The organism is Mesorhizobium sp. M0800, assembly GCF_040320095.1.
Classification (GTDB): domain Bacteria; phylum Pseudomonadota; class Alphaproteobacteria; order Rhizobiales; family Rhizobiaceae; genus Mesorhizobium.
In genome coordinates this window covers 1-56,472 of sequence record NZ_JAMYOZ010000034.1, presented here as the reverse complement: position 1 = coordinate 56,472, position 56,472 = coordinate 1, and the positions used below count along the sequence as shown (strand labels likewise).

The window sequence follows — 56,472 nt, the reverse complement described above, 5'->3', positions numbered from 1 at the left end:
TGACCACGTCTTCGATATTAGTGTCGCCGATAAGCCGCTCGGCGACATTGCGCCCTTCATACATGACCTGAATGCGATCGCAGACGAGGAAGAGATCCTGCAGCCGGTGGGTGATCAGAATGACGCTGACACCGCGCGCACTGACCGCGCGGATCAGTTCGAGCACCGCCTCGACTTCGGCCACGGCAAGCGCTGCCGTCGGCTCGTCCATGATCAGCACCGCCGGCTCGAACGAGGCGGCGCGGCCGATCGCGATCGACTGGCGCTGCCCGCCTGAGAGGTTTTCAACCTTGAGCCGCGTGTCTGCAATGACGATACCGAGCCGATCGAGCATCTGGCGCGTCTCGTCGTGCATGCGCTTCTTGTCGAGAAAGGAAATGCCTGCGATGCGGCGGCGCGGCTCGCGGCCAAGAAACAGATTGCCGGCAACATCGACCGTGTCGCACAGCGACAGGTCCTGGTAGACCATCTCGACGCGCGCCGCACGTGCGTCCGCCGGCGAGCTGAAGATCACCGGCTTGCCGTCGATCTCGATGGTGCCGGCGTCGGGAACCACTGCCCCCGACAGCACCTTGCTCAATGTCGACTTGCCGGCGCCATTGTCGCCGACCAGCCCCAGCACCTCGCCCGGCTTCAGCGTCAGCGACACGTCATCGAGCGTCTGGATGGCGTTGTAGCGCTTTGAGATGCCGCTCATCCGCACCCGATAGGTCTGGCCACTGCTCATCTGGAATTCCACGCGATTGCAAGGGATCCGCGGCGCAGCCTCGGGCGGCGCCGCGGCTCGGTCGCCGACGCAGTTTACTTGAACATCGCGCGATATTGGTCGACATTCTTCTTGGTCACGATCGTCACCGGGATATTGATGATCGGGTCGATTTTCTCGCCCTTCTTGAGCTTGCCCAGCGCTTCGACCGCAGCCTTGCCTTCGCCGGCCGGATCCTGCTGCACGACCGCCACCACCCAGCCGTCGTCGATGCCCTGAACGGCCTGCTTGGTCAGATCCCAGCCAAACACCTTGACGTCGCCGGTGCGGCCTTGGCTGGTCACCGCCGAAACGGCGCCGAGCAAGGCCGGCTCGCCGGTCGCATAGAGCGAGTTCATGTCCGGATTGGCGGTCATCAGGTTTTCCGAAGCGCTCAACGCGGTCTCCTGAACGTTCTGGCCGTCGACTGTGTCGAGGAAGGTGACGGCCTGGCCGCTTTCGGTCACCGCCTTCTTGAAGCCGTCGAGGCGCTGGTTCTGGATGAATGAATTGAGTGCGCCGACGATACCGATCTTGGCCTTGCCGGCCATATCGGTCTTCACATAGTCGGCGTAGAATTTGCCGATGTCCTCGCCGGCCTTGGTGTTGTCGACGCCGATGAAGGAAATATTGTCGCCGTCGGGGATCTGCGCGTCGATGGCTATTACGGGAATGCCGGCCGCCTTGGCTGCAGTGATCGCAGGCTTGACGCCGTTGACGTCGATGGCGACCAGAATGATGCCGTCGACTTTCTGCGTGATGTAGTTCTCGATCGCGTCGTTCTGCGCGCTCGGCACATTGTTGGCGTTGAAAATGACCAGCTTGGCGCCAGCGGCGTCGGCTGTCTTTTGCGCGCCCTCGTTGATCTGGTTGAAGAACAGGGCCTGCTGGTTGATGTTGACGAGAGCGAACGTATCGGCAAGCGCCGATCCCATGGCTGCCGAGCCCATGGCAATGGCGGCGGCACAGCCGGCGAGAAGTTTGAACACACGCATTTCGGTTCCCCTTGCTTGCGGACCAGACCTCGGCTGGTCCCGTTGGTGCTACAGCACGAAGCAAGCATTCAAGAGACTTGAATATTTGTCAATCCAAATGAACGCAGAGCGTTGCTCAGAAAGTCGCCGGCGTGTTGACCCAGAAAATGCTAGCGCGTTCCTCGCCGATGTTGCGGTAATGATGCGGCAGCTCCGACCTGAACACGAAGGCATCACCCGTGGCGAGAGCATGGCTCTTGCCGTCGACGATCAGTTCGATCCGCCCGGCGAGCACGTAGCCGACTTCCTCGCCGGCATGCTGGATCGGACCTTCGCTCGAGCCCTCTGCCTCGATGTGATGGATGTTGCATTGTAAGAGGTGGCCAGGCGAATACGGGATGATGCGTTCGAGCGAAATTCCTTCGCCACGCCGTAGCGCGTCGAGCGCGATCAAAGGCCTTGCGCCCGCCCGGAATACGATCGCCTCGTCGTCGTCGACTTGCTCGAACATCCAGCCGATATTGGTGTCGAGAACCTCGACCAGACGGTGAAGCATGGGCAGGGACGGCGAAGCCTTGCCGTTCTCGATCTTGGACAGCAGGCTTTCCGAGCAATTCGCAGCCGCGGCCAGCGTTTTCAGCGTCATGCCGCGTGTCTGGCGGGCGAGGCGCAGCCGAGTTCCAAGTCTTGCGGCATTTACGGTGGCGTCCGTTTCTGATTCTGGCCGCCGTCGATCGATTTTGTTCATCTGTTCGCCAACCATTCAACGGTCAAGGGCAACTATCGCGCGAGCAAAAGACCTCGGCTGACGATTTGCAAGTGCTGATACGTCAAATTCGAGACTGCAGCCGCAGCTACCTCATCTGGCGAATGCCGCTCCCGCATGAACCATGCTGATGATCCCGCGCCAGTTATCCTCTATCGCTTGGCTGTCCATCGTGGTCGAAATCGCCAGCCGTTACCGCGTTTGCGTCACGTGGCGAGTGTACTTGGAACGACAATGCGGGCAAGGCGGGCCACGCAGCCAATCTACACAACCACGGCCGCGCCGACACGATAAAATCCGGACTGTCACCGAATTTGCGGAGCGCGCCCAGAAGTCACCCGCGGCAGCGCCGCGTGGAGTTACGCCCAGGGCGCGCAGGCTCTCGATAGCCGCGACGTATCCAATGAAATCCCTGGGGCAGTCGCGCACCGCTTGAGCTTAGGTAATTTTGAGAAAGTCCAACAGAATTAATGGACTAGCACCTTGCTGATGTAAGTTGCGGAAGCGACGCGCGGTTAATGCTTTAGAAGTATAGACACATCGACACGAGGTGCGAAGAAGCAACGCCAATACAGCTGGTTGGTTACAACATATTTATTTTCGCAGATATGGTATTGCCCGTCCGGGGATTCCTGTACACGGTCCCGTGGGATGGTGAAATTATGCGGCAAATAAGTGTACCCGCCGTCTACCCTGGACCGCACCGAAGACCGAGGTATGGCGCGGCAATCTGAACCGCCGCAGCACTTGAATTTGGTCTGTGGGTCAATCTTATCTTCGTACCAATCATGGGCGTTAGCGGCTGTTGCTGCGGCGATACACATCGCCGTGAAGATGAGCCTTCGCATGGCATTCCTCAAGTATCTGGCAGGCGCTGCTCGTTGGGGTTTCCATGTATATTAGCGTTCCATTGAAAATACCATTGGCCTCCGACCGACTTAACGCAGCTCCAGCAAGCGACGCTCGCAACGAAAGACCGCATGGGTCACGTCAGGACGACGCTTTCGCCGACCAAAGGTCCGCTCTTGTCGCTCCGGGTTGAAAACCCGACCGTCTGCTCTGCGACTAAACTCAGCCGTATCGGCAGATCTTGCTGGTGCCCAGAAGCAGACATCGCGGGATCATTGTGGAGGTCGTGGTCGCGCCATCTGCAGACCTTCGTTGAGGACTGCGGCGATGTGGGAAACAGGATACAAAGCGGCCCTTGTGGGAGGCGTCCACGGCGTGACGGCCGGATTGAGGTGCGCGCCCGAGACTGGCCCAATCGCGTAAGCCAGGGCGGTTACAGCGATGCCGAAGCTGAGGCCGATGCCCAGCGACCGACCCGGCAGCAGCCCGCCAAAGCCGCCTGTCACCACTGACGCGCAGCCGAGGAAGACAAGACAGAAGGTGCCGAAAAGCTCGGCGGCGACGCTTTCATGATCAAATCCCCTTGGAATTGTGAGGCCTCACTCTTCACGACTTGGAGCCGAATGCAATGCGCCGTTGCGGCCATGGACCGGATTTGTTGGCCCGCAGCGCTGCGGGTAGCCACTGCGCGCGCGGACAACCGTCCGCCACGACAGTAAGCGGAAGATGCGGCTGTGTGCAGCTAGATCTCTACCGCACACGGGCGGATAGAATACCAAGCGACGCGCTTGCCGGGTGGCGTCAGACGCTGTGGGGGGATTTTTTCGATCGAGACCCGATGATCCTGAACTTCGCGCAGGCCCGCGATAGTCTCGGCCAGACCGCGCGATGCAGCCCGATCCTCTTTGGACGATAGGTACCCCAAAATTGAACCACCCCGCCTGTCACCGTCACGCCGGAATCGGCCACCGATGATCATGGCTCAACCCGGAGTGCCTCCAGGAGTTGATCCCGAATACTGCTGTTGTTGGCCGCGGTTCGGACGAGTGGGCTTTCTCTAGCAGTCGCCAGCGGCGATCCAGTCCGGGCACTTCCGTGCTTTCGCCGCCCGCAATGCGCTCAGAAATCCATATCCATGTCGTGATGATGATGCTCGTGACCTGGAAGCTCCGGCGGCGGCGGGCCAGGCACTTCGGCCACCATGACTTCCGTTGTAAGGAGAAGGCCCGCAACCGAGGCCGCGCCCTGGAGCGCCGTTCGCACCACCTTGGCCGGGTCGATGATGCCCTTTGACACCAGATCCCCGTACACGCCCGATTGGGCATCGTAGCCATAGGCGTTGTCGTCGTTTTCGAGGATCCCGGCGATGACGACCGAGTCTTCCAGGCCGGCATTGATCGCGATCTGCCGAGCCGGCCAGGTGATCGCCTTCCTGACGATCGCGATGCCGACCTGCTGGTCCTCGTTGCCGCCCTTGATCTTCTTGAGCGCCCTGCCGGCGCGCAGCAAGGCGACCCCGCCGCCCGGGAGAATGCCCTCTGCGACCGCGGCTCTTGTCGCGTTCATCGCGTCATCGATGCGATCCTTCTTCTCCCTGACCTCGACTTCGGTGGCACCGCCGACCCGGATCACGGCGACGCCACCGGCGAGCCTGGCCAGCCGCTCCTGGAGCTCCTCGCGGTCGTAATCGGAGGTGGTTTCCGCAAGCTCGAGCTTGATCTCAGCGATGCGGGCCTCGATGCTTGCCCGCTTGCCGGCGCCGCCGACGATCGTGGTGTTTGCCTTGTCGATCATCACCTTCTTGGTGCGCCCGAGCATATCGAGGGAAGCATGCTCGAGCTTGATGCCCAAATCCTCCGAGATCACCGTTCCGCCGGTCATCAGCGCGAGATCCTGCAGCATCGCCTTGCGGCGGTTTCCGTAGGCCGGCGCCTTCACGGCTGCAACCTTGAGAGCGCCGCGCAACTTGTTGACCACCAGCGCCGCAATCACCTCACGCTCGACATCCTCGGCGATGATGAGCAGCGGCTTGCCGGCCTGCACCACCTTCTCCAGCAGCGGCAGTGTTTCGTTCAGGCTGGACAGTTTCTTCTCGCTGATGAGGACATAGCCATCCTGCATCTCGACCCGCATCTTTGCGCGATTGGTGATGAAATGGGGCGAGATATAGCCGCGGTCGAACTGCATGCCCTCGACGAATTCGAGTTCGGTTTCGAGCGAGGTCCCGTCCTCGACAGTGATCAGGCCGTCATTGCCGACCCTCTTCATGGCGTCGGCTAGGCAGCGGCCAATCTCCCTATCGCCGTTGGCCGAGATGGTGCCGACTTGCGCAATCTCGACGTTCGAGGTGACCTTCGTGGCGTTGTTCTTGAGTTCGGCGACGACGGCTTCGACCGCGAGATCGATGCCGCGCTTCAGGTCCATGGGATTCATGCCGGCGGCCACCGCCTTGGCGCCCTCCCGGACGATCGCATGCGCGAGCACGACGGCGGTGGTCGTGCCGTCGCCGGCCTGATAGGAGGTTCTTGTTGCGATCTCGCGCACCATCTGGGCGCCCATGTTCTCGAACTTGTTGTCGAGTTCGATTTCCCTGGCGACGGTCACGCCGTCCTTCGTGACCCGCGGCGCGCCGTGCTCCCTACCGACCGCGACGTTGCGCCCTAGCGGGCCAAGCGTGACGCTCACCGCATTCGCCAGGGTGTCAATGCCGCGCAGCATTCTGTCGCGAGCCTCGAACGAGAACATGATTTCCTTGGCAGCCATTTCCTTGAACCTTAAGACCCAATCTTCGGGGAACGTCCGGACAACGGCGAAGCTTCATTCGCCGCTCAGGCGAGATTGTCGCGTGGCAGCCCGTCCGGCGATACGCTCAAGGTCCGCGAACACACGGTAGCGCCATTCCCCCTGCAGACGCGCGATCGCATCCGCAAAGAAACCGTCATAACTCGTAATGCCTGGCTCCAAGATACCGCCTTGCCCATCGGCCATATCGCCCGCATCTCCGGTCATCGGAGGTCCAAATCGCCGCGGCGCAATGACGTTCTTTACGCCGCCAGGTTTGCCGGTGTGCAACGCTGTGGGTTCCGCCATCGCCCGATTCCCCTGCTTGCATACGAATTATGTCGAAGCGCGATCCACGCCGATCCCGCTCGCATCGTTCCTCACGACCCGCGTTCAGGAAGGTCGAAGTTGAGCTGCAACATTCGCGCTATGTTTATCAGAATCGTCTCGCAGACCTTATCTTGATTAGGATCCAGATATTTGACAGTCCAGTTTGCCCCGTTCTCCTTGGTTTCGAGCCGCTGAATCACAAAATCGGTGACGTCCCCGCATCCCGGCTCCTTATGAAGATCCGCGAGGATCAATGCCTTAAGCTCCGAAGCTTCCTTTGTATGTCTTTGCATTGCCGCTCTCCTTCCGGAAGACAACTTTCTATGGATCGATCAACTGCATAATCGTGATCTCCGTCATCCCAGGGATCGTGTCATCGCACCAGTTCACCCAACCTGGCGGCAATGCCGCTGCTTGGTGTGTCAGAGTCTAGCCCCTCCACGAATTGCCCCTGTGGGTTCATGATGTAGATGTGGGTGCCGTGATCCATTAGGTAGTCGTCACCGCCCGCTTCGCCCTGGCGCGCCACGCCGTAGGCGCCATATGCCTCCGAAACCGCAGCGATTTGTTGTGGGCTGCCGGTCAGTCCCACGATGCGCGGATCGAACGCCGCGGTAAAGCTTCCCATCACCTCAGGCGTGTCGCGTTCGGGATCGACGGTGATGAAGAGCGGTTGCAGTTTTGCGGCGTCGGGGCCGAGTTCCTCAATCGCCGCGGCGATTTCGGACAGAGTCGTCGGACAGATGTCGGGACAAGACGTATAGCCGAAGAAAACCAGCAGCCATTTGCCGCGATAAGTCTCATCGGTGACCGTCGTTCCGTCCGGCGCCGTGAGCGTGAATGGGCCACCGACCGTCACAGGCGCCGTGTCAGCTCGCACGAGCGGTTGGAAGATCGACAGGGCCGCTGCGAATATGATGCAGAAGAGGGGATGCGGACCGTAGGCCCAAGGGCGGAGGAGTCGATGCCGTCGCTTCATCAAGGACCTCCGGCACTTCGAGAATGACGCGCCAAAACCCCCGCGTGTGTTTGTGATTAACAAATTCGCCTAAACCAACCCACTTTATCATATTTTGTTGCTGGATGGCTAGACATGGCACTGGTTTGGCCCTATTTTTAAGAGTTGCCCCTCATCTCTCTTGAAGGAGGTGGCTTTTATGATGATTCGCGAATTGATGAGCGGACTAGCGGCGATCTCTTTCGTTGCGACAATGTCCGCGCCTGCGCAAGCCTACGAAGTGGGTCCGGTCACGGGAGGCGGAACGATCGAGGGTACGATCGTCTACCGCGGCGACGTGCCGACAACAAAGATCATCCCCACCAAGAATATCGAGGTGTGCGGCGACCCCCGCGAGGAGCCGCTGATCGAAGTCGGCAGCGATCAGGCCGTGCTGAACGCGGCGGTGCAGCTGGTCGACGTGGCACAGGGAAAGGCCTGGCCGCAGCCCGGAAAGCTGCCTGAGCTTAACAACCTCAAATGTCGCTTTGAGCCCGCGGTGCAGATGATACCGGCCGGTTCGTTGGAGGTGGTCAACAGCGACCCAGTGCTCCACAACACCCACGGCTATTATGGCAAGCGCACCGCCTTCAACCTGGCGCTGCCCAATAAGGGTCAGCGCATACCGGTCGAACTGAAGCGTGCCGGCACTGTCCGCATCGATTGCGACGCGCATGGCTGGATGGAGGGCTGGGTCTATGTGGTGGACAATCCCTACTACGCGGTCACCGGCGCCGATGGCAAATTCAGCATAACCGATGTTCCGCCGGGGGACTACAAGCTCGTGGCGATCCATCCCTTCACCGGGCCCATCGAGCAGCCCGTAACGGTAGAGGAGAATAAGGCCACCAGTCTGACGATTGAACTGAAAAAATAACAAAATGGGCGACCCACTGATCCAACAGGGTCGCGTTCCTGCGAGAAGACCGACGCTTTAAGAAACGGTCTGTACTGAGGAGGAACCCTGATGTCTGACGAGCTTGACCGCATTCGGCGCGAAATGCATGCGGTGCTGCAGCAGCCTGGCGTACGCCCCGACGACTCGCTTCAAATCACCCGCCGCACCTTCATTCACAGATCGCTGCTGTTCGGCGCTGCTTCCGTCGGCCAGACCTTCGCGTGGTGGCCGCTGCTCAACACCATCGACGTCGCTCACGCCGCCGAAGCGCCCTTCAAGTTTGCCTGGATTTCGGACACCCATCTCTACGAGAGATCCCTCAACACGCGCTTCGTCGACAAGGTGGTGCGCGCCGTGCAAGAGGTCCAGGCCATGGATCCGCCGGCCGACTTCCTGATCTTCGGCGGCGACCTGGCCCAGCTCGGAAAAATCGAGGAACTTGAGCTTGGCGTTGAGCTCCTCAAGGATCTGACGATCAAGAAATACTACATCCCGGGCGAGCATGACTGGTATCTGGATATGGGCCAGAAGTGGGGCGAGTTGTTCGGCCAACCCAACTGGACCTTCGATCACAAGGGCGTGCGCTTCATTGGGCTCGATACGGTCAGCCGGGGACCGGACTACTGGACAGCGAAGAAGATGACGCCAGAGGAGCGCATGGGCCATATGGCTACCCTCGACGGCACGGTTGCCGGCGCGTGGGCCGGCGTCGGCCGCGACCAGCTCGACTGGATGCAGAAGACACTCGCCGACTGGGATAAGTCCAAACCGATCGTCATCTTCAGCCATAATCCGCTGTACGAGTACTACCCGCCCTGGAACTTCTGGGTGCGCGACTGGCGCGAAGTGAATGACGTGCTGAAGCCTTATACCAAGGTCACCAACATCCACGGTCACGTGCACCAGGTGCTCTACAACGAGATCGGCAGCATGCGCTCGATCGGCATGCTGGCGACCTCCTGGCCGTGGCCGTATGCGCCGGAAGGCTTGCCCAAGCTTACCAAGCCGATGATCCGTGTCGATCCGGGCGATCCCTTCGACGGGGTCGGTTGGGAAACCGTGAACGTCAACGCCGACGATAAGGTCGATGTCGAGTACATCATGTGGGGCCGCAAGGAGGTGTTCGTCCAGTCGCCGGAGGACCACGACAAGAGCATTGCGGAGGTCATACGGTCACGCATCGCCGACAAACAGTACCCATGGGCAAATCCATAAGGGTGGTGGCTATGATAAACACATCGACATTCCTCCGCATTCTGAGGCGTTCCACCGTCGCCGGAGCACTCGTCGCAGCTGCCGTCGTCGGGCCGGCCAGTGCCAACAAGGATCCGGTGACGCCAAAGCAGCTGAAACTCTATGAAGAAGCGTTCATGGAGGAGGTCAGGAAAGGAGACCTCCTGTTCCATGGTGATGCGGCGATGAAGGAGCAGTTGGGCGTCAAGCTGTCGACCACCGGCTGGGCCTGCGCCATGTGCCATCCGATGGCATCCGATACCCATCCGCAGGCGTTCCCGAAGTTCCAGGCGTCGATGGCCAAGTTCGCGACACTGCGCGACATGATCAACTGGTGCATCGAGAAACCGAGCCAGGGCGAGAAGATCGATCCCGAATCGGAGGCGATGAAGGCGCTCGAGGCGTACATCACCTGGTCGAACAGCGGCTCGGTGTTGGTGCCAGGCAAATACTAGTCTCGTCGATAGCCGGGGGCACCGGCTTCAGGGAGCGCGAAGCGAGTCCGCCATCGGAGTGACACCTCGATGGGGAACGGTGGGCTTAAAGCAGTCGTGCGGCCCGGGAACCGCGCGGGGAGGGCCATGCGTTGGCAGAGACTGGGATGGTGCTGCGCGGCAAGTTCGCGAATGTGGACCTGGATGCGCTGGTCGACAAACGGGTCGTGCGGACCTGGCTTTATTTCGGCATGTTCTGGCTGATGGTGACGCCATCCGTCGGCGTCATGATCTCGGGCACCTTCAACTACCCCGACTATCTCGGATCGGGGAACCTCGAGCTCACCTTCGGCCGGCTGCGCCCGGTCCACGTCAACGGTGTCATCTTCGGCGCCTTCTCGACGCTTTTCATCGGCCTTTGCTACTATCTCGTGCCGCGTCTGTCGGGGGTGCGGGTGATATGGTCGGAGTGGTCGGTTCTTCTCGCATGGGTCTGGAACGTCGCAACGCTTGCCGGTTTGGTCGGCTTGCTGATCGGCGACAGTGACGGTTTGGAAGCCGGAGAGCTTCCGCTCTACGCGAAGGTCGGATTCTTCATCGTGATGTCCGTTGCTACCGCGCAGTTCCTGATCACGATCAGTCGAAGGCTCGAGCCGGCGATCTATGTCGCGCTATGGTACCTGATCGCCACTTTCGTGTGGACGACGATGAACTTCGTGCTTGGAAGCTTCATCCTGCCGTACACGATCTCGGGCATCAACAGCGCCGCCTTCCATGGCCTCTATCTCCACTACATCGTCGGGCTGTGGATAACGCCCGCGGGCTACGTGATCATCTACTATTTCCTGCCGGTCAGCGCGCGAAATCCGCTCTATGCCCATAAGCTCTCGCTGGTAGGCTTCTGGTCCCTGGCACTGTTCTACCCGTTCGTCGGCATCCACCATTACCTCTACAGCCCGATCGCGGACTGGGCCGAGACCTTGGCCGTCGTCACGTCGATGCTGCTGATCATCCCGGTCTGGACAGTGCTGGTGAACTTCTTCGGCACCATGATGGGCAAGTGGCATGAGTTCGGCAGGAACTTGCCGGCGAAGTTCCTGATCATGGGCTCGCTCATGTATCTCGTCGGCTGCTTCCAGGGCTCGACCGAGGCGCTGCGGCAGCTGCAGCAGCCGACCCATTTCACCGATTTCGTCATCTCGCATTCGCATCTCACCGTGTTCGGCACCTTCGTCGTCTGGGCGATGGGGGGCCTCCTCTATACTTGGCCGCGGCTGTTCGGGCGCGAACTCTGGTCCTTCAAGCTCGGCAACTGGTCGTTCTGGCTGATCACCGTCGGCATCACGACCATGGGCCTGGTCCTCACAGCGGGCGGGCTGCAGCAGGGTTATCAATGGATGAATGGGGTCGAATGGCTCGACTCGCTCGTCTGGGTGAAGCCCTACTGGCTGGCGCGGACCCTGGCAGGCATCAGCATGGATATCGGTATGTCGCTGCTGGTGGTGAATCTGATGCTGACCGCACTGACCAGCCCGGCGGCTGAGGCGCGACGCGCCCGCGGGCCGGTGGAGGCGCCTATCCCGGCCCCGGCGGGAGGGCCTGCGCAGTGAACGTTCGCTTCTTCGCGCTGTTCGCCGGCGTCTTCTGCATCACCCTTGCGGTGATCACGCAGGGCGTGCTGCCCTTCGTGGAGCCGTCCTCGCGAACTACGCGCGTGACCTCGGTGGTGCGCACGGATTTCGGCCAGCTGAAATGGACGGTTTCAGAGGCGACGGACTACACCGAGCAGCAGCGTCGCGGCCGCAACATTTACCTGCGCGAAGGCTGCTGGTACTGCCATTCGCAATTCGTGCGGCCGGTGACCGGCGAGATCCGCCGCTGGGGACCGGTCAGCGAGGCGGGCGAATACGCCTATGACGTGCCGCACCTGTTAGGCACACGCCGGATCGGACCGGACCTGACGCGCGTCGGCCTGAAATACAGCGACGAATGGCACCTGGCGCATTTCTACAATCCCCGGATGCTGGTGCCGGACTCGATAATGGCGCCGTATCGCGGCCTCTTCCACGAGCCCGATGCAGCGGTCCGTATCGTTGACGACGGCGCTGGCAATCGGACCCTGGAAAGGACAGAGGTCACCAAAGGCCTGTTCGACTTCGACAGCAAGCAAGCGATCCAGCTGACGCCCAATGCGTACGGGTTGCTGTTCGTGCCGCTGAAGGCGCGCAAAAGAAAGCCGATCATCCTGACGCCGAACGACGAATACACAGGCGAAACCGTCAGCATCGCGGCGGAGACGGAATCGCTGGCGGCGCTTGTTTCCTACGTCCAGAAGCTCGGCACGAACCGGGGTAAATGGCGCGATCTTTTCGAGCCGCAAAGCCTGGAGGTCATGGATGCGACGATGCCGCGCTCCGAGGAATGGATTGCTTATGGCAAGGAAGTCTATGAGCGCCGCTGCATCGGTTGCCACGGTGCCAAAGGCGACGGCAACGGGCCGGCCGCCACCTTTATGTTTAACCAGCGGCCCAGGAACTTCACGTCCGCAGTCTTCAAGTTCAGATTGACAAAGGAGCCCCTGCCCACGGACGGCGACATGCTGCGCACCATTACTCGCGGCATCCGCGGCACGGCAATGCCCCCTTGGTACGAACTGCCGCTCAACGATCGGCTGGCGGTGATCCAGTACATTAAGTATGAGCTAGCGGTTGACCGTTCCAATCCCGCCAGTCCTTACGCTTTCTTCGTCGAGGAACCGCCTGGCCCACCGTTGTATATCGGGCGCCCGCCGACCCCATCCCAGACGATGCTGGACCGTGGCAAGGAGGTTTGGCAGGTGGCGAAGTGCTGGGAGTGCCACGGCCAAGCTGGCAAGGGCGACGGCGAGAAGGCGGCCGGCCTCAAGGATGATATCGGGTTCGCCATCGTGCCGGCCGACCTCACCAGCGGCCAGTTCAAGTCTGGCCCGGCCGTCGAAGACATCTTCCGGACGATAACTACCGGCCTCAGCGGCACGCCGATGCCGTCCTATCGGGATGCCTTTCCGGACGAGGACCGGTGGGCGCTTTCCTATTTCGTGGTGGCGCTTTCCGCCTATAAAGACCCGCTCTCGCTGCAGCCGCTGTCGATCAAGAAGGAGGCCCGCGCGGCGCTGAACGATCTGAAACTGGTCGCTGACAAGCCGGAGCGAGCCTATGTGCCCGATCCGTCGGTGCCGGCGTCCGGCCCGCCAGCTCCGCCTGGCGAGGAACAGGCGCCCACCGGAGGTTAGCGCATGCTCGGTTTTGAAGTCACCGGACCCTATGCGGGCGCCATGCTGATGAGCCTGGCGGCCCTGTTCTTGTTCATCTGGGGCGTCCTATCCGGCGCGTTGAGCGGCACCGACAAAGCCGCCAACGGGTTTTTTGAAAGGGAAATGGAGAATGAGCGATCTGCAGAGCAGCGATCCGGAGAGCCCGACGCATCCGGAACTGGATGTGCGTCAAAGCTCGCACCCTGAACTGGAGGACTATGCCGGCGGCCTGATACAGGCGCGTGTGGGATTCATTCCGCTATGGCTTCTCGTCGTCTACGTGCTGCTGTTCGCCTGGGGGCTGTACTACATGTATGTTTATTGGGGCGGGCTCGGGCCCGGCCGTCTGTTCTAAGTAGACGGTCGCAAGGGCTGGCAAGACAGGAGTGATGGAGACGATGATAGCCAAAATTCTCCTTGGGGTCGCCGCATTGAACCTCCTTTTCCTGTGCTTCGAGGTGGCGATAAACGTGCTTCGTCTTTATTTCGGCTGACATAGGAGCAGCGGATGCTACAGGACACAGTCTTCAAGCTTGCTGACGCCGGCTTGCCGCAGATGCTTGGCTTCCTCATCTATGGCGGCTGCACCGTCGGCTTTATCATCTATCTTTTGTATCTTGTGCGGCAATAGCGCCGCGTCCACGCCACTGCGCAACGCCAATGATCTACTACCTCGTGATCTTCGCCGCTGGATTTGCCGGCAGCTTTCATTGCATCGGCATGTGCGGCGGCTTTGCCTGCGCGCTGGGCCGCGATCAGCGAGGGGGAGGCGCAACCGTCCTTCGCCACCTGCTCTATAATACCGGCCGATTGACAACCTATTGCTTTCTGGGCGGGCTCGCGGGCGCGATCGGTCAGGTCATCTGCACCACGCAAGGGCTAACGGCGGCGCCGCTCTTGAACGGCTCCCTCGACATCGCCCAACGAATTCTCGCGATCGTCGCTGGCCTGCTCATGATTGCCATGGCGTTGCAGTTCTTAGGCTTGCTGCAGGTCTTTCATCGCCTTGCGATCGGATTTGGCGGCAGCACATTTGCATTGTCCCTGCGCGGTCTGTTGACGGCCCGGAGCAGCGCCGCACCGCTCGCCTTTGGCGTTTTCAACGGCTTCCTGCCATGTCCCCTGGTCTATGCCTTCGCCGCCCAGGCGGCGAGCACCGCCGGAGCGCTTCCTGGATTTCTCGTCATGGCATCGTTCGGACTGGGAACCTTCCCCGCGATGTTGATGATGGGCGGCGTTGGCCGGATACTCGGGCCAGCCTGGCGGCGGCGCGGCGTGCGGCTGGCTGGTGGCTTTATTCTTTTGCTCGGTCTCATCACGCTCGGCCGTGGTCTCCTGCCTTCCGACGCGCATATCGGCCTTGCCTGGCCGGGCGGGCATCCCGCATGACTGCGCATGGCGATATCCTCTGTAGCCATTGTTCGCTGCCCGTCGGTCTGCGCCCGATGGAGCGCAGGCTCAACGGAGAGGCTTGCGCGTTCTGCTGCTACGGCTGTTGTATCGCCTTTCAGGTGAAGAGCGGCAGACACGAAGAGTGGGAAGCCGCCTGGCTTCTGATCCAGCTCGGCGTGGGAGGCTTTCTCTCCATGAATATCATGATGTTCAGCCTCCTCCTCTATTCGGACGCGTTCACCGGCGTCGATGCGGGCGTGCTGCCGTGGATTCACTTTTTGCTCTGGATCTTCGCCACGCCGGCGGTGGTGATTCTCGGCGGACCCTATCTGCGCGACATGTGGCTCAATGGCATTCAGGGACGAGTGACGTCGTCGGCACTCATCGTGCTTGGCGTCGCTGCCGCTTACCTCTATTCCGCATTTGCCGTGTTCGAGGGCAGCACGCATGTCTATTTCGACACCGCCGTGATGGTGCTGATGCTATTCACAGTTGGCCGCTATCTCGAGGCTGTTGGCCGCGCCAGGGCGGCGCGCGACCTCGAACCTCTTCTGGCCGCAGAAAGCGAGAGCGCGACCGCGGTCGATGGCGCGGCAGAGATCCGCCGTCCGGTGCGGGAGGTGACGGCCGGCATGCTGGTGCGGGTCCGGCCGGGCGAGCGCATTCCGGTCGACGGCGTGGTTGTCGAGGGGGAATCGAACACCGATGAAGCCGTGATTACCGGAGAAAGCCGGCAAGTGACAAAGCGCGCCGGCTCCAAGGTGATTGCCGGCAGTATCAATATCGACGGCCCGCTCCTGATCCAAAGCAGCGGTGACGGAACCGCAACCCGCTGGGCACGGATTTGCCGGTCGGTGCGCGAAGCGCTGGGCCGTCGCAGTCCAACCCAGCGCCTTGCCGATCGCGTCGTTGGCGTGTCCGTGCCGCTCGTCCTCGCCCTCGGCGGGCTGACGATCGTTTACTGGGCCCAGTCATTGCCGTTCGATCGGGCGTTGCTGATTGGCCTCTCGGTGCTGGTGGTTGCCTGTCCTTGTGCCGTCGGCCTCGCTGCTCCGATGGCGATATCGCTCGGCATCGGCCGGCTGGCGCGGCACGGCTGCCTCGTCCGCGACCCCGGCGTGCTCGAGACCCTCGCGCGTGTACGGTTGCTCGCCTTCGACAAGACCGGCACTCTGACGGCGGGCAAAGCGCGTCTCGTCGGCGTCGACCGCGAGGAGGTCGGCATCGACGAAGTACTGGCGCGCGCCGCCGGTCTGGAGCGCCATTCCGAGCATGGTCTGGCGCGGGCCATCACGGCAGCCGCCGCTCAGCGGGGCATCACGCCGCTCGTCACCCGCGAGATCCGGATGGTTCCCGGCCGTGGCATCCGCGGCAGCGCCGAAGGCCGGCCCGTGGCGGCAGGGAACGGCAGATTGATGAATGATCTGGGCTGGCCGCTTCCCCCGTCGCTGGCCGAGCGTGCGCGGTCGCTGGAGGCGAGCGGTCATTCGGTGGTCTATGTCGGTTGGGGCGAGCGGGTTCACGCCGTGCTGTCGCTCGATGATTCGCCGCTTCCCGAGGCGCAGGCCACGATCGCGGCCCTGCGTGAGCGCGGGCTCGACGCCACGCTGTTGACCGGCGACTTGGCGCAAGCGGCGGAGCGGATCGCGGCCCTGGTCGGGATCAAGGACGTCCAAGCGGGCCTTTCGCCTGAGGCCAAACGGCTGGCCCTGGATCGGCTCCGCCATGACCACGATTCGGTGGCGATGGTCGGCGATGGACTGAATGACGGGCCGGTTCTGGCCGCCGCAGATGTCGGTATTGCCGTCGGCTCCGCCACCGATCTCGCCCGCGAGACCGCGGCGCTCGTGCTGCCTGCGGACGGATTGTGGATGCTGCCCTGGATCGTCGACGTGGCCCGCGCGGTCCGCAGGACCATCTTGACCAACCTTATGTGGGCGTTCGGCTACAACCTCGTCGCCCTGACGTTCGCAGCATCCGGACTTCTGCAGCCAATCCTTGCGGCGGCGGTCATGGCCGGCTCGAGCATCCTCGTGGTGGTGAATTCGCTGCGGCTGGAGCGGCTGCCCGATCCTGTTCCAACGCTGGTCCCGGAGCAACGATCCGGCGCCGAGGCGGAGCGCGCCCAGAATGGTGCCGGCATTTCGGCAATGGCCGGCCCGGCCGTCGAGCGGAGTTGAGTTTCGTTTCAGCCAAACACGTCGTGCGTGAAGGCGTCGTACCATCCTTCCGCCGCGCGCGCAGCCTGCCGACGGACCTCGGAGCTTTCCTCGACCTTGCTGACGAAGCTGATGACGCTCTTGAGCTTTCCGTCGACGGGCTTGAAGCTGATGGCGTTGCTGAACGCATCGTCGGGGGCGAGATAAGTGTAGCAGGTGTTGAACAAATGCGCCGGGAAACGCGCTGATCCGGTGAGATCGGCCGCGATGGCAAAGGCGCAGGCTTTGGCCTGGCTGTTGGCGCAGAAGGCGGATTTCGGCATATCCCCGCCGATGATCGCGTCGCCGACCAGATGGACGCCGGGCTGCAGCGCCGATTCGAAGGTGACCGGATCGACCGGACACCAGCCCGACTGATCGGCGAGCCCTGCCTGCTGCGCCAAGCGCCCGGCCATTTGCGCCGGGATGACATTGGCCACCGCGGCCTTGAATGTTGCTCCCTCGGTGATCACCGACCGGGTCTTCGCGTCGATCGCCGTGACCCCGCCAGTGAACTGGGCCGGTAGCCATTCGATCATTCCCGGATAGTGGCGGTTCCAAGCGTCCTGGAACAGGTCCTGCGCGTTGAAGCTGTCTTTCGCATCGAGGATCAGAATTTTGGCCTTGGGTTTGCTGCGCTGGAAATAGGAGGCGATGAGCGAAGCGCGCTCATAGGGGGCGGGCGGACAGCGAAACGGATTCGGCGGGACGACGATGACGAATAGGCCGCCATCCTCCATGCTTTCCAGTTGCTGGCGCAACAGCCTGGTTTGCGGCCCTGCATTCCAGCCGTGCGGCATGATCTCCATCGCAGCTTCGTCATAGCCCCTAAGCGCCCGATCCCTGAATGCAATGCCTGGCGCAACAACGAGACGGTCGTAGCTGAGCTTCGAACCGTTGTTCAGCGCAACGGTTTTCGCCGCCGGGTCAATCGCTTCAGCGGCCTCATGAATGACGGTGATGCCGTATTGCTTTGCCAGCGCTTCATAACCATGGCTGAGCGATTTGAACGGGCGGAGCCCGGCGAGATAGAGATTGCTGAAGAAGCAGGTCGTGTAGCTCCGCCGCGGTTCGACCAGGGTCACCTCGATAGCCGTGGCGCTGACGGCGAGATATCTGGCGACCGTTGCGCCGCCGATGCCGCCGCCGATCACGACGACACGCGCCTTGGCCTGGCCCCGCGCCTTCGGCTGGTTGAGCGCCGTTAGCAAGGCTGCTCCAGTCAGGCGGCCGAACTCGCGACGCGTCCAGAATTTCATGGCGCGCTACTTTCCCTGCGCTGCGACGTAGCGCGCGACGCTCGCGATCTCCTCGTCGCTGAGCGACAGCGCGATAGCGTGCATGATGTGATTTGGACTCTCGCTCGCCCGGTAGGCAAGCAGGGCTTTGGTGAGCCTCTCCTCACCAAGCCGGATGATGCTGGGAATGCCTGCGCCGCCGCCATCGAGGCGATGGCAGGACGCACAGGTCGCGGCGAGTTGAGCGCCTTGATCGGCCCCCGCCGCCGCGCCGGATTGGCTGACGAGAAGCACGAGGCCCATGGCAATCGCAGATCTCGCGACGGGGCGCATGCTGAATACCCGTCTGTTTCGGAGTTTTCCGGTCACGCTCCCACTCAACTTGTCACGCCATAATTCGCGCAGTCGATTGCTTCGCCACCTCAACCGACCGTGAGCTGGTGCGACAACTTATAGACGGCACCGCCGTCTTCCTCCCAGACGAAATCGAGCCGGCCGCTCTCTGTCGCGCGCAGGGAAAATTCGAAGAACGGGTTAGCCGAAATCGCCTCGTGTAGATCGACGCTGAACACCACGGCATCGTTACAGCGGCAGACAAACTTGTTAATGATCTTGCGCGGGATCACATTGCCTTGATCATCGTGGCGCAGCCCTGTTTCCATCTCATGGCTGATGATGGTCTTGACCTGAAAGACGTCGCCCTTCGCCGCAGCGCTTGGTACGATCACGCGTGGTGTGGGGGTGATCACTGTCCGGCTCCCTCTCTGATGTCAGGCGCAGCCATTGGTGGCGACGTCAACCCAAGCCGTGGTCATCAGCAGATTGCCGTCATTCATTTCGGCGACAGCGATGACATGCTGCGGTTTGGCAAGGCGGATGCGGGTCGACACGCGGGGCAGGCTGCGTTGCGGGACGAAATGGAAACTCGCCACTTCGATGATCGGGTTCTGCGGCGCGAACACACGGATGTGCCTCACGTGGTCGGCCTCAGTCATGGGGCTGTCGATGTCGAGGCTCATAGGCACGGTGTAACCGGTCGGGAAGACCGCCGGCATTATCAGGTGAAGGCGGTCCGACTCCGTGGCCGTCCGCCCGGTGAGCTGTTTGACGAGTTCCAGCGCTTCATCGTTCGCACGCGCGCTCAGCGGCGAGGAGAGCGCGACTCCGGCAAACCCTGCACTCCCGGCGATCAACACATCGCGGCGCGTCAAGTTCATCATCCCGGTCTCCGCCTTTTTTGCGTCACTCCGAAGACACACATCAACAGCGGCAGGAGGCGGCGCAATCGGACACATCAGTGCGGCAGCTTTGAAGTTTAGCACCGCCAACCGCTGCGAGCAAATCTCTTAGAAGTGCCCAAGGTCTCTTAGCCGCCCTCGAAACGGTCAAGGCATTGCAGGAAAGGACGCTCCTGCGTTTGTCGGATTTCTAAGCACGCTCTTGCCCGGCTATCAGACGCTCGAACTGACTGGAGCGCTCTGAACAGCGCCAGCGCAATGTCGGATCTACAAGCATGTGCGACATTCATGATAAGGCTGAAGAAGGACCGGTTAGGGTCAGATCGCGTCGATGTTCGCGACGACCTGAATGTCCGCTCTCGTGTATCCCAGCCTAAGGCGGCCTGTCCGCAATCGTGACCCGTTTCAGACATTCGTGACCGGCGTCATAAGAAGCGCCCATCACCCACTGGACTCCACTGAGGGAAGCCGACCTTCCCCCAGCCTTTCGCCAGGCACGGATCTTTGCCAACCGCACATTTGAAGCCTATGGTTCCCACATCGGCCGCCAGCGCTTCGGACGCAGCCGACAGTAAGAGGTACGTGCTCTTGCCCTATGGGAGAGAGAGCCATGCCCCAATCCCTTCTTCGCAACCATGTATTGAAAACCCTCTCCTCGGAGGATTTCGCGCTTTTGAAGCCCTCACTGCATCACGTCGAACTGGGCATCAAAGACCAGCTGGAAGTCTCTTATCAGCCGATCGAGCATGTGTATTTCCCAGAGATGGGCATCGCGTCAGTGGTCGCTACGATGACCGATGAGCGGCAAAGCGAAGTCGGCATCGTCGGCCATGACGGCATGACAGGAGTTGCCGTTATTCTCGGCCAGGACAAGTCGCCCAATGAAACCTATATCCAAGTCGCAGGTAATGGCTGGATCCTCCCGGTTGAAGCTCTTCGCTCTGCGATTGCAGAGAGCCAATCCCTTCGCGAGTCACTGCTTCGCTATGCCCACGCGTTCCTCATCCAGTCGTCCCGGACGGCACTGGTCAACGGCCACTCCAAAATCGAGGAGCGGCTGGCCCGCTGGTTGCTGATGGTCCAAGACCGGGTCGAAGGAGATAAGATCTACCTGACGCATGAGTTTCTGGCGACCATGCTTGGCGCTCGGCGCCCGGGCGTTACTACGGCCCTCCAAATGCTTATGCCGAGAAGCAATGCGCCGCTGAGTCGACGTTTGCAGCAAATGCGGCATGCGCTAGCAGTCAAGAGTACCGGTCAGTCGGGGAGCTTTGTCATCTCGACCCTGTTATAGCCAATCGCCCGAAAAACCGGCTCGGCGCAGTCCGGCGATGATGGCCGGCACGCGGCGCATCAGGCGCCACAGGAAGCCCGAGCGGTAGTTCTCTATCATCAGAATGATCGGCCCCTGATTGATGCCGACATGGTCCGGCGATACCCAACCGCATGGCCGGCCGTCGGCGGCTGCTATTGTCGGATTGAAGCTTGCGGTGAAGCCGTAAGGGTTGCCGTCGTGCAGGTCGATCTCGTGGAATAGCGCAGTGCCGGCAGAACGATCTCTGGCGCAAAGGGCAATGAGGTAATCGCTGCCCACGGCGACAACGTCCCATCATCAGGGCCGAATGGCGCACCGCGCGCCAGATAGCCGAAGAAGCGGCGGCCACCGACCGTGATTTGGCGTTTTGTCGGGCTTGGGCCGTCGCTGGCGGTGATGCCCCAGCAATTCTCGCCATAACCGCTGAAGCCCTTCGGATTGCGAATGGCGTAGTCGCGTTGCAGGTAGGTTGCCTCGCGGCTGTTCTCGAAATAGTCGCAGTCGTGGTTGCGCATGGAAGCATCGCGGATGCCGCGAAAATCGATCCAGATATGCGAGAGCTGGTGGATGAAAAGTGGACCGGCGTAAACCAATTCCCGGCCATAGATCTTTTTCCACTTGTGTGGATAGCCAGGCCGCATAGCTCTCGGGCGGCAGCGGATGGGTTGGCGAGCCGAGGCCCAACACATAAAGGATCACCGCTTCGTCGTAGCCTTGCCAGCGATAGCGCAGGAAGCCTTTTCCAGGCCGCCAGCCATGGGTGACGGTCGCGCCGCCGTTCTGCGCCCATCGCCAGTCGGCGCGCCGGTAGAGCGCATCGGCAAGCCGCCGGATTTCCAGTTCGGATTCATCGTCCTCGCCAAAATAGGCGCCGCCGGCCAGCGCACCGGCAAGCAGAAGCGCCGTATCGACCGTGGACAGCTCACACTTCCAGACGCGGCGGCCGGTCTCCATGTCGAGGAAATGGTAATAAAAGCCCTTGTGGCCCGTTGCGTCGGCTTCGGGCCCTTGCGGCGCGTTCCAGAAGAAGCGAAGCGTGGCGAGCGTCCGTTCAGCGGCGGCGGCGCGCGTCATGAAACCGCGCTCGACACCGACGGGATAGGCCGACAGGGCGAGCCCGACGGCGGCGATGCTGGCCGGTGACCCCGGGGTGTTGCGGTCGGCGATCAGGCCATTCGCCGGGTTGGCCTCTTTGAGAAAATAGTCGAAGGACAGGCGCTGGATGTCCGAGAGAAGCTCGTCGTTTTGCGGGTGGTCGCTCGATGCATCCATGGCTATCGAAATAGAGGGGTTCGCTGCGCTTCCCACCTTTTTGGTCGTCTTGTCGCCTTTGGGTCATGTCACGACGATGCTCGCGCTGGCCCAGGTGTCTTTATAACTAAGCTCGAAACCAGAAACCGGGCCGGATGCTGTTTCCTCGAGGATTGCAATGATCGTACATTTAGTAGACGGCACATACGAACTGTTTCGCCACTTCTACGGCCAACGCCGGTTCAACAACGGCCAAGACAAGCCGTTTGGCGCAGTCCTCGGCGTGCTGAACACAGTGCTGGAGATGATCGAGAATGGCGCCACACACATTGGGGTGGCTACCGATCATGTAGTCGAATCGTTTAGAAATCAGCTCTGGCCCGGCTACAAAACCGGGGATGGCATCGAGCCGGCGTTGCTCGCGCAGTTTCACCCCCTCGAGGGAGCCTTGGCGGCGATGGGAGTGGCGGTCTGGCCGATGATCGAGCTGGAAGCCGATGACGCGCTGGCCTCCGCGGCGCGCAGCGCGGTTGCCGATGAGCGCGTGCAGAAGGTGTGCATCTGGACGCCGGACAAGGATCTCGCGCAGTGTGTGCGCGGTGACCATGTGGTCCAGGTAGACCGCAGGGCCCAGAAAATTCGCGATGCCGCCGGTGTACGCGAGAAGTTCGGAGTTGAGCCCGCCCTGATTCCAGATTTCCTCGCGCTCGTCGGTGATGCCGCCGATGGCTATCCGGGTCTCGAAGGCATCGGCCTGGTCTCGGCCGCCCGGCTGCTTGGCCGCTACGGCCCTCTTGAACGCCTTCCGCCTGAAGCCCTCGGCAAGCGTAGAGAGCTCGCGCTTTTGTTCAAAAATCTCGCGACGCTGCGCACTGACGCTCGGCTGTTCGATAACGTCGAAGAGCTGCGCTGGCGCGGCCCGACCAAAGCATTCGAGACGTGCGTGATCCAGCTGACTGACACCCGGCTCCTCGCACGTGCTCTCAACGCTCGCCGCAACTGACTTCGGGAGGCGAGGTCTGGAAGCGGCCTTTAGAAGGCTAGCGTCGCTTCCCGATCGCACAGGGGCACTGTGCACGCGAGAACAGTCTGGAATAAGAGACACGCAAATGTACCGGCTGGTGGCAGGCGCTCACACAGCATCTGAGTTGTGGGTGGCGTTCAATGGCCATACTAGCGTCACACCTACGACGTTTCAGGAGACTGAACCTGCCAGCCATTGGAGGAGAAGCAGCCGCAGGAGCGGAACGTTTTGTCAGCAGACAATAGGGTCCCGTTGCAGAGCATCTCCCCGAACGCTGCGCCGGTGCTATGGTGTGCCCGCTATATGGGGCATGCCCGCAGTCACCCGCCGTACACTTCTTGCGTTCACCGCCGTTGCGTCTGTCGTTGAACCGACGTTTGCTGAAGGCGAAGGTACCTCGCGCGAACTGCAGGCGCTGATCGCAAGCCATGAAACCGCCTATGCCGCGCTCCATAGGGTTGTTCATCGATCGGGCAGCAACTGGCACGACCGCAAGATGGCAGACCGAATTGAAGAGCAATCCTTGATGGCCATCTGTTCCTATCCTGCGACCAGCCGAGGCGACCGCCGGGTCAAGGCCGAGTACCTGCTGACTGTTGAGGCGCGGGGCGACTCGACTTGGAAGAGCACATGCAGGCCATCTTGCGCTCAACGATGCGGGGCTGATCGATCGCAGTACCCGCGGGGGAACCAGACCGCGCGTTGCCGGAGCGCGGCGCGGCCTCGGAGCAATGTGACGACGCAGACATTCTGTTTGGGTTACCGCGCAGAAAAGAAACCCGAAGATGCTTCAATCCCCCGCGAAGGCCGCCTCATCGGCTGGTAGCGAGCCCCTGCGCTATGCGCCGCACAGACATCACAACGCCAGGCCCGACACGAGAAGTATGCAAATTGGTGGAAATTCCCGGAAGCGGCTCATTTTCGACAATCGCCAACACCTCATCGGCTGACCGTGCCAATCGGAGTCGCTCCCGAACATGAGCTACTCGAAGCAGCCGGCATCTTTGCGAAAGGGCAGGGAGGAAGGCGGAAGTAGCAGAGCGCGGCCAGAGTACAGTCTAGATGAGCTCCGAAGGAGGCTTGGTGCGCTCGAGGCGCGGTTCCGGCGAGGCCGGTCTTCATCTTCCCCAACGCAGCAAAGGTCGCTCTGTCACGCTATATACGGGTGAGAGGCAAAAAAGCAGGTTTGATTTTCGGAGAAATCAAAGGTAATCAAAAAAATTGCACGTGAGGGGATGCGGGTGCGCCGGAATCGCATCTGGCAGAGAATGGGATGCCCCCACCCTAAAAACTTTCTTATCCAGAATTAGCATCGCTGTTGGGCCGAGCTGGTGCGCGTATCGGCCTCACTAGCGATTGCAGTACCCCTTGCGCGCTTGCGCGCACGCGGGGGAATTCCTGTATAAGCGATAACAGTCGACTTGGCGACCGGTCCTTACTGTCGTCCAGGTCGGCGACCACCCTATGCCACCTTTCTATCTCGCCATCTCGCTCGTTATTAATCTTGCCCTTCGTGGGAGGGCTGTGTGGTGTTGGAAACAGGTGAGCAGGAATATTATCGGCAGCTTGGCGGCATGAAGAAATCTTAAAAAATGCATTCCGAGATACGTTTCTGGATGTGAAGCTAACGACAATCTTCAATTTGATTCGTATAGAATCGCGTGTTGTGAACGCGTAGTTGAGGAGCCCCCGAAATGAACGCAAAGCTCAAAAGCAAGCCCGTCGCAAGGTAATTCTTCATGGATATCTTAATAAAGAACCGTTGAAAGATATTGCGACCAAGATCGGATGCTCACTGGCGAGTTTAAGAGTCAGCGCCAGTAAACTCGGTCGCACTCGAACCCCGACGGAGGCGGCGGAATTTCGCGTGGCTTTCATATGCCGGAACACAAACGGGAAGATTGCAACCAGTTGCTGATCTCTGGACGGTATAAATCTCGCGATTGCGCGCAAATTCTGGGAGTCTTAACAGTGTAACCATCGGATTTCGAGTAAGATTATTACAGACGGATATTATCGCTTGAAGACTTTCTGTAGATCACGAATAACTTTATTCTGGCTGGTGAAACTTTGGGAGGGGTAGAAAATGACTCTGATGGATAGACACAGTGATGCTGTTTCGGGTAGCCGATACATTGCGATAACGACCAAGTATAACCATGAGGCGCATACGACGCGGCCCTCTTATGTTTTTCCTCCAGATCGTGCATCGGGCGCAGGGGTCGGGGAGCCAAGAGCACGCAGCCTGGAATCCATAACCGGCATGCTTGATCGCATCGGCTGCGGCTATCTCGTGCTGAACCGCGAGAGGAAAGTGGTCGAATGGAACGCAGCCGCTCAAACCACGCTGGAGCGCCAGGGAGAAGTGGCCGATACGGCCAGCGGTCTTTCGGTGGCCTTGAGGCGGCTGATCGCGAATGTTCCGGCCCATTTCCTGCCGGGCTCACTATCGTGGGTGGTGATCCGCAGCAACGGCGACAGGCCGGTGATATTGAACGAGAACGGGTTTATCGCTCCTGACGGAACGAGCATTGTGGCGTTACTGGACCGCGAGAACAGGTCGGGGCCAAATCCTCAGACACTGCAAAAGATGTTTGGCTTGACGAGCGCGGAAACGCACTTGGCGTTGCGCTTGGCTCAGGGCGATGCGCCGCTGGAGATCGCCCGCAGTTGGCGCCTCAGCCGCACCACGATCCGCTCCCAGCTTGCCTCGCTGTTCGCCAAGACCGAAACGAAACGTCAGGCGGAACTGGTGGCTCTTCTTGGGCGCATTTCAGTCTTGCCATAAGGCCGTCGTTTGGATCCATCTCAGCAGACAGCCAATCCCGAAACGCTTTGATTTTCCGCTGGGCGATGGCGCGGGGCGGGCAGAGGAGTATGAATCTCGAACAGAGAGTCACTCGCAGGCACCAAAGCCGCAATGGCGTCTACGGACAAACACACAGGCAGGTGGTTGATAGCTACTGCTGTGCTTGGGGTCGCCTACTTCGTAGCCTATTCATATTCCCCTGGTTTGATGCGCCTCATCGGCATCGCGTTTGTAATTTGCGCCTACTACCGTACGCAGAATCCTTAGATATCACCGGCCTTGTGGTTGCCCTATTATGCCCCCGGCCGCTTGTTCTTGACGTAGTCCAAAGCCTCGACGTGCGTCCCGTCGACATCTGAACTCGTCCACCTGGGCAGCTATCAGCCGGCATCGGCATTTCTGCGTGAATGTGCTGCGTGCCGACCAGATGGCGATTGCCGACCGCTTTGCCGGGCGCGGTGGCCTGAAGGGGTCGGCGCGCTACGAGGGCGCTCGCTGGTTCAGCCTTGTAACCGGCGCACTAGCCCTCGACGAGGCGCTTGCCTCGGTCGACTGCACGGTTGAGGATACTGTTATTCGCCACAGCCACGCGCTGATCCTCGGCAGCATCCGGCATGTGGTGAGCGGAGAGCCCGGCCCGGCGCTGATTCTATCATCACGGCGAATACGGATCGTCGTAAACGCATTTCGGTTCCTGGTGCTTGGCGGCGCAGTGAAGGTCCAGACATTCAAATGAGGCTTTGATCTAGAATGCCTTGGAGAGAAACAGAAAAGCTAGGCAGGTCTTCGGCGTCCAGCCAAAGCCGCAGGCTAGAAGTGATTCCCAGCCATTTTGTCGTCCGCCACAAGGTTACAAAACTCATCGTAAGTAACTGACTTACCAGAGATACCTAGAGTTCGATCCTCTCTCGCAGCACCAGATTTTCCCATCATTTTGAACGCTTAAGTCACGTTGTCACTTCTTCCTTTCGGCACGGACAAGCGAACATAGGCGCAACACGGCTCTGGAATCCGTGGACAAACCGTGGAGTTTGTTCGCCTTGCGTTTACGGGTCGGCAGCAAATCGGCCCGCATGCTCTCCTCCGAGACCACCACATGTTCATAGCGCGCTTTTGACTTCGCGTCTTTTTCATAGCGCACTATTGACTTCGCGTCTTTCCAGCGGCCTGTGCTGACCAGCCCACGCGCATCGATCTTGAGTAGCGCCGCATCCGAGGTCGAGGCCTGGGCGGATGCGATGCTGGAGGCCGGTGAGCCGTCCAACCGCTCCATAGCTGACAGGCTCGTCAACCTTGGGACCATCGTTAACTGGGGCAAGCGCCTAAGATGGCGGCCATCTAGCCGCCATTGGCGCCAAGCGAAGTTGCGCCGAAATGCAACGGGATCGGCGCGCTACGCGTTGCGCTCGTCCAAACGCGACTGCTGGTCGGCGGCATCGGCCGATTCGCCCAGCGTGTCGGCGACCGTGGCACCTCGCGCACCAATCGGCTGCTGCGCACCTGTGGTGGTGTCCATCGCTGTCTGATGCTCCATCTCGGAATTCAGCTCCGCACCTACAACCAGGATAATCACGGAGAACCAGGTCCACATCATTAGCCCGATGACTGCCCCAAGGGCTCCATACGTGGCGTTGTAGTTGGCAAAGTTTTCAAGATAATAGGAGAAGCCTATAGAGACTGCGATCCAGACCACAGCGGCGAGGAAGGCGCCCCATGTCGCCCATTGCCACTTTGCCCTTTCCCGGCTGGGTCCGTAGCGGTAAATCAGCGTGATCCCGACGCCCACCATGATCAGCATCATCGGCCACCGAAAGATCCGCACAAGGGCTTCGGTCCAGCCGCCGAGGTTCAGCAGCACAAGCATGGCCGGCACAAGCCCGACCGAGACGACAAAGCCGATACCAATGAGGATGGCGCCAAGTGTGAAGCCCAAGGCCAGGAGATTCAGATGGATAAAGCCGCGCTTTTCACTCTCCTCGTAGGCGATGTTCATGGCTTCGAATAGCGTCTTTATGCCGTTACTAGCGCTCCACAGTGCGACGGCAAGGCCGAAGATGAAGCCGAAGCCGAGCGCGCCCGTCTTCTGAGCGGCCAAGGACGCAAGCTGAGATCTGATAATATCCAGACCTCCCGAAGGCAGTACGCCGCCAACGAACGCAATGTGCTCAGCGATCGTCTGAGGATCGGCGACGAAACCGTAGATCGACACGAAGGCGGCAAGCGCTGGAAAGAGGGCAAGAAGCAGATAGAATGCGGCCCCGGCCGCGATCAGCATAACACGGTCCTCGGTTAGCTCAGCAAAGACCCGCCACAGCACGTCCTTCCAGCCGCGGCTGGGAATCTGTGACGGCCATTCGGCATTGCGTCCGCGGCCCTCCCGTTCGGCCCGCCGCTCAAGTTGCACTTTACCTTCGTAAGCGTCCTCGGTTGTTTTCTTCGACATGGCTGCCAGCCCGGAGCATCTTCTTCGCGGGGCAAACGTATAATGGCGCCAAAGGATGCAGGTGCAGACCTGCGCTTACAAATAAACATCCGCCGCCTGCAGCAACACCTGCGCCATCCCCATGCGACGAGCTCATTTAACAGCGACACCGCCCTGCCCAGGACCCTCAGTGGCTTATTCGAGCGACCGATGAGAATAGCCTGTCAAACGGCTCCAACACTGACTCCATTATGGAGTCAATTTTGCACGCCGATTCACAATCGTTCTCGAACTGCTCGCCGCAACATTTGACCGCAACGCCCGCATCTCGACAGAGGAACTCGTAGTGCGCGGATTGGTCCGCGTCCGGAAAGCGGCCCCAGCGCCTGACGTTCAGAACGAGGATCGCCGAGAAAGTCTTTTGGCCGGTCACGACATCGGCAAGCAACTGCTTGAGTCCGTCACGGCCCTTAGACTTAGGCCGCTTTTTCTAGCGTCTTTATAGGTTTCGACGATGGTATATTCGCGCCTCTCGGCGTACTCGGCGATGGCCGCCGCCTGGTAGTGCAGTCCGAGGATGTTCCGTAACCGGTACTCCTTCGAGTAAAGCATCTCCGTCAGTCCGACGGAGAACTTCTCGGTGAGGTGAGCGTCGATGGCGCTGCCTTCATCATTGAAACGGTCGATTAACACAGACCTTGCGACGACTTGATGCTCGAGCAGCGCGCAGCAACTAGACGTCTGCCATATCGTCGCGTCGGGGGCCATCAGTCCGACACCGACGGCTGGCGCGCACCCTCTTTAGACCTTGGATAGGTTTTGCCGATATCTATCGGCGAAAAGGAGCCGGAAAGTCATGACCGAGATCTGGCACTCACTCCTCGCCAATCTTGCGTTGGTCTCCATCCTGATCGTCGCCTGGGATCTTGTGGCGGACTTCACGGGGCGTCTCCGGCAGCGGGCACAGTCGCTGCTTCTCGGCGTGGTCATGTGCGTGGGCGCGATCATTTCCATGGCGACGGCTCTGTCCGTCTCCGGCTTCGTCGTCGATCTGCGCGCCGCTTTCGTCGGCGCCGCCGCGTTCTTCGGCGGGTGGCCGGCGATGTTCATCGCTACCGCCGGCTCCATTGCCTATCGGCTCTATCTTGGCGGGCAGGGTGCCAGCGTCGGCGTCATGAGCATCCTGATCACCGCCGTCGTCGGTCTGGCATGGCACCGCATCGTCGCGGCCCGGTCGCGCACCATCCTCGATATATTCGGCCTTGGCGTGTCCGTCGCGCTCGCCGGGTTGATCACGCTCCTGGTCGTCCCCCCGCAAGTCGCCGGCCTTGTGCAGCAGAGCACGTTCCCGTCCCTGGTGTTCCGCTTCCTCAGCACCATCATCATCGGCGTGCTGCTCGATCGCCAGCAGCGGCGGCGCGATCTCGCGATGTCCAACATGATCTACCGAGCCATGGTTCGCGAGCTGCCGGATTGCTTGAACATGAAGGATGTCGACGGGCGCTTCATCGCCGCCAATCCCGCCACCGCCGAAATGATGCACGCCGCTTCGGTCGAGGATCTCATCGGCAAGACGGATTTCGATTTCTATCCGAAGGAGGTGGCCGAGCGCTTCAGGCAGGATGAGACGGGCGCGCTGGGGGCCGGGCAAACGCTGCGCATCGATCAACCCGCGCTGTTCCCTGATGGCAGGCAGGGCTGGCTTTATACGCTGAAGGCGCCGTTCCGCGACGAGGCCGGCAAGATCACCGGTGTCATCACCTACAATCGCGATATCACCGAGCAGAAGCGAAACGCCCAGCTCAAGAACGATTTCATCTCCACGGTCAGCCACGAATTGCGCACGCCGCTGACGTCCATCCGCGGCTCGCTCGGCCTGATCGCGGCCGGCGTCGCGGGCGAACTGCCGCCCAAGGCCGCCAATCTCGTCAACATCGCCCACAACAACAGCGAAAGGCTGGTTCTTCTCATCAACGATATCCTCGACATGGAGAAGATCGAATCGGGCGTGATCGCCTTCAAGATCAAGCAGATGGCTGTCCGCCCGGTCCTGGAGCAGGCCATTGCCGCCAGTTCCAATTACATGGCCGAGAGCAGGATCCGCATCGTCCTGGTCGACGATGCCCCTCGCGCCGAGGCCAATATCGACCCGGACCGCCTGCATCAGGTGATGGCGAATCTGCTGTCGAATGCGATCAAGTTCTCCGATCCTGGCGGCACCGTGATGGTAAAGCTCCAGCGTCGCGACCGCGACATGCTGCGCGTCTCGGTGATCGATCAGGGAGCGGGCATTCCCGAAGCGTTCCGCAGCCGCATATTCGGTAAGTTCGAGCAGGCCGACGCGTCCAGCACCCGCAAAAAGGGAGGGACGGGCCTGGGCTTGAGCATCGTCAAGACCATCATGGAAAAGCTGGGCGGCGCCGTATCCTTCGAGACAGAGGAAGGCAAGGGAACTTCGTTTCACGTCGACCTTGCGGAAGCGCACAGGCAGGCCGAGAAGCCAGTTTTGGTCGAGCGGCGGTCGCGGAAGCGCGATGGCCGACTGCGTGTCCTCATTTGCGAGGACGAGGCCGACGTCGCTGCGGTGATCGCAGCACTTCTGGATGCGGAGGGCTTTTCCAGCGACGTCGCACCCGACATCGCCACCGCCAAGGCGCTTCTGCGGTCCCGCGATTACGTGGCGCTGACGCTCGACATCAAGCTGGCGGGAGAATCCGGCATCAAGCTCTTCCACGATATAAGGGCATCACCGGTGAATTCCGACATTTCGGTCATCGTCATCTCCGCCGTCGCCGACGAAGCCAAGCGCTCGCTGAACGGCAGTGCCGTCGGCATCGTCGACTGGCTGGAGAAGCCGGTGGACTCGGCGCGGCTTCACGCCGCTCTCGCCAAGATCGTCGGCCGCAGGGTCGAGCCGATGGCGCAGATTCTGCATGTCGAGGACGATGAGGGCGTGCTTGCCGTGATGTCGGCAGGGCTGGGTCCGGGCGTCTCGATCGCCTCGGCGAAAACGCTGCAGGACGCCCGGCGGGCGGTCGCGAAGCGTCGCTTTGACCTGGTCATCCTGGACATAGCGCTTCCCGACGGATCGGGTCTGGACCTGCTCACCGAACTGCCGCTGGAGACCCGGGTCATCGTGTTCTCGGCGGCGGAAATGGACGAGAAACTCGGCGACCGGGTGCAGGCGATCATGACCAAGACCAGGGCCTCCGAAATCGACGTTGCGAAGCTTGTCAGAAGCATGCTGATCGCTTCTCGCGACGGCAGCGCGCCGACCCCTGCCAAGGAGAGACGATGATGCCGGCACGGATCCTATATGTGGATGACGAGGACGATATCCGCGAAATCGCCCAGATGTCGCTTGAGCTCGATCCGGAATTCGAGGTGCGGTCCTGCTCCTCCGGCGTCGCGGCGCTGACCGATGCCGTCGATTGGCAGCCCGACCTCATCCTGCTCGATGTGATGATGCCGGACATGGACGGACCGGAAACGCTGACGCGCCTGGCCGATTCGCCGCTGACGGCATCGATACCCGTGGCGTTCATCACGGCGCGCACGCAGACGCATCAGGTCGAGCGCTATCTCGCCATGGGAGCGGTCGGGGTCATCGCCAAACCCTTCGATCCGCTGGCGCTTGCAGGCGAAGTAAGGAAGCTGCTCCCGCGGCGCGATGGCCCTGCCTAGGCGCGCCAGGGCAAGGCGACGGCAAGAAGCCTGTCGGCAAGCGCCGTTTGCCGTTTACGGCTCCTATACCGTGGGCCGATATTCATCTAGTGATTGTATCGAAATGCAACCGTCGCGAATCAGCTTTATCCATGATCACGCGGCGTTGGCGGGCGCGGGGAACGCTGCGCGGAATCTCTAGCATGGACCACTTTGGCGGATGTCGGTTCATGGGTTGATCACTCCGGGGGGCAACGAGGCGTGAACCGGAGCGGAACTGGTGGATGGAGCGAAGGCAAGAGTTCTGATCTGCGATGATGATCCCTTGTTGCTCGAGCTGATGGAATTCAGGCTGAGGGCGAAAGGATACGAGGTCATCAAGGCGGTGGACGGGGCCGAAGCGCTGGGGAAGGCGGAGCAGGACCGCCCCGACATCATTGTGCTCGACGCGATGATGCCCAAGGCCGACGGCCTTGAGGTGCTGACCCGCATCAAGGGCGACCCGGCTCTATGGGAAACCCCGGTGATCATGCTGACCGCCCGCAAGGCTGAAAGGGACATCGTCTCGGCCCTCGAAAAGGGAGCCGACGACTACCTGGTAAAGCCATTCATCCCCGAGGAGCTTCTGGCCCGGCTCGCGCGTCTGCTTGCGCGCAGAAGCGGGAAGCGCTGATGCGGCGCGGCCGGCGCGCTGCCCTTGCCGCATGCCTGATCCTGGCGATCGCCGCGCCTCCCGGCGCGGCGCTGGCGCAGACGGGGGATGAGCTCTACGCGTCCGGCGTCAAGGCCAGGCAAGCGCAGCATTTCGGCGAGGCGGCGGATCTTTTTCGGCGCGCCCTGGCGCTCAAGCCCGATAATGCCGACGCCCTGGTTCAGCTCGGTTTCGCCGAGCTCGGCCGCGACAATCTGCCGGCGGCGCGCGACGCCTTTTCCAGGGCGCTCTGGCTCGCCCCGACCTACCGGGACGCCAGCTTCGGCATGGCCGAGGTCGAGTTCCGCTCGGGCAATCCGGATGCCGCGCTGCCGCTCGCCGAGAAGGTTGCGCAGGCCGATCCAGGCAATGCCGACGCCGTAGCGCTTGTCGAGAACATCCGCAAGGCGAAGCAGGCCGCCATTGAGGCGAAACGGGCTCCCGCGACTCCGGCGCGGGCAAAGAAACCGGCCAGCCGGCGGCCCGATCCCGTCGCCGGCCTGATGGAGCAGGGCAGGCGCCTGCGGGCGGCGGGAAAGCTGCCCGAGGCGGAGACGGTCTATCGCCAGGCGCTGAGGCTGGCGCCGAAGAACACCGACATCCTGGTCGCCCTTGGCCTTGTCGTCGGCTCCAATCAGCGCTCCGACGAGGCGGAGCAGTTCTTCGACCGCGCGCTTGCAATCAAGCCCGGCCTTCTCGACGCGCGGCTGGGCAAGGTGCGCCTGGCGATCTGGCAGGGCGACGCGCCGCGCGCGCGCGCCCTGGTCGACGGCGTGCTGGCCTCGGCGCCGGACAATGTCGAGGCGCTTGACCTCGATGCAAGAGTTGCCTTGCTCAAGGCCGATTACACACGGGCCGGGCAGTCGTTCCAGCGCGTGCTTGCGCTCGATCCGCGCAATGCCGAAGCGCTGGTCGGGATGGGCGATGTGAGCCGCGCCGAGGGTGACGACGACGCGGCGCGGCAGGCCTACAGGGAAGCGCTCGCCATTGAGCCGGGCTCTCCCGATATCGAGCAAAGGCTGGCCGCGCCGCCGCCGCGCAAATGGCGGCTCGACCTCGGCAGCGAGGTGAGCGATCTCACCAATGGGCTCGGCGACTGGACCGACAGTTCGGCCGGCCTTGCCTATCGGCTGTCGCCGCGCACGACGATTTCAGGCCGCACCCGGCTGGCCACTCGCTTTGGCCACACCGACGTCCAGATCGAGGGCCGCGTCGACCAGGCCTTCTCGCCCGCATTCTCCGCCTATGCGCTGGCCGCGGCGACGCCGGATGCCGATTTCCTGGCGCGCTATTCGATCGGCGCCGGCGCTTCGTGGCAGGTCGTGGCCCCGGCAAAGGCGTTCGGCCCGTTGTCGCTGAACATCGACGCCCGCTATGACAATTTCGCCAACCCCGGCGTCACCAGCATCTCGCCCGGGGTGCAGGGCTATGTCCTCGACGGCCGCCTGGGGCTTTCCGCCCGCTGGGTGCATGCGCAGGACAATATCGGCACGCGCGCGGATGGCTATGTGCTTCGCGCCGACCTTGCGATGACGCCGCGCTTGAACGTGTTCGGCGGCTACGCGGACGCCCCCGAAATCTCCAACGGCACGCTGGTGCCGACGCGCACCGTCTTCGGCGGTATTTCCTGGGACGTCAGCGACCCGCTGACGCTGCGCGCCAGCATCGCGCATGAGCAACGCCCGACATTCGACCGAAGCATATTCGGGCTCGGACTGACCGCGCGGTTCTGACCATGTGGTACATCTGGGACCTGTCCATATTGCTCACCGCTCTTTCCCTGGTAATAATGCTGTTCCTGATCGCGCGCCGCGTGCTGCAGGAGCGCTGGGGCAGGGCTGGGGCCGACCAGCGGCGCCAGCTTCTGACGGCGCTGATCGCCTTCACCGAAAACCGCGACCGCGAGGCCCTGAAGGCAGCGGTGCTCGTGGTCCCGGCGGGCGTGGCGATCAATGCCGGGTTCGAGTTCATTTCGCTGCTGCGCGGCGAGGAGCATGACGACGTCCTTGCCGCCTTCAACGAATGCGGCCTGCCGGCCCTTGTCGGCAGGCAGCTGGAAAAAGGCAACGTGGCCGATCGCATACACGCGGCCGAGATGCTGGCGGCGCTGCGTTCGGAAGGTGCGGTGGCAAGCCTGCTTTCGGCGCTCGACCACGACCGTTCGCGCGAGGTCAGGATCGCCGTCGCCATCGCGCTCTGCGATCTCGGCAGCCTGCCGCCGCTCGGCATTGCGCTGCGCAAGATCGGCGTGGCGGGGCAGCGCTCGCGGCGCCTGATCGAGCTTTTCAGGCGCTTTCCGCCGGCGCGCCTCCACCAGCTCGCGGACCATGCCGCGCGTGTTGACGCCGTGCCCTTCATTCGGGCGGCCGCGATCGACGCGCTTGCCCGCGCCGGCGGCTTTCGCTTCGCCGATTTCTTCGCCCGCCTGGCCGGCGACGCATCGCCCGAGGTTGCCGCCGCGGCGCTGCGCGCGCTCGGCCTCACCGGACACGCCGACGCGCCAGCGATCCTGGCGACCGCGATGGCAAACGGCAACTGGGACGTGCGCAGCGCCGCCGCCGATGCCGCTGGCCGGCTCGGCCTGTCTGAACTCGCCCCGCCACTGGCCAGGCTGATGGACGATGAGGCGTGGAACGTGCGCTATGCCGCCGCCAATGCGCTGCGCTCCTTCGGCCAGCCGGGAGAGCGGCTGCTGCGCGAGATTGCCGACAGCGAGGTCTCGCGCAGCCAGCGCACCGCCTCGCTCGTTCTTGCCGAGGGGCCGGCCTTATGATCGCCGACTGGAGCCACGAGATCGTTCTTGCCGCCACCATCGTGTCTTGGTTCATCATCGGGGCGGGGCTGGCGCAGACGACGATCTATCTCCTGCAGCTCGCCGTCGCAGGCTATGCGCTTTCCAAGCGCCCGCCGGTGGCGCGCTCGGCGCTGCTCTGGCATCGTTATGGCGACGTCGCGCCGCCGATCGCGCTGCTGGTGCCCGCCTATAACGAGGCCTTGAACGTGGTAGAGAGCGTCCATTCCATGCTCGCGCTCCAATATCCCAATTTCGAGGTGATCGTCATCAATGACGGCTCGAAGGACCAGACGCTGCAGCGTCTGATCGAGGCCTTCAGGCTGGTGAACTTCCATCGGCCCTATGAGGAGGCGCTCGCGCACAAGCCGATCCGCGGCCTCTATTCCTCGCCGATGACCGAGCGGCTGTTCGTGGTCGACAAGGAGAATGGCGGCAAGGCCGACGCCCAGAACGCCGGCATCAATGTCTGCCGCGCGCCGCTCTTCTGCGCGATCGACGGCGACTCCATCCTCGAGCCCGATGCGCTGATGCGCGCCGCTCAGCCTTTCATCGACGACCCCGAGCGCACCATCGCCGTCGGCGGCACGATCCGAATCGCCAACGGCTCGAAAATCGAAGCGGGCAGGGTGCGCGAGATCCATCTGCCGCGCCGCCTGCTGCCGCTGCTCCAGGTGGTCGAATATCTGCGCGCCTTCCTCATGGCGCGGCTTGCCTGGAGCCGCATCAACACGCTGATGCTGGTCTCCGGTGCCTTCGGCGTGTTCCGCCGCGCGGAAGTGGTGGCGGTGGGCGGCTTCACCAGAGGTTCGATGGGCGAGGACCTGGACCTCGTCATCAAGCTGCACCGCCATATGCGGGACGCCAGGCGCAAATACCGCATCCAGTTCATTCCCGAACCGGTGTGCTGGACGGAGGCGCCGGAAACGCTGAGCGTTCTGGCAAGGCAGCGCACGCGCTGGCAGCGCGGCGCGCTCGAATGCTTCTTCCGCCACCGCGCCATGCTCTTCAATCCGCGCTATGGCCGCGTCGGCTTCCTCGGCTTCGGCCACATCTTGATTGCCGACGTGCTGGGGCCCCTGGCGGAGGTGCTGGGCTACATCCTGATCCCGGCCTTCTGGCTCCTCGGCATCCTGTCGGCCGAATATCTTTTGGCCTTCACCTCGCTCATCTTCACCTATGGCGTTTGCGTCAGCGTATGCTCCCTCATCCTCGAAGAGGCCGAGCTCCAGCGCTTCCCGCGCGCCCGGGATCTGGCCGTGCTGACGGCGGTCGCCGTGATCGAGAATTTTGGCTATCGCCAGCTCAACAATTTCTGGCGCGTGAGGGGCTGGTGGCAATTCTTGCGGGCAGACCAGAACTGGGGCGAGATGACCAGGACCGGCCTTTCCGGCGCCAAGAAATAGGCATGGCCGGACGCATCATTGCAGCGTCCGCTCGATCTCCGCAACTAGCGCATCGAGCGCGGCTTCGGCCGCCGCTTCATCCCCCTTCTCGATCAGCAGCGTCTCCAGCGCGGACGCCCGCGCGCTGATCTCCGCAAAGCCGAACGTCCCCGCCGCCCCTGCCAGCGAGTGGGCGATCCTGACCAGTGAATCGGCGGGACCCCCGGGCAGGGCACCGCCCTCACGCGCGATGGTCTTCAGCTCCGCGAGTTGATCGTCGCAACGGGCAAGGAAGCGTTGCCGCCAAGGGGCGAAAGGGTCGTTTGAGATGAGGCTGTGCTCCATTCCGGGATATCGAGGGTATTCAAGCAGAAAGTGGCTTGGGTTGAAACGGACTGCTTGTCGCGCATGACCTCTTATGAGGACGATCACGGTAGGCGCTGTTGACGCAAATGCGACTCCGCCAGCCGTGCAATGGCCGGCCGCTTTGCGCCGATTGCACGAACCCGCTTCGCGGGAGGGTCGCTAGCGTTCCTGGCGCCGCTGCGGAAGAAGAACTGGGTCGTCTATGCCAAGCCGCCCTTCGCCGGGCCCGAGGCCGTGCTGGCCTATCTGCGCGTTACACCCATAGCGTCGCAATCTCCAGCGCTGGATGAGGCCGGCGTGACCTTCCGCTACAAGGACTACCGCCGCAACGGGCAAGAACGGTACCGGACCATGACGCCCGATCCCGGCGAGTTCATCCGCCGCTTCCTTCTCTATGTGCTGCCCAGAGGCTTTCACCGCTTCGCCACTATGGGCTGCTTGCCAGCGCCGCCCGGGCGGCAAACATCGCGCGCGCTCAAACTACTCGCAGCGCCCCCGCCCAAGGTCGAACGCGGCAGCTCCGACGATGCCGACGCTGCTCCGACCGATTGGCGGCCGCCATGTCCGTGCTGCGGTGGTCGCATGATCATCATCGAGACGTTCGAGCGTGGCAAAGCCGCCCGCGCGCCGCCATAGGACGTCATGACCGCGAACGGCCCGTCAACACGTCGCAAACCTGCCGAAGAATCTCGCTGTCGGTGGCTGGGCGACGTGCGTCTGACCCCCACGGCGCCAACCACAACGCCGACAACGCTCAATTGCTCCGCTCGTCAATGGCCACGCCTTGGCTAGCTCCAACCGCCCGTCCACCCCGTTGCTCTCACTCGGGCACGCCCATCAGCACTGCCCAGCTGCGCAACGCGAAGTCGTCAAATCCCCATAGGCCAGAAACCGCGTTCCTGATCCCGCGGAATTCTTTCCCTGGAGGCTTCCGGGACGCCGGCCCCGGCGCGCGGCACCGCCCACGGAAAGGCTGGCATCCGAAAACCCTTCACAGAAGCTGTCGATGCTCAGAATCGGCTTCCTCGAAATATTTGGCCTTCAGCCATGTTTTCGATTGCCCGCTCCTGTACTGGCTATCGGCGCGCTTCGAGATGATGCCCTCCAGCCCCATCTTCTCGATGGCGCGGAAGATCGCTACCGCATCGCCCTCGAATGCTCGCTGTACTGGATCTTGCCGACGCCAGGCTGAACCAGTTGCCACAGCACCTGTTGCACTGCAGCAGGGGCAAGGGGGGAAGATTGCGACCGTCGAGATGGAGGATGTCGAACGCGACGAATACCAGCCGGCTCGGCTCCTTCCAGATCGCGGCTTCCAGCGCAGAGAAATCGGGAGCGCTCCGCTCGTCGGTTAAAATGACCTCGCCGTCGAGAATGGCAGCCCGGCATGGCAGCTCGACAGCCAGTACGATGGGCCAGTATTTCGGGGTCCAGTCACGGCCGTTCTTGCTGTACAGAGGCACGCCGCCTTTATCGATGATGATCTGCGTTCGGTAGCCGTCAAGGTTGATCTCGTGAACCCATCCCTCATCTTCGGGCGGCTCCGTGACCCGAGTCGGGACCTGCGGCGGAATGAACTCCAGCTGGCCGCCGTTCACCTTGGCACGCTTACTCAAGACGCCACGTTTGATCGCGTGACGGCTGATCGGCACAGGTAGCCCGACATCCCCCCAACTTGGACGCCTGCCGCCTGTGCCGAGCCCCCGCCGAGCCATTGCGAGCATCTGCGCACGAGGCCGGATTGTCGTTAGCTTCGCATCCAAATACTTATCCTGGTGTACATATTCGCTGTAGGCGCCGCGCTCCTGCATCGTTCGCACTATCGGTGCGGGGCTCCCGCATCGTCCCCGGCTGACCTATACTATCTCGGGTTGCCGCAAGCCCACGCAGTCCCCTGGCAAATTTCGGGACCTGGTTAGTCCATCAAAAGCACCAGAGCGGGATGCAGCTTCTTCAGATTCGGCAATGATTTCGACTGCCAGGGTATGTCGGGCGTTCCACGCACGACGAGTCGAACATCGGGATGCTTGCGCACCTCGATGGTAAATTTCGCCAGCAGGTTGATGCCGGAAGAGTTGAGAAAGTGAAGGTCCTTCAGATTGAGCGTAATGGAAGCGGGATTCGAGGCAAGAACACTGGCCGCCAATGCCGCGATAGGCGCACCGGCGTCGGAACTGGCAAGCCGCATGGCACCATCGAAGAAGATTTCGCTTCCTTCGGTCCATACGCGGTAGTCGTCTGTCTTGATTTCCATGGTCTTGCTTCGTTTCATTTAGTTGTGAATTTGCGAGATCGGAATGGAAGCATATGTCTCCACGCAAATCCGATCGCTTTCATCGGCGGCGCTGAATATCCAAGCCAGGCGTGCGCCGTAGTCGCTCATCAACGTCAACAGTCCAAGTCCGGAGCCTCCTGCGTTGGGGTTGGCGGCATTGGCTTCAATTCGCTGTATCAGCAGGTCCACGGGGTCGCCAACCGTGATGTCCGCCAGGAGACTTTGGAACTCAGACGCATCTTCACCATCGACGTCATTCGACACCTTGAGCTTGAAGCACTCCGAATCCATCGACGCCTCGATCACGATCTCACCCGGTGCGCGAAACTTGACGGCATTTTCGATGAGTTCGTTGACCAGATATCCGATGCTGTGTCGCACTTCCAAGTAGTCATTGCGGGACGACCGGAAGCGCAACGCGAAAAGATCGGCGATGAAATCCGAGGTCGTGGCACAATGACGCCAACTCAAGTCGAGAGGTCCGTCGAACAGCCGCACGCGACTGACGCTCTCTTTCATCCCGATTGCAATGTCAGGGGTACCGAACAGCGTTGTCATTGCTATGTATGCCTTATGATCACGAGGGTGATGTCGTCGTGGATCTTCTGGATCCCGATATGAGCCATCAGATCGTCGATGATGCCGGTCTTGATGTCCTCGGCGCTACTGCCGTGACGTTTTTGCGCGCTCTGGCAGAGGCGCTCGAACCCGAACAGAGTTTTGTCTTGATCCTCGGCCTCGGTCACACCGTCGGTGTGCAGCACGATCACGTCCCCGCTTCCGAACAGGATGTCACGCGTGGCAATGAACTTCGAGATATCATTCTCGAGGCCGACCGGCAGACCCAGATCCATCGTATCGATACGTTCGACGTCTCCGTCCGCACGCACGACGAGAACGTCCTCATGCTGGCCGGATAGCGTTACCCGCTCATCCTCAAAGTCAAGAAAGGCCAGCGAGAGATGCTTGCCGGTGTTCGTCCGCTCGATGTTCTTGTAGATCGCTCTGTTCAGCCGATCCAGAAATTGGTGCGGATCCCCCTCGTTGGTCTCCTGCAGCGCCCGTGCAACGGATTGGACCATCAGCATCAGCACGCCGCTCTCCAGACCATGGCCGGTCACGTCGCCGATGCCGATCTTGACCCGCGACCCGTTCTGCAGGACGTCATAATAGTCACCGCCGACCTCGTCGGCCGGCCGCATGTAGGCCGCTATCTCCAGCCCCGGAATAGCTTCGAGTTCGAATTGTTTCGGCAGGACCATCATCTGGATCTGCCTGGCGACCGCGAGTTCGGCGCCAAGTCGGACGTTCTCGTCCTGCAGCTTTTCGTTGAGTGCGGAAATCTCCTGATTTGCGTCCCCAAGTTCCCTGGTTCGTTCGTCAACGAGTTGCTCGAGGTTTTCCGTGTGAAAGCTGATCTGCTCGGCCATCCGGTTGAAAGCGATTCCCGCCGCTCCAACCTCGTCGCGCGTTGGAATGCTCACGCGGACTGAATAATCTTTGGACTGGAGCCGTTGGGCGGCACTGGCAAGCGCCCTGAGGCCTGCCGTGATCCGCTTCGAAATTCCGAGCACGGCGGCAAAAACTATCAGAAGCGAAACGACGATCGCGGCGATCTGAAAGAGCAGGATACGATTGGTTGCGCGGGAAATACTCCTCTGCGCGGCGAACAGGGACGCATAGATCTCCCGTTCGGGAACGACGATCCCGACCGACATCGTTTCGGACTTGATCGGTCCCGAACTCCACAGATTGGTCGGCTTCAATCTTTTGAGCACAACGATGTAGGGTACGCGTTCGCCCTTGTCGTCGAGCATGATGTGCTGAATAACACCGTCATTGTTCTGGTCGAGAGGCAGCGACGCGATAGCCGGCTGCGTGCTTGCCCGCAGGGACCTCTCGAGGCCGGTGACGCCCTGGGTGCCGGCATCGCTCGATGAAGTCAGGCCGATGATCGCCTGGCCCAACGGATTGATCGCCACCACGTTGCCAGTCGACATCGTGAGAAAGCCGAACCCGGTTTCAGCGATCTTCACACGTTCGACGACTTCTGCGAGTTGATCGAGAGTGATGTCTGCTCCCGCCGTGCCGGCGATACCGGTGCGGTCGCGCGTCCAAAGCGGGTGGAAAAAGCTGACGATCAACTTTCCCGTGATCGCATCGGTGTAAGGCGCTGTCTGGGTGATATCGTCAGGGACCGGACGCGAGGCTGAATCCCTGGCCCATTGCTGCCATGACCCATAGATACCTGGAAAGAAGAATTCCCAGAATTCCGCCTTGTTGTGGCCTGGATAGAGTCGATCGAAGGTCTGTGCCTGGTCCGTATACGGTACAGTCCTGAAGATCGGGCGTTCCTTTGGACCAATATAATACATCTGCAGTTTGGACGACCCGCTGGCCATGAGCGTCGGCGCGACGAGATCCAGCACGGTACTGTCTTCTATTTCCTGCTGAACGCTTGGCAGCGGACTGTGGTCGGCGCCCAGCAGGTAGCCCCAGACGCTGACCACGGAAGGCGCGCCCGGCAGGTTCTGCGCCCAGTCGCCCTTCGCGTCGTAGACGACCTTTACCGAGTCGGGCGCCTCCTGCGAAAGGGTAGCTCCGACCTGTTGCTGCCTGCTTGGGTCGTCGATCTGGGCCTGCAGCACGCCGGCCAGCGCCTTGACGTCCCCATGAACTCGATCGAGCAGCAGATCGACGCTCAGCGCTGTCGAGTCGGCATAGGAACGAATGTATTCCTGGTTTGCGGACGTCAGGCCCTCACCGACTTCCGATGTGGCATCGCGCGACAGCTTTTGAACGTTCCAAAGCGCCAGGCCACCGCTCAAAAGGAGGTCGAACAGTACGGCGCCGCCAACGACCAATACGAATTTCGCTCGAAAGGAGCGCAAGCCGAAGCGCGGTGTAGGCTCATCGTCGGCTATCATTGCGGCCGTCGCCCCGATGCGACCCAGATCGGCCAACCCGCATAACCCTTGGGGTGGAGCGCAGCGAAAACATGATCCTCGAAGCCCTGCCGGAAGCGTGCGACGAACTCCGGTCCATCGCCGCGTCTGGTCGCCATCTCGCCCGCATAGACGTCCGCCCAGGCGGCAATGACATCGGCGAAGTCCTGCGGATCCCCGTCCAGGTTAGTGACCATGAAGGTCTCCACACGGATGTCTTCGAATCCGGCTTCGATCAGGTATAGCCGGCTCTTGGGCCCAAGCTCGACATCCATCTCGAAATGCCCGAACAGCTTCGCCACCTCGTTGTAGGTCCAACGAATGCTTTCGGCGCGCGGCTCGCCCAGGCAATGCGAATTCTTCTCGTTGGTGATATAGACCCGCCCGCCTGGCTTGCATATGCGGTAGAGCTCCTTGAGGATGAGTTCAGGTCGATTGAAGATTTGCAGGGAATGTCGGCAGGTGACCAAGTCGAACTGCGCTTCATCGAGCAGCATCTCCGACGCATCGCCATAGGTATATTCGATCCCTCGGATGTCGAACTCCCGCATCACTTGTCGAGCATAGTTCAGGCTTGATATGGAGTGGTCGAGGGCGACGATCCGCGACGGCTGGAACTCCTTCTGCGCGAGCACGGCGAAATCACCGATCCCGCAACAGATGTCGGCCATGACGATCCCGGGCCTCATGCCGTGTCGCGGCAAGATTGTGCGCTCGTGGCGCCAAGTCATCTTTGTCTGAGTGCGCAGGATGGGTACGAACCCGCCTTCCTCAAGAAAACCCTGCCCCGGATAGAATTCAGTGTCATACTCCTCGACCGTGATGTTCGGTTCGATTCCGCTCAGGCGACCGAATTTTCGCGAGGTCCATCCGACGACGCTTGACGTGATGACCACGAATTTGAGATCGGGTCGAGCGCGACAAGCGTCGATGATGATCCTCGAAAAGCTGTGAAACGCAGCGTTGTTCATCTGCGTCAGGCGCCTGACATTGACGTAGAGAACGCCGCGCACATGGCCGATCGCATCGCGGAGCAATGCTATGCTCGGCCCAAGCTCATCGATCGCCTGAGGCCGGACCACTCCCGAAATGGAGAACTCCTGGTTGTTGGCGTCGTATTGCGCCTTGAAGCGCGGGAGAAGGTCGTAAGGGCTCAATGTTGCAAGCCCTCAAGCGGAAGGTCCACGACAAGCTTGATTGCATCGCCGTCGGCGTCCTCGATCCAGAGTGTCGCGTTGTAGTCAACAGCCAGTTCCAGGAGTACGACCTCGCGGCTGGGCGTGAGATCCCCAGACACCGAATTGAGGTATCGCTCCCTGGCCTCGAACCCTGCGACTTGCGACACGGCTTCTTCGTAGAACTGGCGCTCTTCTGGCAGGCAAGGAAACGTCAACTCGATCCTGTCCGTGGCGCCGTGGCGAGACACCCTGCATGCCAGTTCGCCATCGGCATGGCGCGTACGAAAGGCGACTTCCAGCAATTCGTTGAAGGCAGAGGAAAAGAGATTTGAATGGTGGACCGAGTCTGACCTGTTTTGACTGATCATCCGGGCCACGTATGTCGAGACATAATCGCAATGCTTCCAAGCGGAGACAAACGCTTTGATTTCCATGTCGATCTGGATCATCGGCTCAAAAGTCGGCTCGCCAGCCAGGTCATGATGAACAGGTCCCATCGGCATCCTCACTTGTTCCATCAGTATTGAGCTCTCGCGGGGTGATGGCCTCCGCGATGAAAAATTTCCCGCGCCCGTAATGAGTCAGTCTCGCACCGACTCGAAGAATTGCGCGGTATCTGTCTCGATCGTTCTAGAAATCTCCGCCTCACCGTTAAGAAGGCCGCAAAGGCGCTAGAGCGCTTGTTTTGATTCCTCCATCGCGCGTACCACCCTCAGCGGGGACCGCCTGATGAAACCGCTGATCGCCTCGGCTCCAAGCGGCTTTCCCAGGAAGTTGCCTTGCAGGCAATCGCAATTCTCCTTGATCAGCCACCGTGCCTGTGCCGGGGTCTCGACCCCCTCGGCAGTGACATTTATCCCGAGGCCGTGCGCCAGATTCATGATCGATCGCACGATCGTTTGGCTTTTGAGATCGGTCTCCAAGTCCGCAATAAAGTACTGATCTATCTTCAACGTATCGAAGGGAAAATTTTTAAGGTAGCTCAACGATGAATAGTATGTTCCAAAATCGTCTAGCGATATTCGTATTCCCAAGACATTCAGCGTATTCAATGTGTCTAAATTGTCGATCGTCTTCTCAAGTAGAACCCTCTCGGTTATCTCAAGTTCAAGTCTGTCGGCTTCAATCCCAACTGCGTCGATGACCTGAGCGACGGTGTCCGTCAGCGAACCGCTAAGGAACTGAGCCGGCGACAGGTTCACTGCGACTGTCAGCGAGGAAGGCCACGTCAACGCCTGGCGACAGGCTTCCTCGAGCACCCATCGTCCAATCTCGTCCATCAGACCGTCGGCTTCGGCGATCGGTATGAACACGTTGGGTGGAATGATTCCGACCTCAGGGTGCCGCCACCGCAGCAGCGCTTCGAAACCGGTCACTGACGAGGGAGGCCGAATGAGCGGCTGATACTCCAAATAAAGCTCGCCGCGCTCCAGCGCGGTTCGAAGGCTGCGCCTGAGATTCTCGCGTTGCTCGAGCAAGAGCAGCATCGAACGGTTGAATGTTCGAGCGCAGCCGCGTCCATCTGTCTTGGCCGCGTAAAGAGCAATGTCAGCGGCTTTCATCAACTGTTCGCCATCGGTCCCGTGCTCCGGCCCGAAAGCAATTCCGATACTCGAGCCGACGAACACGGGAATGCCGTTGATGACGAACGGGTCCTTGAACGCGTCGACTAGAGATCCGGCGAGGCGTTCAGCCTCTGCTGGCTGCTCCTTTCCCAATTGGATGACCGCGAACTCATCGCCCGCATACCGGTATGCGGATTCGCCGTCCTGCAGCGCGTCGCGGATACGACCCGCCGCGAGTTGAAGAAGAGTGTCGCCTGCTCCATGGCCGAGCGTGTCGTTGACCGCTTTGAAATCGTCAAGGTCGATTTGCAACAGGGCGGCTTTAGGCTTTGGTCCGCCGAGGGCCGCCAGTGCTTGCTGCAGCCGCTCGCCGAATTGCCGCCGATTCTGCAGTCCGGTCAGCACGTCGTGCGTCGCCTGATGGAGCAGAATTACATGCTCTTGCTCCTCCGCAGCGCTCCGCCCGCCGTGCGCCCTTGATTCGATGATTCCCACACCATTTGCAGTGGCGAAGACGAAAACGGACCGGGGCGCTTCGCCTGATGATGGCGGCAAGTCGATGCGCGCCGGAGAGCCGCCCTGGAACACACGAAGGAAATCGTCGCGATACCTCGCATTGAGAAAGCTCGGGTAGATCTCCCAGATGGCGGCACCCAGCGCCACCGCGCCTCCGTACACGCCCTTGAGCCTGGTTGCGTAGTGCGTCAGGCGGAAGTCGCGGTCATAGATAGACAAAAGTTCGGTCGTGTTCGCCAAAAGGTCAGCGAGAACCCCATCGCCGCCACGTAGAGCATCGCTCGAGGAAGGCCCCTCACTCACCGTGCCGACGCCTGATGCCTTTGGGCGCAAGAGCCACCTCCATAGGCGGTGCAAATTCGCGCCCCCAGTCCAGAAATAGCATAACTGTCAACCTTAGCAAACTTTCAACTCGAAGTCTTAACAAGCGCGGCATGCAGCGTAATTGCAATGTACGCTCCGCCGTGATTGGCGGCAAATTATCGGTAACGGCGAACAGTCACAGTTCGTTAATAAATCGTGAATTGGCGGGAATCAGCTATGTGATTGATGGCGCGGTGGTCGCGACACGAAGATATTGTGCGGCGTGGCCTTCCCCGCTGTTTTGAGCCCGCTCCATCAGCATCGCCGATCCTGTACTCAGCTTCCGAGCGCTTTGAGCCAATCTTCAAAGGAAGAGGCCTTCTCCTGTCCGGCAAGCGAAACAGAGTTGGCGGGGCGCGGCAACACCACAGTGCTGCGGCCTTCGCGGGGGCTGTAACCGAATTCCTTGCTGAATGCCCGGCTGAAATTAGCCGCTGAACTAAACCCGAAGGCTTCAGCAATTTCAACAATGCGCCGGCTGTCCGCCGGATCGCTTAGCGCAATATGGGCTGCTAGAAGGCGGCGACTTTGTATGTAATGGAGAACACCGCCGCTTGGTTCGAACAACTGATAGAGACGAGAGCGCGAGACGCCGAGCGCCCGGCACATTGAATCCGGTGTCAAATGAGCCGCATCCAGATTGTGGTGGACGTATCGACGCGCTCGCTCCATTAGCGCGACACTCGTCAATAGTTCGGCGGCCGCAACCTGTTCCGCCGGAGGCCCGAGGCAGGCAATGATCATGCTGCGTGTTGCGTGCACGATGCGGGGCAGATCGTCAGCCGTGAGGCTGCGCAGGCTTGCTTCGATGCTGTTGACGTAGTCGAGCAACAGGTTGGCAAAGTTGCCGGACAGAATTGAATTGTTCTTGGCGTCCAGGGTTGCCGCCGCATCGGCGAACAAATCGCGCGGCAAATAGACCAAGAGACTTTCGGAGTCCGTTGTCCTCCCGCGAAACGGGTAGCCAAGCGATCTGATCTCCAATTTACCCGGCTGGTTCTCCGCTACACGGCGATCGACCTCCGTCCACGACCGGCCAGTACGTGGCAAGGCGATATACCAGTGATCGATCGAGCTGGACCGAAGCTTCGCGGCAGAACGCATATAACTATGTGCCGGTGCGCGCTGTTGAACGATCAGCATGCCGTCGAGGTTCCAAGCCGTGTGGTCGGCGGGAAAGCCATCGTCGAGCGATTTGTCATCCGGCAACCTGACCTCGACGAGCGGTGCCATATGCGCCTGCCAAGCGGCGAATTGATCCTCTGGCGCCAGTTCGAGCGTTGAAAAGGGCAAAGGTTCGAGCGCCGGCGCAAGTGAAGGGGCACCCTCATTGTAAGGTTGAGCTTCGCGCGGCCAACGACGTCGATCACGCTCCAGCGCCTGCCTCGCAAGCGCCTCCTCTTGCCTTTTAGCATCCATCGCGTGGTGTCATATCCGATTCGGGTATGCCCATGCCCCTCTCAATCATGTGGTGTACCTCAGGCATCTGGCAAGACTGGCCGACTCGAGGCGACTGAAACGGCGATCACGCTGGATTACAGTCAGAAATGCATGCCGAGATAAGTTTCTGGATGCGAAGCTAACGACACTCTTCAACCTGGTGCGTATAGAATCGGGCATCATGAAAGCGTAGTTGAGGGGTCCGCTGAAATGAACACAAAGCTCAACAGCGAAGATCGTCGCAAGATAATTCTGGATGGATACGGTAACAACGAGCCGTTGAAAAATATTGCGGCAAAGGTCGGATGCTCACTAGCGAGTTTGAAAGTCGCCGCCAGAAAACTCGGTTGCACTCGAACTCCGAAAGAGGCAGCCGAATTTCGGCGCGGATTTCACGTCCCGGAAAACAAGCGGCAGGATTACTATAGACTCATGATTACCGGACAATATAGATCCCGTGAGTGTGCACTTATGCTAGGATTAATAAAGGAGCAATCAGGGACCAAGTAAATTTATTCCTAGTCACTGCAGATGACACTGTCATTTTGACAGCCACCGCTTCAGCGGTTCATCAGCAAAAAGCCCGCCGCAAGCACGGTAGCGGGCCCTGAAAGGTTCGCACAAATGCTGCCTCCGTATTTCAATCGCACCTGCCTCAGCCCTCATGATCTGGCTATTTGCGAACGCGTGTTCGATCAGGTCTGCGCGGATGAGCATCTCGACCCTTTGGACCCGGCGGCCGAAATCTTGACAGTAATGGTCGTGGCCATTTTTCGAAATGCTCACACCAGCGAGCGCGAACTACTTGCGGCTGTCAAGTCTCATCGGCAAAAGGCTGCGGGAAGGCGCGTCGCATGAATCCGTTCAGTCGCGACGCGCTGTTGCCAAGACACCGGACTTGAAAACCGCCGCGGGCACGGGTTCACAGTGGTTTCAATACTACTCCTTGCAGCGGTTGATATTTGCTTCGGAAGATCGTTTTTGGTGCAAGCGGACCTTGCTGTCGCGGAAGTCTCGATTGCTGCCATCTTGGCGCAAGCGAGTGCGCCGATAGTTTCGCGGCTATCACCTAAGTCCCTATTCGCTCGCGTCCGTCTCGCTTTCGTCACGATCAAGCACCGGCAAATATGAGCTCGTTTCCAGACATTCTCGCAGAATGGTCTCACGATCTAAAGGAGGTACAAATTCACACGGCAAGGCGGGCCGACCGGTGATGAACATCAGCCGAGCCTATCGGCTCACGCCACTCTGCAGCCAGAGAGTTGCATTTACGCTCTTCAACATCGTTAAAAACGTACGGAGGCTTCCCGAGACTCGGCTGCCCGCGGCGCGCATGGTCAGGGGCAGGGAGGAATAGACCATGCGCGAATTGCCCAACACCATCGACGCAGACGTTCTGATCGAAATCGGCAGGCTTTTAGATGACCGAGCGAAGTCGACGCCCGTGCCGGTCCACAAGCTTGCATCGTTAATGCGGCAGCGTTCAAACGCCAGCCTTCCGGTTGAATCGATGGAAGAGTTGATCGTGAAGATGGCCATGACGCGGCAATTGCCAATGATCTTCGATTTGCCTGACATTGACACGGACGATGTGATCTCGATTGCCTTGGCACGCGCGTCTTGAGACTTGCCCTCGAGCGCAAGTTCTGTTGCTCCACCAGAAGCAGCAGGTGCTGCGGTTCGGCATGACGAAACCTGGCCCAGATAGCGTGCATCGCCTTGCGCCGAGCTGGTGAAGTGGAATGGGCTGTGGGTGCGTCCCTTTACGAGCCGGTGAACGTCTACAAACCTCAGGGACCCGATATCGGCGTCGTTGACGATCCGTTTGAGTATTTGACGGTAGCAGGAATAAAACTTCCGCTGCCATTCACCACTCGGATGACGGTGGTGCGCCTATCGAACGGCGATCTGTTCCTTCATTCGCCCATCATCGCGAGCAGCATCGCTCCGGGATGATGGTCCGGGCATCTGATGCCTTCGCGCTCATCACACGCGGTCAGTACGCGGGCTTGGCGACCCAACCGGTGAAAGGCGGCGAAGTCCTAATTGCCATGCAACGCGACGGGCAGTCCAAGGTCGCCGACGCGCTGTCGAAGGGCGCTCAGTTTCAGCTGTACCTAGCCCTGAGGCTCGCAGGCTACTACGAGTTTGCGCGGCTTAGGCCCTCCGTGCCCTTTATCCCCGATGCTACAATGGAGATCTTCGACCACGTCCGATCCGAGGAGGTCTTCAAACTGTTTGGTGAGATGGCATGTGCCGGTCAGGTGATCTACCTCACGCATCACCAACACCTGTGCGAGATCGCCAAGGCAGTTATTCCCAGCGTTACGATCCATGAACTCGGATAATTGTGCGTTTTCCGTTGATGCAAATGACCGCCTTGGGATCGATCCAAGCGTCCAACGCCCATGTCATGGGCGGCCGCAACGGATCGGCTCACGACCTTGTGTGCGTGCAGCACAACATCGCGAGTTGGTGCATGTTGGCCTCAAGGTGACAGCTGAAAACCTGGACCAGTGAATGTTCGCCATTTGTGCTCGCAAAGTCGCATCAAGGGGCAGTGTGGAGTTGTGAGGGAAATCTCCAGAAACAGGAACTCAGCCCCATTCACGGCCTCAACTCTGACAGATAAGCCTATGCCGTCAGTTCCATGTGACATGAATTGCCATCAACGCGCTTTCATGCTTGCTGGGCCGATGTCTCGTCCTCGCTTGCTGCCCGAAAAGAGTTTTCCGACCTATGCGTACCTGCCTGGCAAACATCCGCATCCGGTACGTGATCCCTTGGGCCATAGCTACCGAAACGATCCCGTGACCGTCGCCCCTGCGGAAGCACTAGGCTCGGATGTCTTTCGATGGGGAATCGACCTTTTCAACCACGGCTATTACTGGGAAGCCCATGAGGCTTGGGAGCCTCTTTGGCACGCTGCGAAACGAAGCACGCAGCACCGCCTGTTCTTCAAGGGACTGATCCTGCTGGCCGCGGCCGGGGTAAAAATCCGCGAGGGAAAGCGGGTCGCTGCCGTACGCCATGCGACAAGAGCTGCCGCGCTTTTTCGTCAGGTGGTGACGGTGCCGAGCCGGCTCTTTGAGACCGCACTCGGGATGACACCTGCCGCGCTTGCAGAATATGCCGAAGCGGCCGTAACTTCCCGGGTTGTTTTGCCAGAGCCAAAGCCTGACCAGCCTGAGCCCGTTTTCGATTTTATTCTCGCACCAAAATTCGAGAGTGTCTGATCGGGAACCCTTGGTACCGTTCAACCCAGCTTCGCCGTGGGAAGCAGGCGTTGATAGTAATCCTGGTTAAAAGCCGCTCACCACGGCACGCAGCGCCGTAAAGCAACAAGCGCTGGGTCGGCTGCGGAGTCTTGACTTCAGGCGAGGCATACCAAGCTTTAGATCCCGCATGGGCACCGCGAGGCGAGAGGATAAAAGCCAAGGCGCCGAACGACCATTGGAATCGTGACCTTCCTGGCGGCGCTGCGCCACGACCGTGTCGATGCACCATCGCTCATCGACGGACCGATCAACGGCGAGAGGTTCAAAAATCTATGACGACAAAGTTCTCGTCCCACCCTCAAGCCCGGCGACATTGTCGTCATGGATCATGCCTCGGCAGGCGAAAAGTTCAGCGGGTTAACGCTGGGATAAAGAGGATGGTGCGTCGCACAAAAATATTGCAATGCACTACAAATGCCGTAACGTCAGTTTCGTAGATGAATGAGACGGCTTTTGTGAAGGGCCGCCCGCTGAAAAGGATGGAAACTATGGCCAAGACCGCTGACACCGTTGAAAATTCCGAATTCCCGACCTTCGACCCGTCGATGGCTACCGACCAGATCCGCGCTGTCGCCGAAAAGGGCCTCGAGCAGTCGAAAGAAGCCTATGCGAAATTTGCCTCAGGCACCGAGACGACCCAGAAGGCGCTGCAGTCGAGCCTCGAAACCTCCAAGACCGTCGGCAACGAGCTGTCGCTGAAGACAATTGCTGCTCTGCGCGCCAATGCCGAAGCCGGCTTCTCGCACCTCGAAGCCCTGGTTGCCGTGAGGGCGCCCTCCGAGTTCCTCGAGCTGCAGGCTGCCTTCTTGCGCAAGCAGGTCGAACTGACCGTAGACCAGGCCAAGGAATTTCAGGCCGTGACGACCAAGGCTGCCGAAGATATATCCAAGCCAATCAAGGATGTCTTTGAAAAGGCGATGAAGGATCTCAAGGTCGCCTGATTGAGTCTAGGCGCTCGGAGATACCCGCAAAACGACGCCCTTCTCCAGCCGCCTTTTTCTTTTGGGCTGACCGGCTAGGTGTCTCTTAGGTCAGCTTTGGAAGGCGGGCCTCGGTTTTTTGATCGCTGGTCGTCTAGCGACGCGTTCATGTCTCTGATGGCATCGATAATTTGCTCCAAGGCTATTCCGAGCTGACTTTGAGCGCGGACTGGCTCGCGCGGCGGAGCTTGCCGTCCAGGGCAACACCTATATGCGCGAGATAGCCGAGAACGATCCGGAGCTTAAGCGCGCTATCGAGGCGGCAGAGCAGACCCGAGAGGGGCCGGCAGAAGTGCAGGGCAAAACCCCTGCAAATGTCGATGCCGTGACCGAACAGCAGCGAGATCGTCGCCCCGAGGAGGCCGAGCGCCGGCCGGACGAACCGTCCGAGCAGGCTCACGAACTGGGTCGACCGTAGATGCTACAAATCGGCTGCAGGATAAGTTAAACAGCGACAAGGAGGCCGCACAACGCGGCAGCGAAACGACGCGGACCGATCCGGCGCAACAGCATATCCGTCGCCTCGAGGAGTTGGAGCGCGACGAACTATAAAGAAGGGAACGCGACCGCGACGACCGGGTCCGTTAGAGGACCACGTTCAATCGACAGGTTTACGTTTACCAGAGCAACGACCCGAAAGGTGACGAGGGGTTTGGCAAGCTATCTGTTTCGTTTTTTTCCTGGGCGCACTGCAGGTTGCTTAGGAAACGGTGTCTGGCTGGTACCAAAATTTCATGCAGTGGAGCAGCGAAATGGAGTGCGCCCCTGAAGGTGGACAGATATCAGGCTGCTGATTTGCCAGTCTGCCGGATGTGTTGATCCTCGAACTGCTGCGGGCTCAGATATCCGAGCGCCGAATGGAGCCTGCGTTTGTTGTAGACCTCCTCGATGAAGCGGGGAAGGTGATCAATGACGTCGTCGAAGGTTTCGAAGGCCATCGGGTAGACCGCCTCGACCTTCAGCGTCTTCATGAAGCTCTCCGCCTTGGCGTTGTCGTAAGGATTGCCTCTGCGGCCCATCGAGCCCGTCAGGCCGTTTGTTTCCAGCGCTTCGCGGTAAATCTGCGCAGCGTATTGGGAGCCCCGATCGGAATGATGAATGCAGCCGGACGGCGGCTGGCGCCGTTCAATGGCCGCCTTCAAGGCTGCCATCGTCAGCCGCGCATCGATCGATCGGCCACTGGCGTAGCCGGCGATCATGCGCGACCAGGCGTCGAGAATGACTGCGACGTAGACGAAGCGGGTCGGCAGCGCGACATAGGTTATGTCGGAGACCCAGAGCTGGTTCGGGCCGGTTGCAACGATGTCCCTGGCCAGGTTGGGGAAGATCGGGCCATCATGATCGCTGTCGGTGCTGGCCACGAAGCGCCGCCTGATCCTGGGCTGCAGATCATGCTCGTGCATCAGGCGCCGGATCTTCTTGTGGTTCACGACGAGGCCTTGCTGACGCAGCGCAGCGCCGACACGGCGATAACCGTAGAACTCGAACTCGTCGCTGATCGAGAACATTGCCTCGACGATCGCGGTGTCGTCGGCCGCGTTCTCCAGGGGATCGTAGTAGGTGGAGCGCGCGATTCCCATCAACCGGCATCCTTCGGCAACGCTGATGCCGCAGGGCCTGTGATGACGGATGTAGTCCCGCTTCTCGGCCGCGGTGCGTTTCTCAGAGCCCCCTTTAGAAACTCAGTTCCAGAGCCTGCTTACCGACCAACCGATCGAGCGCTGCGATCCGGGCTTCGTATTCCTGGATCAGGTCAGCGGCTTGCGCATCATCGTCGAACGCTCCTTGCTCATATTTGCGCACCCAGATGCGGATCAGGTTGCGCGAGACATCGTGATGCTTAGCCAAGCCGTGCAGCGTCTCGCCGGCGATGAACTCCTGCGCGACCTGGCGTTTGAACTCGATGCTGTGACTGCGGTGCTTTGCCATGGGTTCTCTCTCCGAAAACCCGGAAGGCTGGTCAATCCACACATCCCGATCTGTCCACCCTCAGGGGCGCACTCCAAAATGCCGGCTTTTTTGGCCGGCTTTTGGCCGTTCTGATAGTTGCGGGCCTGCGCCACTCAAGTCTTATGCAAGGATAAGAAAATGGCAGACGAACCGAACCGGAATCCGACTGCTGATGAAATAGCCGGCATGCAGTGGTGGAATTCACTTACCGAGACTGAGCGCGCGGACTGGCTGGCCCGGGCGGATTCGGCAGTGCCTGCCGAGGCTTGGGCAGCATATAAACGTCAAGGAACGCTCGATCTACAACCTCCTGGCGGGATCCACTAGAGCGGCTGATAGTCGCTCGCGGGAAGGTGGCCGGCGCCGTTTGGGGGGCGTTGGGGTAGATTTGCCTGTTAGGCGCCGGCCAGGCGGGATTGGGGTCTCCCGCCGCAGGAAGAAGCTAACAGAGGCAAGTGAAGTGGGTATGGCGTGATCGCGGAAGGTGGCCCGGAGCACGGCACCGGCCTCTCCGGAAATCGCTTGCTAGTAGCGCCAACCTTGCTTGAATTCGTCGATGAACCATCGCTCGACGTCGTCCCGCACCGAAGTACTGCTTCGGAATTTCAAGTGGCCCGGCGACTTCTGCTCAAGCCAAGAAAAGAAATCGGAAAATCTTGGATTCTCTGGCTGATGAGGAAGCCCGCGCTCTTCAGCCCATTTTGTGCAAAAGTAGCGAACACCCTGTTCTGCTTCATCCCTAGTCATGACGGGTGATCACCCAAAGGCAAGTCTTCTGTTCCGACACAAAAGCAAGGCGCCGACGACGCTGGTGCGTTCGAACGGCAGCGTGCTAGCCATCCGCGTCGCCACGTCCCGCCGATCAATTTGAGACGGCAATTGAGACCGACAACCCGCCAAGCTTTACGGCCAAAGGAAAGTCGGCGGCCCATCTTTCAATGAGCATTGCCTGAACCCACCGACCTGCGGATTGCCAGTGGCCCCGCGATTCGCAGCTTTGCCGGAACAGAGGCGTGCCGTCTAGCAATGTAGGCGTGTACCGTTCCAGGTGCGGAAGTTTTCGAGACTTCTGCCTTAAACCCTCTCAGCCATTGCTCCAGATGTGATGTTTTCATGCCATCCTGCGTCACGCGCCAGCGCTCGCGTTGCGCAGCACGAGTGATCTAGGTTAGAGATAGCCCGACGGCTCCTTACGAAAGGTCGCCGCGGATAACCCGAACGTTCAGCTGCCTCAACGCCGGCACGAGTTCGGCATGCCGTTCGAGCGCCGTGGCCCGTCGGGCCTTGAGCCTGCCCTCAACGGCGCGGTCGTAGACCGCCACGCATTCCGCTCCGGTCAGCCGCGAATTGTAGAGGATCCCGTCAACTGCGAACCCGTTAAAGAGAGCCTGGCTCAGCTTCCGGCCTTCCTCCTGTTGTTTGGCACGTGCAGCGTCGGTGCTGATCCCAAGCCGCAGCAGGCCGGTGGTCCGGACGTCGATCACCGTCAGGGGCGACGTAGCAGAGACTTCGGACACGGCCCAGCCAGCGATTTCCGAGAGATGCAGCATGCGGTAAGATTTTCCCTCGAACCGGTCGCGAATAATCGTCTCGGCGATCGCCGTCGCCAGGTCGCGAGCAATGTAGAGGACCATGAAGGACCGGTCGGGGCTTGCGAAGCGCGATTGTCCGAACCCCATGCCCAATGGAGTAGCTGCGTACTCCTGTCGCATTGCCCGCAGGTAGTGTTGCGGCTGGAACCTGATTGCCAGGTCCGCGACGACTTCGGCGTCAAGCTCCACGATCAGCCGAAATCGAACTCGGCGTCAGCGACGACCTCATCGATGCGCCCAGCCTTGAGTCGGTCGAGCGGAGTTTCGCCGGTGTCGCTCACATGCTGCTGGGTCAGCCACAGCCACGTCGCACGAGGATTCCCGATGATCTTCGTGATCCGGGCCATGTCCTCAACAGGACGACCGTCGACGAATTGGGCGAGCGGAAATACGTGCTTCCGCTCGCCCTTGAGCAGTCCGATCACGGCTCCGCGCCTTTGCCAATCGTGCAGGGTCGAACGCTTCGTCCCGAACATCTTTTCGATCTCGCCGGGACCGGCGACAGGACCAGCCCAATCCTCAAGGCGTGTCGGCGTTGCATATTCAGCGAGGCGCAGCCGGCCCTCTTCAAGATCAAAGACCTTCCCGCGGCCTGCGCCCTGGCTGACCTCCACGGGCTTTTCGACCTCTACTGGAGCAAGTATCTTACTGGGTCGGGCGAGCTCCGTAACCACATTCTCCACTGCTCTCGCCAGTGCCTGTTCGTGCGCAGCGATCTGGCGCTGCTCGGCAGGGGACAGACGAGACGTTACCGCCGTCAGGGCGGCGACCGCCTTGCCGGCGGCTTTCAGAGCGGACTTGGATATTCCTGGATGGCGTCGCGATAACACATCGAGAATGTCAGCGACCGTCTCACGATCGACCTTTGCATCTGCGCGAACTGCCGAGTTGCGAGCGTTCATAATGACCACCATTGGCACCATATTTCTCGCCCTAGATAGTACGGATTGTCCGAAATGTCCAGATTGTAGTCTGGCAAATTTGCATCTGTTGCTGGTGATCTGGACCCATTCCGGACCTTCCTGACGCCGGATCGCTTTCCCGAAAGGCGGCGTCCACAGAACCAACGCTCATGACCCGAAAAGGACCTCTGACCATCGCATGGCGAATGACCGCTTCGCGCCTGATGTCGGTAGTTGAGCAGGCCATAGGCGCATCCCAAAAGCGGACATCGCGGGCGACAATGCTGGAGGTCATGGCCGCGGCAGGGAACTAACCCGCTCGCGCGGGAGGGCGCGGGTTTCGAGGCTGACGCTTCGTCGGCAGCGCCGGTGAGGCTGTATTTGATCAGAGGTGACAGGCGGCCAT

Annotated in this window: 54 protein-coding genes and 4 pseudogenes (1 of these 58 only partly in view); 28 read left to right on the top strand and 30 right to left on the bottom strand. The window is 60.7% G+C overall.

Annotated features, from left to right (window positions below; all coding sequences use genetic code 11):
• The 8 genes and pseudogenes from NKI18_RS28340 to NKI18_RS28305 form a co-directional block, all read right to left on the bottom strand.
• Positions 1–727, bottom strand: partial view of an ATP-binding cassette domain-containing protein gene (locus NKI18_RS28340; protein ID WP_352542621.1) — the 5' portion only. It extends 71 nt beyond the left edge of the window; 727 of the gene's 798 nt are visible here — the first part of the coding sequence; its start codon is at positions 725–727; the stop codon falls past the left edge of the window.
• A 74-nt stretch (positions 728–801) separates the two neighbouring features.
• Complete coding sequence (locus NKI18_RS28335; RefSeq protein WP_352621524.1) at positions 802–1,740, bottom strand: ABC transporter substrate-binding protein; 939 nt, start codon at positions 1,738–1,740, stop codon at positions 802–804.
• Between the two features lie 115 nt (positions 1,741–1,855).
• Positions 1,856–2,467, bottom strand: a complete 612-nt coding sequence (locus NKI18_RS28330; RefSeq protein WP_023679230.1) for a cupin domain-containing protein — start codon at positions 2,465–2,467, stop codon at positions 1,856–1,858.
• 1,241 nt (positions 2,468–3,708) lie between these two features.
• A pseudogene (locus NKI18_RS28325) lies at positions 3,709–3,924 on the bottom strand (aquaporin); the annotation flags it as partial.
• A gap of 529 nt (positions 3,925–4,453) precedes the next feature.
• Positions 4,454–6,097 carry a chaperonin GroEL gene (gene groL, locus NKI18_RS28320; protein WP_352621522.1) on the bottom strand — a complete coding sequence of 548 codons (1,644 nt, stop codon included), beginning with the start codon at positions 6,095–6,097 and terminating at the stop codon, positions 4,454–4,456.
• Between the two features lie 54 nt (positions 6,098–6,151).
• Entirely contained in the window at positions 6,152–6,424 is a 273-nt protein-coding gene (locus tag NKI18_RS28315) for a hypothetical protein (protein WP_352621552.1), read from the bottom strand.
• A 71-nt stretch (positions 6,425–6,495) separates the two neighbouring features.
• A complete protein-coding gene (locus tag NKI18_RS28310) occupies positions 6,496–6,738 on the bottom strand; it encodes a hypothetical protein (RefSeq protein WP_023718664.1) in 243 nt (80 codons plus the stop codon).
• 80 nt (positions 6,739–6,818) lie between these two features.
• Positions 6,819–7,424: an SCO family protein gene (locus tag NKI18_RS28305; protein ID WP_352621520.1), complete on the bottom strand. Its 606-nt coding sequence runs from the start codon at positions 7,422–7,424 to the stop codon at positions 6,819–6,821.
• Positions 7,425–7,605: 181 nt separating this feature from the next.
• Between NKI18_RS28305 and NKI18_RS28300 the strand changes: the two genes are divergently transcribed.
• The 9 genes from NKI18_RS28300 (at position 7,606) to NKI18_RS28260 (ending at position 16,871) form a co-directional block, all read left to right on the top strand.
• The gene (locus tag NKI18_RS28300; RefSeq protein ID WP_352621550.1) at positions 7,606–8,319 is read left to right on the top strand and encodes a carboxypeptidase regulatory-like domain-containing protein; all 714 of its coding nucleotides are present in this window, start codon (positions 7,606–7,608) and stop codon (positions 8,317–8,319) included.
• Positions 8,320–8,409: 90 nt separating this feature from the next.
• Positions 8,410–9,555 (top strand): metallophosphoesterase family protein, encoded by a 1,146-nt coding sequence (locus NKI18_RS28295; RefSeq protein WP_023718667.1) that lies wholly within the window; start codon positions 8,410–8,412, stop codon positions 9,553–9,555.
• 11 nt (positions 9,556–9,566) lie between these two features.
• On the top strand, positions 9,567–10,028 hold the full coding sequence (locus NKI18_RS28290) for a c-type cytochrome (RefSeq protein WP_352621518.1): 462 nt from the start codon (positions 9,567–9,569) through the stop codon (positions 10,026–10,028).
• Between the two features lie 146 nt (positions 10,029–10,174).
• Positions 10,175–11,617, top strand: a complete 1,443-nt coding sequence (locus NKI18_RS28285; protein ID WP_352621548.1) for a cbb3-type cytochrome c oxidase subunit I — start codon at positions 10,175–10,177, stop codon at positions 11,615–11,617.
• A complete protein-coding gene (locus NKI18_RS28280; RefSeq protein WP_352621516.1) occupies positions 11,614–13,278 on the top strand; it encodes a cbb3-type cytochrome c oxidase subunit II in 1,665 nt (554 codons plus the stop codon). Before NKI18_RS28285 ends, NKI18_RS28280 begins: the two co-directional genes overlap by 4 nt.
• Positions 13,279–13,429: 151 nt before the next feature.
• Complete coding sequence (locus tag NKI18_RS28275) at positions 13,430–13,654, top strand: hypothetical protein (protein ID WP_023718671.1); 225 nt, start codon at positions 13,430–13,432, stop codon at positions 13,652–13,654.
• 153 nt (positions 13,655–13,807) lie between these two features.
• Positions 13,808–13,930 (top strand): hypothetical protein, encoded by a 123-nt coding sequence (locus tag NKI18_RS28270; protein WP_352621515.1) that lies wholly within the window; start codon positions 13,808–13,810, stop codon positions 13,928–13,930.
• A 29-nt stretch (positions 13,931–13,959) separates the two neighbouring features.
• A complete protein-coding gene (locus NKI18_RS28265) occupies positions 13,960–14,688 on the top strand; it encodes a sulfite exporter TauE/SafE family protein (RefSeq protein ID WP_352621513.1) in 729 nt (242 codons plus the stop codon).
• 56 nt (positions 14,689–14,744) lie between these two features.
• Entirely contained in the window at positions 14,745–16,871 is a 2,127-nt protein-coding gene (locus NKI18_RS28260) for a heavy metal translocating P-type ATPase (protein WP_352621546.1), read from the top strand.
• 8 nt (positions 16,872–16,879) lie between these two features.
• On the opposite strand, the gene NKI18_RS28255 is transcribed toward NKI18_RS28260, so the two are convergent.
• From NKI18_RS28255 to NKI18_RS28240, 4 genes are read right to left on the bottom strand one after another with little or no spacing between them, the layout of a single operon-like run.
• Positions 16,880–18,148 carry an NAD(P)/FAD-dependent oxidoreductase gene (locus NKI18_RS28255; protein WP_352621511.1) on the bottom strand — a complete coding sequence of 423 codons (1,269 nt, stop codon included), beginning with the start codon at positions 18,146–18,148 and terminating at the stop codon, positions 16,880–16,882.
• Positions 18,149–18,154: 6 nt separating this feature from the next.
• Complete coding sequence (locus tag NKI18_RS28250; RefSeq protein WP_352621509.1) at positions 18,155–18,496, bottom strand: c-type cytochrome; 342 nt, start codon at positions 18,494–18,496, stop codon at positions 18,155–18,157.
• 53 nt (positions 18,497–18,549) lie between these two features.
• Complete coding sequence (soxZ, locus tag NKI18_RS28245; RefSeq protein ID WP_352621507.1) at positions 18,550–18,876, bottom strand: thiosulfate oxidation carrier complex protein SoxZ; 327 nt, start codon at positions 18,874–18,876, stop codon at positions 18,550–18,552.
• A 21-nt stretch (positions 18,877–18,897) separates the two neighbouring features.
• On the bottom strand, positions 18,898–19,347 hold the full coding sequence (locus NKI18_RS28240) for a thiosulfate oxidation carrier protein SoxY (protein WP_352621505.1): 450 nt from the start codon (positions 19,345–19,347) through the stop codon (positions 18,898–18,900).
• 628 nt (positions 19,348–19,975) lie between these two features.
• On the opposite strand from NKI18_RS28240, the gene NKI18_RS28235 reads away from it, so the two are divergent.
• On the top strand, positions 19,976–20,659 hold the full coding sequence (locus NKI18_RS28235) for a Crp/Fnr family transcriptional regulator (protein WP_353021353.1): 684 nt from the start codon (positions 19,976–19,978) through the stop codon (positions 20,657–20,659).
• On the opposite strand, the pseudogene NKI18_RS28230 reads toward NKI18_RS28235, so the two are convergent.
• Positions 20,654–21,952: pseudogene (locus tag NKI18_RS28230) on the bottom strand (glucoamylase family protein). The gene NKI18_RS28235 and the pseudogene NKI18_RS28230 overlap by 6 nt on opposite strands.
• Positions 21,953–22,109: 157 nt before the next feature.
• On the opposite strand from NKI18_RS28230, the gene NKI18_RS28225 reads away from it, so the two are divergent.
• The 3 genes from NKI18_RS28225 to NKI18_RS28215 all read left to right on the top strand — a co-directional run bounded on the left by NKI18_RS28225 (position 22,110) and on the right by NKI18_RS28215 (position 26,500).
• Positions 22,110–22,934, top strand: coding sequence for a 5'-3' exonuclease (locus NKI18_RS28225; RefSeq protein ID WP_352621305.1), 825 nt, complete (start codon positions 22,110–22,112; stop codon positions 22,932–22,934).
• Positions 22,935–25,218: 2,284 nt separating this feature from the next.
• The gene (locus tag NKI18_RS28220) at positions 25,219–25,743 is read left to right on the top strand and encodes a helix-turn-helix transcriptional regulator (RefSeq protein WP_352621304.1); all 525 of its coding nucleotides are present in this window, start codon (positions 25,219–25,221) and stop codon (positions 25,741–25,743) included.
• Positions 25,744–26,119: 376 nt separating this feature from the next.
• The gene (locus NKI18_RS28215; protein WP_352621314.1) at positions 26,120–26,500 is read left to right on the top strand and encodes a flavin reductase family protein; all 381 of its coding nucleotides are present in this window, start codon (positions 26,120–26,122) and stop codon (positions 26,498–26,500) included.
• A gap of 219 nt (positions 26,501–26,719) precedes the next feature.
• Here the strand turns inward: NKI18_RS28215 and NKI18_RS28210 are convergent, their stop codons facing one another.
• The 3 genes from NKI18_RS28210 to NKI18_RS28200 all read right to left on the bottom strand — a co-directional run bounded on the left by NKI18_RS28210 (position 26,720) and on the right by NKI18_RS28200 (position 28,954).
• Entirely contained in the window at positions 26,720–27,037 is a 318-nt protein-coding gene (locus NKI18_RS28210; RefSeq protein ID WP_352621302.1) for a hypothetical protein, read from the bottom strand.
• Positions 27,038–27,157: 120 nt separating this feature from the next.
• Positions 27,158–28,207 carry a YihY/virulence factor BrkB family protein gene (locus NKI18_RS28205; protein WP_353021349.1) on the bottom strand — a complete coding sequence of 350 codons (1,050 nt, stop codon included), beginning with the start codon at positions 28,205–28,207 and terminating at the stop codon, positions 27,158–27,160.
• Positions 28,208–28,615: 408 nt separating this feature from the next.
• On the bottom strand, positions 28,616–28,954 hold the full coding sequence (locus NKI18_RS28200) for a hypothetical protein (protein WP_352621300.1): 339 nt from the start codon (positions 28,952–28,954) through the stop codon (positions 28,616–28,618).
• An 88-nt stretch (positions 28,955–29,042) separates the two neighbouring features.
• On the opposite strand from NKI18_RS28200, the gene NKI18_RS28195 reads away from it, so the two are divergent.
• The 6 genes from NKI18_RS28195 to NKI18_RS28170 all read left to right on the top strand — a co-directional run bounded on the left by NKI18_RS28195 (position 29,043) and on the right by NKI18_RS28170 (position 36,737).
• A complete protein-coding gene (locus NKI18_RS28195; RefSeq protein WP_353021345.1) occupies positions 29,043–31,484 on the top strand; it encodes an ATP-binding protein in 2,442 nt (813 codons plus the stop codon).
• Positions 31,484–31,870 (top strand): response regulator, encoded by a 387-nt coding sequence (locus NKI18_RS28190; RefSeq protein WP_352604919.1) that lies wholly within the window; start codon positions 31,484–31,486, stop codon positions 31,868–31,870. The genes NKI18_RS28195 and NKI18_RS28190 overlap by 1 nt, the downstream gene beginning before the upstream one ends.
• A gap of 259 nt (positions 31,871–32,129) precedes the next feature.
• Entirely contained in the window at positions 32,130–32,522 is a 393-nt protein-coding gene (locus NKI18_RS28185) for a response regulator transcription factor (protein ID WP_352621297.1), read from the top strand.
• Positions 32,522–34,273, top strand: coding sequence for a YaiO family outer membrane beta-barrel protein (locus NKI18_RS28180; protein ID WP_352621296.1), 1,752 nt, complete (start codon positions 32,522–32,524; stop codon positions 34,271–34,273). The genes NKI18_RS28185 and NKI18_RS28180 overlap by 1 nt, the downstream gene beginning before the upstream one ends.
• A gap of 2 nt (positions 34,274–34,275) precedes the next feature.
• Positions 34,276–35,313, top strand: coding sequence for a HEAT repeat domain-containing protein (locus NKI18_RS28175; RefSeq protein ID WP_352621295.1), 1,038 nt, complete (start codon positions 34,276–34,278; stop codon positions 35,311–35,313).
• Entirely contained in the window at positions 35,310–36,737 is a 1,428-nt protein-coding gene (locus tag NKI18_RS28170) for a glycosyltransferase family 2 protein (RefSeq protein WP_352621293.1), read from the top strand. Before NKI18_RS28175 ends, NKI18_RS28170 begins: the two co-directional genes overlap by 4 nt.
• A gap of 15 nt (positions 36,738–36,752) precedes the next feature.
• Here the strand turns inward: NKI18_RS28170 and NKI18_RS28165 are convergent, their stop codons facing one another.
• Positions 36,753–37,061 (bottom strand): Hpt domain-containing protein, encoded by a 309-nt coding sequence (locus tag NKI18_RS28165; protein WP_352621292.1) that lies wholly within the window; start codon positions 37,059–37,061, stop codon positions 36,753–36,755.
• Between the two features lie 129 nt (positions 37,062–37,190).
• On the opposite strand from NKI18_RS28165, the gene NKI18_RS28160 reads away from it, so the two are divergent.
• Complete coding sequence (locus NKI18_RS28160) at positions 37,191–37,718, top strand: transposase (protein ID WP_352621291.1); 528 nt, start codon at positions 37,191–37,193, stop codon at positions 37,716–37,718.
• A 440-nt stretch (positions 37,719–38,158) separates the two neighbouring features.
• Here NKI18_RS28160 and NKI18_RS28155 read toward each other — a convergent pair whose 3' ends face one another.
• The 8 genes from NKI18_RS28155 to NKI18_RS28120 all read right to left on the bottom strand — a co-directional run bounded on the left by NKI18_RS28155 (position 38,159) and on the right by NKI18_RS28120 (position 47,343).
• Positions 38,159–38,893 (bottom strand): ATP-dependent DNA ligase, encoded by a 735-nt coding sequence (locus NKI18_RS28155; protein WP_352621289.1) that lies wholly within the window; start codon positions 38,891–38,893, stop codon positions 38,159–38,161.
• Positions 38,894–38,997: 104 nt separating this feature from the next.
• Entirely contained in the window at positions 38,998–39,336 is a 339-nt protein-coding gene (locus NKI18_RS28150; protein ID WP_352621288.1) for a slr1659 superfamily regulator, read from the bottom strand.
• 18 nt (positions 39,337–39,354) lie between these two features.
• Complete coding sequence (locus tag NKI18_RS28145) at positions 39,355–39,915, bottom strand: slr1658 superfamily regulator (RefSeq protein ID WP_352621286.1); 561 nt, start codon at positions 39,913–39,915, stop codon at positions 39,355–39,357.
• A gap of 2 nt (positions 39,916–39,917) precedes the next feature.
• Positions 39,918–42,284: a SpoIIE family protein phosphatase gene (locus NKI18_RS28140; RefSeq protein ID WP_352621284.1), complete on the bottom strand. Its 2,367-nt coding sequence runs from the start codon at positions 42,282–42,284 to the stop codon at positions 39,918–39,920.
• Complete coding sequence (locus NKI18_RS28135; RefSeq protein ID WP_353021337.1) at positions 42,281–43,459, bottom strand: class I SAM-dependent methyltransferase; 1,179 nt, start codon at positions 43,457–43,459, stop codon at positions 42,281–42,283. The genes NKI18_RS28140 and NKI18_RS28135 overlap by 4 nt, the downstream gene beginning before the upstream one ends.
• Positions 43,456–43,977, bottom strand: coding sequence for a ubiquinone biosynthesis methyltransferase UbiE (locus NKI18_RS28130; protein ID WP_502900780.1), 522 nt, complete (start codon positions 43,975–43,977; stop codon positions 43,456–43,458). Before NKI18_RS28130 ends, NKI18_RS28135 begins: the two co-directional genes overlap by 4 nt.
• A gap of 174 nt (positions 43,978–44,151) precedes the next feature.
• A complete protein-coding gene (locus NKI18_RS28125) occupies positions 44,152–45,801 on the bottom strand; it encodes a putative bifunctional diguanylate cyclase/phosphodiesterase (protein WP_502900779.1) in 1,650 nt (549 codons plus the stop codon).
• Between the two features lie 399 nt (positions 45,802–46,200).
• Positions 46,201–47,343, bottom strand: a complete 1,143-nt coding sequence (locus NKI18_RS28120) for a helix-turn-helix domain-containing protein (protein WP_352621281.1) — start codon at positions 47,341–47,343, stop codon at positions 46,201–46,203.
• 1,381 nt (positions 47,344–48,724) lie between these two features.
• Here NKI18_RS28120 and NKI18_RS28115 point away from each other — a divergent pair.
• The 6 genes and pseudogenes from NKI18_RS28115 (at position 48,725) to NKI18_RS28090 (ending at position 51,583) form a co-directional block, all read left to right on the top strand.
• Positions 48,725–48,988 carry a hypothetical protein gene (locus NKI18_RS28115; protein ID WP_352621280.1) on the top strand — a complete coding sequence of 88 codons (264 nt, stop codon included), beginning with the start codon at positions 48,725–48,727 and terminating at the stop codon, positions 48,986–48,988.
• A gap of 125 nt (positions 48,989–49,113) precedes the next feature.
• Entirely contained in the window at positions 49,114–49,320 is a 207-nt protein-coding gene (locus NKI18_RS28110) for a hypothetical protein (protein WP_352621279.1), read from the top strand.
• Positions 49,293–49,712, top strand: a pseudogene (locus NKI18_RS28105) (ATP-binding protein); the annotation flags it as partial. The gene NKI18_RS28110 and the pseudogene NKI18_RS28105, both read left to right, overlap by 28 nt.
• A gap of 363 nt (positions 49,713–50,075) precedes the next feature.
• A complete protein-coding gene (locus tag NKI18_RS28100; RefSeq protein ID WP_352621277.1) occupies positions 50,076–50,600 on the top strand; it encodes a DUF309 domain-containing protein in 525 nt (174 codons plus the stop codon).
• 170 nt (positions 50,601–50,770) lie between these two features.
• Positions 50,771–51,019: pseudogene (locus NKI18_RS33460) on the top strand (IS630 family transposase); the annotation flags it as partial.
• A gap of 102 nt (positions 51,020–51,121) precedes the next feature.
• Entirely contained in the window at positions 51,122–51,583 is a 462-nt protein-coding gene (locus NKI18_RS28090; protein WP_352621310.1) for a phasin, read from the top strand.
• Positions 51,584–51,764: 181 nt separating this feature from the next.
• On the opposite strand, the gene NKI18_RS28085 is transcribed toward NKI18_RS28090, so the two are convergent.
• The 3 genes from NKI18_RS28085 to NKI18_RS28075 form a co-directional block, all read right to left on the bottom strand.
• Positions 51,765–52,022, bottom strand: coding sequence for a hypothetical protein (locus NKI18_RS28085; RefSeq protein ID WP_352621275.1), 258 nt, complete (start codon positions 52,020–52,022; stop codon positions 51,765–51,767).
• A 382-nt stretch (positions 52,023–52,404) separates the two neighbouring features.
• Positions 52,405–53,229 carry an IS3 family transposase gene (locus NKI18_RS28080; protein WP_352621308.1) on the bottom strand — a complete coding sequence of 275 codons (825 nt, stop codon included), beginning with the start codon at positions 53,227–53,229 and terminating at the stop codon, positions 52,405–52,407.
• 67 nt (positions 53,230–53,296) lie between these two features.
• A complete protein-coding gene (locus NKI18_RS28075) occupies positions 53,297–53,551 on the bottom strand; it encodes a transposase (protein ID WP_352621273.1) in 255 nt (84 codons plus the stop codon).
• Between the two features lie 159 nt (positions 53,552–53,710).
• On the opposite strand from NKI18_RS28075, the gene NKI18_RS28070 reads away from it, so the two are divergent.
• Positions 53,711–53,899 (top strand): hypothetical protein, encoded by a 189-nt coding sequence (locus tag NKI18_RS28070; protein ID WP_352509702.1) that lies wholly within the window; start codon positions 53,711–53,713, stop codon positions 53,897–53,899.
• Between the two features lie 144 nt (positions 53,900–54,043).
• Positions 54,044–54,328, top strand: coding sequence for a hypothetical protein (locus tag NKI18_RS28065; RefSeq protein ID WP_352621272.1), 285 nt, complete (start codon positions 54,044–54,046; stop codon positions 54,326–54,328).
• Between the two features lie 434 nt (positions 54,329–54,762).
• Here the strand turns inward: NKI18_RS28065 and NKI18_RS28060 are convergent, their stop codons facing one another.
• Together NKI18_RS28060 and NKI18_RS28055 are read right to left on the bottom strand one after the other, a co-directional pair.
• A complete protein-coding gene (locus NKI18_RS28060; protein ID WP_352621270.1) occupies positions 54,763–55,353 on the bottom strand; it encodes an RES family NAD+ phosphorylase in 591 nt (196 codons plus the stop codon).
• Between the two features lie 2 nt (positions 55,354–55,355).
• On the bottom strand, positions 55,356–56,066 hold the full coding sequence (locus NKI18_RS28055; RefSeq protein WP_352453832.1) for an antitoxin Xre/MbcA/ParS-like domain-containing protein: 711 nt from the start codon (positions 56,064–56,066) through the stop codon (positions 55,356–55,358).
• Between the last annotated feature and the right edge of the window lie 406 nt (positions 56,067–56,472).

Excerpts from the sequence above, each read along its gene's own strand:
- NKI18_RS28335 (WP_352621524.1), bottom strand. The coding sequence starts at position 1,740 with ATGCGTGTGTTCAAACTTCTCGCCGGCTGTGCCGCCGCCATTGCCATG.
- NKI18_RS28330 (WP_023679230.1), bottom strand. The coding sequence starts at position 2,467 with ATGAACAAAATCGATCGACGGCGGCCAGAATCAGAAACGGACGCCACC.
- groL (WP_352621522.1), bottom strand. The coding sequence starts at position 6,097 with ATGGCTGCCAAGGAAATCATGTTCTCGTTCGAGGCTCGCGACAGAATG.
- NKI18_RS28315 (WP_352621552.1), bottom strand. The coding sequence starts at position 6,424 with ATGGCGGAACCCACAGCGTTGCACACCGGCAAACCTGGCGGCGTAAAG.
- NKI18_RS28310 (WP_023718664.1), bottom strand. The coding sequence starts at position 6,738 with ATGCAAAGACATACAAAGGAAGCTTCGGAGCTTAAGGCATTGATCCTC.
- NKI18_RS28305 (WP_352621520.1), bottom strand. The coding sequence starts at position 7,424 with ATGAAGCGACGGCATCGACTCCTCCGCCCTTGGGCCTACGGTCCGCAT.
- NKI18_RS28300 (WP_352621550.1), top strand. The coding sequence starts at position 7,606 with ATGATTCGCGAATTGATGAGCGGACTAGCGGCGATCTCTTTCGTTGCG.
- NKI18_RS28295 (WP_023718667.1), top strand. The coding sequence starts at position 8,410 with ATGTCTGACGAGCTTGACCGCATTCGGCGCGAAATGCATGCGGTGCTG.
- NKI18_RS28290 (WP_352621518.1), top strand. The coding sequence starts at position 9,567 with ATGATAAACACATCGACATTCCTCCGCATTCTGAGGCGTTCCACCGTC.
- NKI18_RS28285 (WP_352621548.1), top strand. The coding sequence starts at position 10,175 with ATGGTGCTGCGCGGCAAGTTCGCGAATGTGGACCTGGATGCGCTGGTC.
- NKI18_RS28275 (WP_023718671.1), top strand. The coding sequence starts at position 13,430 with ATGAGCGATCTGCAGAGCAGCGATCCGGAGAGCCCGACGCATCCGGAA.
- NKI18_RS28270 (WP_352621515.1), top strand. The coding sequence starts at position 13,808 with ATGCTACAGGACACAGTCTTCAAGCTTGCTGACGCCGGCTTGCCGCAG.
- NKI18_RS28265 (WP_352621513.1), top strand. The coding sequence starts at position 13,960 with ATGATCTACTACCTCGTGATCTTCGCCGCTGGATTTGCCGGCAGCTTT.
- NKI18_RS28260 (WP_352621546.1), top strand. The coding sequence starts at position 14,745 with ATGGAGCGCAGGCTCAACGGAGAGGCTTGCGCGTTCTGCTGCTACGGC.
- NKI18_RS28255 (WP_352621511.1), bottom strand. The coding sequence starts at position 18,148 with ATGAAATTCTGGACGCGTCGCGAGTTCGGCCGCCTGACTGGAGCAGCC.
- NKI18_RS28240 (WP_352621505.1), bottom strand. The coding sequence starts at position 19,347 with ATGATGAACTTGACGCGCCGCGATGTGTTGATCGCCGGGAGTGCAGGG.
- NKI18_RS28235 (WP_353021353.1), top strand. The coding sequence starts at position 19,976 with ATGCCCCAATCCCTTCTTCGCAACCATGTATTGAAAACCCTCTCCTCG.
- NKI18_RS28225 (WP_352621305.1), top strand. The coding sequence starts at position 22,110 with ATGATCGTACATTTAGTAGACGGCACATACGAACTGTTTCGCCACTTC.
- NKI18_RS28220 (WP_352621304.1), top strand. The coding sequence starts at position 25,219 with ATGCTTGATCGCATCGGCTGCGGCTATCTCGTGCTGAACCGCGAGAGG.
- NKI18_RS28210 (WP_352621302.1), bottom strand. The coding sequence starts at position 27,037 with ATGGAGCGGTTGGACGGCTCACCGGCCTCCAGCATCGCATCCGCCCAG.
- NKI18_RS28205 (WP_353021349.1), bottom strand. The coding sequence starts at position 28,207 with ATGTCGAAGAAAACAACCGAGGACGCTTACGAAGGTAAAGTGCAACTT.
- NKI18_RS28200 (WP_352621300.1), bottom strand. The coding sequence starts at position 28,954 with ATGGCCCCCGACGCGACGATATGGCAGACGTCTAGTTGCTGCGCGCTG.
- NKI18_RS28195 (WP_353021345.1), top strand. The coding sequence starts at position 29,043 with ATGACCGAGATCTGGCACTCACTCCTCGCCAATCTTGCGTTGGTCTCC.
- NKI18_RS28190 (WP_352604919.1), top strand. The coding sequence starts at position 31,484 with ATGCCGGCACGGATCCTATATGTGGATGACGAGGACGATATCCGCGAA.
- NKI18_RS28180 (WP_352621296.1), top strand. The coding sequence starts at position 32,522 with ATGCGGCGCGGCCGGCGCGCTGCCCTTGCCGCATGCCTGATCCTGGCG.
- NKI18_RS28175 (WP_352621295.1), top strand. The coding sequence starts at position 34,276 with ATGTGGTACATCTGGGACCTGTCCATATTGCTCACCGCTCTTTCCCTG.
- NKI18_RS28170 (WP_352621293.1), top strand. The coding sequence starts at position 35,310 with ATGATCGCCGACTGGAGCCACGAGATCGTTCTTGCCGCCACCATCGTG.
- NKI18_RS28165 (WP_352621292.1), bottom strand. The coding sequence starts at position 37,061 with ATGGAGCACAGCCTCATCTCAAACGACCCTTTCGCCCCTTGGCGGCAA.
- NKI18_RS28160 (WP_352621291.1), top strand. The coding sequence starts at position 37,191 with ATGGCCGGCCGCTTTGCGCCGATTGCACGAACCCGCTTCGCGGGAGGG.
- NKI18_RS28155 (WP_352621289.1), bottom strand. The coding sequence starts at position 38,893 with ATGCAGGAGCGCGGCGCCTACAGCGAATATGTACACCAGGATAAGTAT.
- NKI18_RS28150 (WP_352621288.1), bottom strand. The coding sequence starts at position 39,336 with ATGGAAATCAAGACAGACGACTACCGCGTATGGACCGAAGGAAGCGAA.
- NKI18_RS28145 (WP_352621286.1), bottom strand. The coding sequence starts at position 39,915 with ATGACAACGCTGTTCGGTACCCCTGACATTGCAATCGGGATGAAAGAG.
- NKI18_RS28140 (WP_352621284.1), bottom strand. The coding sequence starts at position 42,284 with ATGATAGCCGACGATGAGCCTACACCGCGCTTCGGCTTGCGCTCCTTT.
- NKI18_RS28130 (WP_502900780.1), bottom strand. The coding sequence starts at position 43,977 with ATGGGACCTGTTCATCATGACCTGGCTGGCGAGCCGACTTTTGAGCCG.
- NKI18_RS28120 (WP_352621281.1), bottom strand. The coding sequence starts at position 47,343 with ATGGATGCTAAAAGGCAAGAGGAGGCGCTTGCGAGGCAGGCGCTGGAG.
- NKI18_RS28115 (WP_352621280.1), top strand. The coding sequence starts at position 48,725 with ATGCGCGAATTGCCCAACACCATCGACGCAGACGTTCTGATCGAAATC.
- NKI18_RS28090 (WP_352621310.1), top strand. The coding sequence starts at position 51,122 with ATGGAAACTATGGCCAAGACCGCTGACACCGTTGAAAATTCCGAATTC.
- NKI18_RS28075 (WP_352621273.1), bottom strand. The coding sequence starts at position 53,551 with ATGGCAAAGCACCGCAGTCACAGCATCGAGTTCAAACGCCAGGTCGCG.
- NKI18_RS28070 (WP_352509702.1), top strand. The coding sequence starts at position 53,711 with ATGGCAGACGAACCGAACCGGAATCCGACTGCTGATGAAATAGCCGGC.
- NKI18_RS28055 (WP_352453832.1), bottom strand. The coding sequence starts at position 56,066 with ATGAACGCTCGCAACTCGGCAGTTCGCGCAGATGCAAAGGTCGATCGT.